The organism is Gemmatimonadota bacterium (assembly GCA_016719105.1).
GTDB lineage: Bacteria > Gemmatimonadota > Gemmatimonadetes > Gemmatimonadales > Gemmatimonadaceae > SCN-70-22.
In genome coordinates, this window is record JADKAQ010000003.1 from 230686 (window position 1) to 288356 (window position 57671).

Consider the following 57671-nt stretch of genomic DNA (forward strand, 5'->3'; position numbering starts at 1 on the left):
GGAACGTCGCATCGTGCAATTCGAGATCGAGCGACAGGCACTGCAGAAGGAGACCGATCCCGCCGCGATCGAGCGCCGTCAGGTGCTCGAGCGCGAACTGGCCGAGGCGAAGGAGACGTCGGCCGGCATGAAGGCGCAGTGGCAGCGTGAGAAGGAATCGTTAGGCGCGGTGGGCAAGATCAAGGAAGAGATCGACGCCGCCAAGACCGCCGCCGAACAGGCCACGCGCTCGGGGGACCTCGGGCGCGCGGCCGAGATCCAGTACGGCACCATTCCGCAGCTGGAACGGCAGCTCAAGGAGGTCGAGGGAACGCTCGCGTCCAAGTCCGGCGAGGGGCGTCGCTTCCTGAAGGAAGAGGTGACGGCGGACGACATCGCCGAAGTCGTGTCGCGGTGGACGGGGATTCCCGTCACGCGCATGATGGAGACGGAGCGCGAACGGCTCACGAAGCTCGAGGACGAACTCGCGCGCCGGGTGGTCGGGCAGCGACAGGCAGTGGAAGCCGTGAGCAACGCGGTGCGTCGCTCCCGCGCCGGCCTGCAGGATCCCAATCGTCCGATCGGCTCGTTCATCTTCCTCGGTCCCACGGGCGTGGGCAAGACGGAAACGGCGCGAGCGCTCGCCGAATTCCTGTTCGACGACGAGACGGCGATGGTGCGCATCGACATGTCGGAGTACATGGAGAAGCACGCCGTGGCTCGGTTGATCGGAGCCCCGCCGGGGTACGTCGGCTATGAGGAGGGGGGGCAGCTGACGGAAGCCGTGCGCCGCCGCCCGTACCAGGTCGTCCTCTTCGACGAGATCGAGAAGGCGCACCCCGATGTGTTCAACATTCTCCTGCAGATCCTCGACGACGGGCGCCTGACGGACTCGCAGGGACGCACGGTCGACTTCCGCAACGTCGTGATCATCATGACGTCGAACGTGGGGTCGTCGTTCATCCTCGAACATGCCGGGAGCGACTGGGCCCTCGTGGAAGCCTCCGTGACCGGGGCGCTGCGGCAGCACTTCAAGCCGGAGTTCCTCAACCGGGTGGACGATATCATCGTCTTCCGCCCGCTCGGCCGGGAGCAGATCGGCACGATCGTCGAGTTGCAGCTGGCGCGCCTGCGCCGGCTCCTGGCCGATCGCAAGATCACGCTGGAGCTGACGGACGAGGCCAAGACGCTCATCGGGAACGAGGGATTCGACCCCGCGTTCGGCGCGCGCCCGCTCAAACGGGCCATCCAGCGCCTGCTGCAGAATCCGCTGGCGATGAGCATCCTCGACGGGCGCTTCGCCGACGGCGATACCATCCGCGTGGTGGTGGGGGACGACGGCGGGTTGCAGTTCGCCAAGGCGGAGTAACGCGTGTCGTTTGCGGCTGACGGAGAGCGCATGCAGGCCGCCCTCGCGCTCGCGCGCGAGGGCGTGTCGGTCGGTGAGGTGCCGGTGGGGGCGCTCGTCGTGCACGACGGGCTCGTGATCGGGGCCTCCGGCAATCGGACCGTGCGTGACCAGGACCCGACGGCGCACGCCGAGGTGGTGGCGCTCCGGCAGGCGGCAGCGGCCCTGGGTCGCTGGCGCCTCAATGGCTGCACCCTGTATGTCACGCTCGAACCGTGCGCCATGTGTGCGGGGGCACTCGTGCTGGCGCGCGTCGACCGCGTCGTCTTCGGCGCTTGGGACGAGAAGGCCGGGATGGCCGGTTCGGTCGAGGACCTCCTGCGGCACCCGCGACTGAACCATCGCCCCGAGGTGCGCGGCGGGGTGGAGGCGGAGGCCTGCGCGTCGCTCCTGCGCGACTTTTTCGGCCGCCGGCGCGACGCCTCCGACCGCTGACGCGACCCGCGCGGCCGCGGCGTTGACCTTTGGCGTCGTGCGGCGTCCTACGTTCGACGACGCCCCGCCGGATGCCGCCGACTCCCACGCACTCTCCCGTCCAGTTGATTCCCCGCGCCGCCGACTGGCGCGGCTTCTTCGCGCCCGGCCCCGCCGCCGCGGTGATCGACGCCGGGAGTGCCGGCGAACTGGTCGTGGCGCGGGTCCGCATCGCCCTCATGGGCGCGATCGCCTTCGTCCCGCTGGTGAGCATGTACGGCGCGAAGCACGTCGGGGTGCGCGAGAACCTCTCCGCGCTCGTGACCGTGCTCGCCGGCCTGGTCGTCTCCGCGGCGATCCTCGTGCTCGCCAGGCGCAACGATCGGCACCGGCGGCTCGCCATCTTCACGAGCGCGTTCGACGTCTCCCTCGTGTCGGTGACACAGCTCGCGTACCTGTTGCAGGACTTCCCGTCGGCGGCCGCCAACTCGCGCACCACCTTCGTCGCGTACTTCATGGCGGTGGGCGCCACCTGCCTGCGGTGGGATGTGCGCATCACGCTGTTTGCCGGCATGTTGGCGATCGTCGAGTACAGCGCCATCGCCGTCCTGGCCTGGGCGCGCTGGCCGGCGATTCCGACCCCCGACGTCCTGGTCCACGGGGAGTTCGTCTGGGGTCACCAGATGGGACGCGTGGTCTTTCTCATCGCGTTCACCGTGATGTGCGCGGCGATCGTGCGGCAGTCCGTGCAGCTGCGCATCTCCTCCACGCACGACGCGCTCACCCGGCTCATGAACCGGGCCTTCTTCGAGGAACGGCTGCGCGACGAGTTGTCGCGCGCCGCGCGCACGCACTCGGCGCTCTGCGTCGCGCTGCTCGACATCGATCACTTCAAGCGCGTCAACGACGAGCACGGGCACGACGCCGGCGACGCCGCCCTGCAGGTGGTCGCCTCGGTGCTGCGCCGGGCCGTGCGCCGCAACGACCTGATCGCCCGCTGGGGGGGCGAGGAGTTCGCGCTCGCCTTTCCCGACACGCGCCTCCCCGAGGCGTTCGGGAAGCTCGAACAGCTCCGACTCGAGGTCGCCTCGCACACGATCGTCCTCCCATCCGGGGCGCAGTTGCGGCTGACGGCTTCGGCCGGATTGGCCACCCTCGGCGATGATGGCGCCGACCTGCGGACGCTCCTGCAGGCGGCCGACCAGCGCCTGCTCGAGGCGAAGCGCAGCGGGCGGAACCGCGTCAGCATGACCGCCCCCACCCGACCGCAGAGCGGGGGGTGGCGGGTCGTCGTGGCCAGCTGAGCGACACTGCCTGCGCGCCGAGCGAATGCGGCGCGCTCGTTGACTACGCTTCTACCCCCGAATATTCTTCGTGTCTGTTTTGGACAGGTGTCCGAGTGGCTGAAGGAGCCGGTCTCGAAAACCGGTGTACCGGCAACGGTACCGTGGGTTCGAATCCCACCCTGTCCGTCGAACATCGCGCGCACTCGCGCGCGGCCAACGCGCCGGAGCGTCTTTCCGGCGCGTTGTCGCTTGAGGCGGCACCCGTTGCGGGGCGTTCGCGCGAGTGAGCAGCAGGGGCGGGACGCCGCGACGGTCGTCACCTCCCCTCGAAGAGCGTTGGACGGGTGGCCGAGTGGTTTAAGGCGCACGCCTGGAAAGTGTGTGTACGTGAAAGCGTACCGAGGGTTCGAATCCCTCCCCGTCCGTCGGGGGCTCGTCCCCTGCCAACGGCCCCCCGCCTCCGCGGGGGGCCGTTTGTGTTAGGCGTGGGTTCATGAAGCGCGCGCAGATTGCCACCAGACGCGCCGGCGGCCAGATTCGCGGCTGACTCGCGCGTTCGCGCCATCGCAGGCGCGAGAGCCGCCCGCGCGCGCAGCTCGCCACGCGGCCCCCCTCCATCACGCCGTCACAGCCCCCCGCATGCCCAACCTCGCGATTCTCCACCCGCAGGTCGTCCATTTCGTCGTCGGCCTACTCATCGTCGGCGTGCTGTTCCGGCTCGTCTCGCTCACGGGAAAGCTGTCGTGGACGAATCAGGCCGCCGCCGCGCTCCTCATCATGGGGACCGCAGCGGCTGCAGTCGCCGTCAAGTCGGGAATGGATGCACACGGGCCGGTCGAGCGCGTCCCCGGCTCTCGCCCGATCGTCCAGGAGCACGAAGAAGCCGGCGAGACGACGCGCAACATCTTCTTCGGCGTCGTCCTCCTCGAACTCGGTGCCCTCGCCCTGTCAGGCGGGGCCCAGCGCGCCCTGCGCTTCGGCTCGGCGGCCGTCGGCCTGGTTGGGCTCTTCTTCCTGTATGAGACGGGGGAAGAAGGGGGCGAACTGGTCTACTCGTACGCGGGCGGGGTCGGGATTCGCAGCGGCGAACCGGCTGACGTCGAGCGTCTGCTCCTCGCCGGCCAGTACCATCAGGCGATGCTCGACCGGAAGAACGGAAAGGGGGCCGAAGCAGCGACGCTGATCAGTGAGATGGCCAAGCGCTTTCCCAACGATACGTCGGTCATGATCATGGCCATCGAGTCGTCACTGCGTGATCGCAACGACGCTGCGGCAGCGCTTGCCGCCCTCGACGCGTTCCGCGTTCCCGCCGACAACCGACGCCTCGTGATGAGCACCGGGATGCTGCGGGCCGATGCACTCGTCGCGATGGGGCAGAAGGACTCGGCCCGCGCCACCATTCAGGCACTGCTCAAGGCGGTGCCGGACAACCCGCGCCTGATGGCGAAGCTCGACTCCCTCAAGTAGGGCAGCTCCTGCCTCTTGCGCGCGTCTCGCCCGACGGCAAACGCTTGTCGGGCGCGACGCCATGTCGCTTCACCGCAACGCTTATCGGCAGCGTTGGCCCTGTTCAAGCGTGATTCCGCTCACAAATTTCGGGAGACGAATGGCACATCTCCTGCCTTGGATAGTCGCCGAGAGGCGAGCATGTGTCGTCCGTCGCGACGCAATCTCCCAGGCCAGGGCACGTCGGGCCGGCGCATGCCGTTCTCTCTCCCCCGGTCCGTTCGAACACCACGGTTGATCCGGAGTCGTCGACGTGAAGGAGAATCGCCACCTGACGCTTCTTTCTCGCATCGCCCTGCTCGTCACGGTCGGTGACCTGGCGACCAAGGCGGCGGCGAAGGAGCTGCTGTCTGGCGAAGCGACCTGGTTCGCGTCGTGGCTCCACTTCGCCGTCGTGCACAACGATCAGGGGGCCTTCGGATGGTCGGCCGGGGTGTACACCTGGCAGCTCAACCTCGCCCTGACCATGGCGGCGATCGTCTTCATGATCCCCGTCACCCGCGATCTGGCGCGCATCGATCCGTCGGCGCCGCGCGCCCTCGGGCTCATCGTGGGGGGTGCCCTCGGGAACCTCGCCAGCCTGGTCACCTCGCCGTACGGGGTCGTCGACTTCATCCAGGTCGACCTGGAGAACGTGGGCGTCGCCCTCAACGTGGCCGACGTTGCCGCCTACGCCGGGCTGGCGATGATCCTTCGGACCGGGGGGCTCCTCGTGCTCGCGCTCCGGCGGGAGGGGCGGCTGCAGCCCTCAGCACAGGCCCCCGTCCCCGACATCTTCGCGGAGAAGGCGGCGCTCAAGGCCAAGCTTCGCGCGCATCGCCGCGACGACGATGCGCGTCCGGTCACCCCGCTGGGCGTCCCGGACATCGCGGTCGTCGACTGGAATCGGGTGACCCGTCCCATCGCGCAGCTCGCCGACAGCCCGCCGTCGGAGGAGGTCGAGGTGATCGACATTCGCGATGCCGGGCGTCGGCGCGGGGTCGTGGGGGAGATCTCTCCTGCGCCGTCCGAGCGTGGGCGGGGGGCGCTTCGGCAGCTTTCGACGAAGCTCGACGCGACGGGCGACTCGCCGGAGCGCTGACCGCCTCCGACCGGGGGAGGGGCAGCTCCTGCCGCCTCACCCTGCATGCCGACGTGTGGGACGTCGCCAATAGGTGACGACAACCACACTCATGCGTATGAAGGTAGGCGGTTTCTGCCGCCGTCCTCCGATTCGCCACTCGGCATGCGCCTTTCGATCGGCCAGAAGCTCACACTCGCGTTCAGCGCCGCGGTCTCGATTCTCCTCGTGACCGGCGTCGTGTCGTATCGCAATACGCGTGAGCTGCTGCGGACGACCGACGCGGTGTCGCAGGCGCAAGCGGTGCTGGCCTCGGTAGACGGCGTCGCGGCGGCGCTGGCCGATGCCGAGGCGGCCGCCCGCGCACATGCCCTGACGGGGGCCCCCCTCCATAGCCGACAGTTGCAAGGCGCGGCCGACGTGGCGGGCGGTCACCTCAGCAACTTGACCCAACTCGTGGTTGGCGACTCGCTGACGCGTCGCGATGTCGGTACCCTGGATACGTTGGTGGCGCGGCGGATCGCGATGTTGCAGCAGGCGATGCAGCTGCGGGCCGGGGCTATGCTCGATTCGGCGACACGGCTCGTGACCAGCGACGATGCCACGTCCGGACGGGGCGCGGCGCTGTCGCTCATCGCCACGGTGCGCGATCGCGAGCGCGAGGAGTTGGCGGCGCAATCGGTCGCCGCCCATCGCAGCGGCAGCCGTGCCGACTTCATCCTGCGGTTTGGCCTGCTCCTGGTGGCACTCCTCGGTCCGCTCGCCTTCTTCATGGTGCGCAACGACTTCACGTCGCGCCAAGAGGCGGAGCGTGCCCTCCTGGAGAGTGAGTCCCGCTTTCGCGCGGCGACCGACGGGAGCCTCGACGCGTTCTACGTCCTGCGTGCCATTCGCGACGGGTCGGGCGAGGTCCTCGACTTCGAGTTCGTCGACCTGAACGCACGCGCCGAGTCGTTGCTGGGGCACGGTCGCGGCGAGGTCCTCGGGCAGCGACTTTGCGAGCTGATCCCGGCCAATCGTACGCTGGGATTCGTCGAGAAGTACCGGCAGGTGATGGAGACCGGGGTGGTGCTCGAGGAGGAATGCGAGGTGATCTCCCGCGACTATCACGCCGCGTGGATTCACCACCAGGTCGTCCCGCTCGTCGATGGCGTCGCGATCACCTCGCGCGACATCACCGAGCGGCGCCGACAGGAGGAGGCGCTGCGCGCGCTCTCGTTGATCGACGAACTGACGGGGCTCTACAACCGGCGCGGCTTCCTGACACTCGCGCAGCAGCAGCTCAAGCTGGCACGACGCGGGCACCGCGAGTTGGTCCTCCTGTTCGTCGACATGGACGACTTCAAGGAGATCAACGACACGTTCGGGCACAGCGAAGGCGACATGGCGCTCAAGCGTGCGTCGGACGTCCTGCGGCATACGTTCCGCGACTCGGACATCATCGCGCGGCTCGGGGGCGACGAGTTCGTGGTGCTGGCCACCGACACCGGCAAGACCGGGAGCGAGATCATCATTCAGCGACTGCGTCGCGAACTGCTGGAGCGGAACGATCGGGAGGGCTACCCGTATCGCCTGTCGTTCAGCGTTGGTGCCGCACGCTTCGACCCTGAGGCGCCGCCGTCGATCGAGGAGTTGATGGCCGCCGCCGATGCGATGCTCTACGAGCAGAAGAAGTACAAGCGCCAGTCTGCGCCGCTCCCCGCCGCACTCCCCGCCGCGATTCCCGCGTAGGCGGGGCGTACGCCCCAGGGTGGCGCGACCGTTGGCGGCCAGCCGGGTTCTCTCGGCTTGAATGCGCCCGACCGCATCGTCCGGACGTCGCCGCTTCATTTTGCCGATGGGAGGGCGCATATTGGCCGCTCATGGCATCCACGCGTACGATCGCGCTCGACGCCCGGGCCGTGGCCAGAACGCTGCGCCGCATGGCCGACGAAATCGTCGAGCTGTTTGACGGGACGGACGACCTCATCTTGGTCGGCATTCAGCGGCGGGGGGTGCAACTGGCCGACCGCCTTGTGCAGATGATCCAGGAGCGCGAGGGGGTGCAGCTGCCACGCGGCGCGCTGGACATCACCCTGTATCGCGACGACCTGCAGACTGTGGGACCGCGTCCCGTGGTGGGGAAGACGCATCTCCCCTGGTCGATCGACAAGAAGCGGGTGGTCATCGTCGACGACGTGCTGTACACGGGGCGGACGATCCGGGCGGCGCTCGACGAGCTGGCCGACTTCGGGCGGCCCGCACGCATCGCCCTTGCGGTCCTCGCCGACCGGGGAGGTCGCGAACTCCCGATCCATGCCGATATCGTGGGCAAGCGCATGGACGTCACACCGGGGGCGCGAGTCGACGTGCTGGTCGGTGAGCTGGACGGTGAGGATTCGGTCATCCTCGTGCACCCGGAGGGCGCATGAGTTCCTCCGCCGACATCGGCAAGGACCTGCTGGGGCTCGAGGAGCTGTCGGCGGCGCAGATCCAGCTCCTGCTCGACACCGCGGAGCCGTTCAAGGAGATCTCCCTTCGCGCGATCAAGAAGGTGCCGACGCTGCGCGGGGCGACGATCGTCAACCTCTTCTTCGAGCCCTCGACGCGTACGCGCATCTCGTTCGAGTTTGCCGAGAAGCGCCTGTCGGCTGATACGGTGAATGTGGCGTCGGCCGGATCGAGCGTGTCGAAGGGGGAAACGCTCGTCGACACGGCGCGCAACCTCGAGGCGATGAAGATCGACATGGTGGTCGTGCGCCATGCGTCGTCGGGGGCTGCGCGCTTTCTCGCGCAGCGCATCGAGTCCAACGTCATCAACGCCGGCGACGGGACGCACGAGCACCCGACGCAGGGGCTGCTCGACATGCTCACGTTGCGCGATCACTTCAAGCGCCTCGCGGGACTGCGAGTGTGCATCTGCGGCGATGTGCTCCATTCGCGCGTGGCGCGATCCAACATCTGGGGGCTGCAGAAGATGGGGGCGGAAGTCGCCATCTGCGGGCCCTACTCGCTCCTCCCCAACCACGTCGAGTCGCTCGGCGTGACGGTCTTCCGTCGCATCGAGGAAGCCATCGAGTGGGCCGACGCGCTCAACATCCTCCGCTTGCAGCTTGAACGCATGCAGGGGGGCTACATCCCGTCGTTGCGCGAGTACAATCGCGTCTTCGGCGTCACGCGCGAGAAGCTCGAGCGGGCACCGCGTGACGTGCTCATCATGCACCCGGGTCCCATGAACCGCGGCGTGGAGATCGACTCCGACGTCGCCGATGGCCCGCATTCGGTCATCCTCGACCAGGTGACCAACGGTGTTGCCGTCCGCATGGCGGTGCTGTACCTGTTAGCCGGTGGCAGTCCGGCGCTCGCCGAGGCTGCGAAGGGTTAGCCGTCCGTCGTTGGAAGTCTGCGCGTTGATGGTCGAAGTCCGACGCCGAGGAGGGCCGTGCGCGACGCGTCCTCAGTCCTCCGTCTCCCGTCTCCCGTCTCCCGTCTCGTTCCGTGCCTAACACCACGTCCCATCAGTACCTCCTGCTGCGCAACGGCCGTGTCCTCGACCCGTCGTCGAACCTCGACGTGGTGGGAGATGTGCTGGTCGCCGACGGCGTCATCGAGCACGCCGGGGCCCCGTTAGGCGAGGTGCGCCGCGACGGCGACCTCCTCGAGATCGATTGTGCCGGCCAGATCGTGTCGCCCGGCTTCGTTGACGTCCACTGCCACCTGCGCGAGCCGGGACGCGAGGACGTCGAGACGATCGCCACCGGCGCCCGCGCCGCCGCGGCCGGTGGCTTCACCGCGGTGTGCGCCATGCCGAACACCGATCCGGTCACCGACAATCAGGCCGCGGTCGGCTTCATCATTCGGCAGGCCACGCGGGCGGCGGCGGCACGCGTGTATCCCATCGGCGCGATCTCGGTCGGGCAGAAGGGCGAGGCGCTCGCCGAGTTCGGCGAGATGATCGGGGCAGGGGCCGTCGCGGTGAGCGACGACGGCAAGCCGGTGGCCAGTGCGCAACTCATGCGCACCGCCCTCGAGTATGCGCGCACCTTCGAGATTCCGGTCGCCGATCACTGCGAAGAGCCGACGCTCGCCAAGGGTGGCGCGATGAACGAGGGGGTCGTCTCGGCGCGACTCGGGCTCAAGGGAATCCCGAGCGAGGCCGAGGAGATCATGGTCATCCGGGACATCCTGCTCGCGCGTCGCACCGGCGGGCACGTCCACCTGTGTCACATGTCGACCAAGACGTCGGTCGAGCTCATTCGATGGGGGAAGGATCGCAACATCCGCGTCACCGCCGAGGTGTGCCCGCATCACCTCTCACTCACCGAGGACGCGGTCGAGGGGTACAACACCAACGCCAAGATGAATCCGCCGCTCCGCACGGCCGAGGACGTCGAGTTCCTCAAGCAGGCGGTGAAGGACGGCACGATCGATCTGGTGGCCACGGACCACGCGCCACACCACTATGACGAGAAGGAGCGCGAGTTCTCCGATGCGCCCAACGGCATCGTCGGGCTGGAGACTGCGCTCGCCGTGATGGTGACCAACCTCGTCGAGCCCGGCATCATCAGCTACGCGACGCTGGTGGAGCGCATGTCGTGCTCGCCGGCGCGCATCTTTCACCTTCCGGGTGGGACGCTGCGTCGCGGAACTGTGGCCGACATCACAGTCTTCGATCCAAAGGCACGGTGGAGCGTCGACCCCGCCAGCTTCCTGTCGAAGGGGCGCAACACACCGTACGCGGGAAAGCCGCTCGCCGGCCGCGCCACCTGTACCATTGTGGGCGGACGGATCGTCTATCGGCTGACGAATTAGGTGAGGGGGATGGCGCCACGCGGCACGTACGCAACCAAGCGGGACATCGTCACGGTCTGTCGGCGCCTCTACGAGCGCGGATTGATCGCGGGCCCCGATGGCAACGTGTCGGTGCGCGTCGCCCCCGATCGTATTCTCGTCACTCCGGCGGGGATGTCTAAAGTGGATGTGCAGGTCGAGGACCTCGTCGAGCTCGCGCTCGACGGCCGTCAGCTGCGCGGGGCGACACAGGCGTCGTCCGAAGTGCAGATGCACCTGCGCATCTACCAGCGACGCCCCGACGTCCACGCGGTGGTGCACGCCCATCCACCGACGGCGACGGGGTTCTCGGTGGCAGGGGAGTCGTTCGCCGCCTGTGTGCTCCCGGAGGTGCTCTTCCAGGTGGGGTGGGTCCCGCTGGTGCCGTATGCCACGCCGGGGACCACGGCCCTGGCCGATGCCTTTGAACCATTCGTGGCGCAGCACGATGCCTTCCTGATGGCCAACCATGGGGCGACGACGATCGGCCCGACGCTGACCATCGCGCACCAGCGCATGGAGAGCCTCGAGCACAGCGCCCGGATCCTCCTGACCGCACGACTGCTGGGGCGCGTGAACACGCTCACCCCATCGCAGGTAGAAGCGTTGGTAGAAGCGCGCGCGCGCGCCGTGCCGGGCGCGACGTATCCCGGATGCCCTGTTCCGTCCGCGTAGCACACGAGGGAGACGCATGACGAGTTTCGAATCGAATCCGATGGACGCCCTGGCGGGCCTGCTCGAAGAGCGGCGGCGCTATGAGGGATGGCTGGCGCAGCTGGAAGCGCGCCGCGCCGATTCGCCGAGCCACGTGGTGGATCGCGTACGGGGCGACTACTCCGGCCGCCTCGACGCCGTCACGCAGAAGCTCCGCGACCGCGCCGAGGAGCTCGAGGCGTCGGCCGCCGGGTTGCGCGCGCGCATCGAGGCCCTGCAGGGTGAGGAGTCGCAGCGCCGCGATGAACGTGCCGAGCTCGAACTGCGCGCACTGGTCGGGGAGTACCAACCGGACCAGGCGCAATCGTCGATCGCCGCGTGCGACGAGGCCATTGGGCATCTGATGGGTGAGCGCTCCACGCTCGAAGCGGAGCTCTCGCGCATCACCGAGGTGCTCGCGCTCGTCGCGCCACCTCCGCTCCCGCCGATCGAGTCGCCGTCGAGCGAGGCGTCGATGCCGGAGGAACCAGCAGCGGTCGCCGAGGGGGCGGTGAACCACGATCAGGGCGAGCCCCTGCAGACGCAGGAGATGGCCACCGCGTCGGCGCTGGAGACGGCGAGTCTCTCGACCACCGCCGAGCCTTCGCCGATGGACGAGCTGGCGTTTCTGCACTCCGTCGTTGATGCGCCGCGCGAGGAGCACGCGCCGGTGTCGGCGGAGCCCTCCGCGCCGCGTGCGGAGTCCAGCGCCGATCTGCTGCCGCCTCCGGTGCTCACGGCGCCGCGTCGTCCGGTGACGCCGCTCTCCACGAGCATCCCGACGACGCGCGATCCGTTCGCGAGCACGGCGAAGGTGTCGTCGTTGACGCCGGGGAGCATCCCGTCGTTCCTGAAGGACATGCCGACGGAGCAGGTGAAGACGCTCAAGTGCCAGGAGTGCGGCACGATGAACTACCCCACGGAGTGGTACTGCGAGCGTTGCGGTGGCGAGCTGGCGGCGATGTAGGCGCCACGCGCCGACCGGGCAGCGCCCGGGCGCGGTAGGAAACGAGACGGGGCGATCCGAGAGGATCGCCCCGTGCTGTTTGTAGCGGCCGAGCCCGCGCGTTACTTGGCGGCGTTCGCCTTCTTGGCGATGCGGCTCTTGTGACGGGCAGCGGTGTTCTTGTGGATCAGTCCCTTGCGGGCGGCGCGGTCGAGCAGCGAGACGGCCGACTTGTCGACATCGGGCGTGGAGCCGGCGGCCTTCGCCTTCTTCAACGCCGTGCGAAGTGCGGAGCGCTGGGCGCGATTGCGTACGGTCGCGGCGCGGGACTTCCGCATGTTCTTTGCGGCGGAGGCGATATTCGGCACGAAGAAACTCCGGGTGTTCTAGGGTTGGTTGCGAGCCATGAATCCTATCGGGGACGAGGGGGCATGTCAAGGAACGACACTACTTTGACTCTCGTTTCCCCCATCGCTAGCTTGCCCGTCCTTCCGCTCCGCCCCTGGTCACCGTCCCCCCTCCGCCGTCGCCCATTGGATAAGCTCCAGGAGTTCCTGCTCGTGGCGCCGGTGCTGCTCTTTTCGATGGTGGCCCACGAGTTCGCTCATGGGTACGCGGCGCTCAAGCAGGGGGATCCCACAGCCTACCAGCTGGGGCGGCTCACGTGGAATCCGGTCAAGCACATCGACCCGTTCTTCACCGTGATCCTGCCGATGATCACCTTCTTTACCGGGGGGTTCATTTTCGGTGGGGCCAAGCCGGTGCCGGTGACGCCGCGTAACTACCGCAACTATCGTCGGGGCGACATCATCGTCTCGATGGCCGGGATCGTGACCAACCTGATCCTCGCGGTGCTGTGCACCGGGGCCATCGTCCTGCTCGGGCTGGTGGGACGTGCCCTCCCGGTCGCCACCGATACGCTGGCCATCCTGCAGCGCATGATGATCACCGGGGTCGTGTTCAACCTGATCCTCGCGATGTTCAACCTGCTGCCGATTCCGCCGCTCGATGGATCGCACGTGATGAAGTATCTGCTCCCGCCGTCGTGGGCGATCCGCTATCAGCAGGTCGGGATGTACGGGGTCTTCATCCTCATGATCCTCATGATGACGCGCGTGGGCGCGCCGCTGCTGTCGGCCTGGATGACACCGGTGAACCTGCTCGGCGGCGTGATGTTGCGCGCCATTTCGCAGTTTGTCCTTCCCAGCCAGTTCACGCTGGGGATGTGACGATGACGGCGCCTGCGGCGGAGTTCGACAACACCTTCGTGGTGGACCTCTCGCAGTTCCAGGGCCCGCTGGACCTGCTGCTCGGGCTCATCCGCGACGAGAAGGTCGACATCTACGACATTCCCATCTCGCGCATCGCCGACCAGTTCCTGGCCCGCATCAGCACCTTGGGGTTGGATCAGGCGGCGGACTATCTCGAGATGGCGGCACGCCTGCTGCGCATCAAGGCGCAGCTCCTCCTGCCGCGCAACGAGCACGACGAGGCGTGGGAAGACCCGCGCGCGGAACTCGTCAGGCGCCTGCTGGAGTACCAGCAGATGCGCGAGGTGGTGGACGTCCTCGAGAAACTCGCTGAGGAACGTCGTGCGCGCTTCGCCCGCGCGTACATCCCGCCCTCGGGCGCGGAGCCGCCGCCGTCGCCGCTCGCCTTGTCGCTCGCCGAGCTGCTATCGGCGATCGACCGCGTGTTGCGCGTGGCGAAGGACCCGGCGGTGCACGATGTCATTCCGCGCGCCCTCGATGTGGACGGCGCGATCGCCACCGTGCGCGGTGTCCTCCTGCTGCAGGAACGTGCGCGTTGGCGCGACGTGGTGCGGCAGGGCGCCGAGCGGTGGGAGATTCTTTCGGCACTCCTGGCGCTCCTCGAGCTGGCGCGCCGTGGCGAACTCAAACTCAAGCAGGCGAATCCGTTCGCCAACGTGTTCATCACTCGTGAATCCCCTGGCCAAGCTGCTTGAGGCGGCGCTCTTCTCGAGCGCCCGCCCTGTCCCGAAGGAAGAACTGGCGGCGCTCGATCCGGAGGCGTCGCCCGCGGCCGTGCAGTCGGCGCTCGACGAGCTGCGCGAGACGTACGACAACAATGGCCACGGCGTCGAGCTCGTCGAGCTGGGCGAGGGGTGGCAGATCCTGACCCGTCCGGAATACACCGAGGCCATCGAGCGCGCGCAGCTGGCGGTGCGCCCGCACCGTTTATCTGCGGCGGCCCTCGAGTCACTCGCCATCATCGCGTACCGGCAGCCCATCGGTAGGGCGGAGATCGAGGAGATCCGTGGGGTCAATGTCGGCGGCGTCCTCAAGTCGTTGCACGAGCGCGGACTGATCGACGTGACCGGGCGAGGGGAGGGGATCGGGCGCCCGCTGCTGTATGGGACCACGCCGCTCTTCCTCGAACAGTTTGCCCTGCGCCATCTCGAAGAACTGCCGCGCGCCGACGAACTGGCGGTCGCGCTTCGCTCTGAACCGAAGCCCATCTGATGACTGAGCCGATGCGCATCCACCGCGCCCTCGCGCGCGCCGGGGTCGCATCGCGTCGCCACGCCGAGACGCTGATCGCCGAAGGGCGCGTCACGGTCAACGGGGGCGTGGCGCGGCTGGGGCAGACGGTCGATCCCAACCGCGACCGCGTGCAGGTCGACGGCAAGGAGATCGCGCTCGAGGCGGCCGCTTCCAAGTGGTACGTGCTCAACAAGCCGGCGGGCGTCATGACCACCCGGCGCGATCCCGAAGGGCGCCGGACGGTGTTCGAGATGGTCCCGGAGGTCCCGGGACTCACGTACGTGGGCCGGCTCGACTTCCTCACGGAAGGGGTCCTGCTCATGACCAACGACGGGGAGGGGGCCAACCGGCTGACCCACCCAAGCTCGGAAGTCGAGCGCGTCTACGTCGCGACCGTGCGCGGCAACGCGAAAGGGGCGGCCGATCAGGCTCGGCAAGGGGTGGAGCTCGAGGACGGGATGGTCAAGCCGGCGTGGGTCAATGTGCATCCCATGGAAAACCGGCGGTGGATGTTCGAGATCGCCATTCGCGAGGGGCGCACGCGCGAGATCCGTCGGCTCTGCGCCGCGCTCGGTCTGGAGGTCGAGCGCCTGGTGCGCACGCAGTTCGGCCCCGTGCGAATCGGCGAGTTGGAGCCCGGTACATGGCGCGAGCTCAGCCCACGCGAGGCGGCGATGCTCGAAGTCATGACGGGGACCGACGTCCCCCACGGGAAGCCGCCACGGAAGCGAGACGATCGCAAGCGACCAGCGACCACGGGCGAGCGACCGGCGCGTGGCGAACGGCCGTCGCGTGGTGAGCGGCCGGCCCGTGGTGAGCGGCCGGCCCGTGGCCCGTGGCGAGGGTTCTGCGCGTGGCGAACGTCCCTCCGTCGGCGAGCGTTCCGCGCGTGGTGAGCGTCCTGCGCGAAGTGAGCGACCGACTCGCAGCGAACGCCCCGCGCGCAGCGATCGTCCGGCGCGCGCCGACGGTGCGGAGGGGAGCGCGCGCCCCGAGCGCCGGGAGCGTCCGGCGCGCAGCGAACGCCCCGAACGTGGCGGTGCATCGCGCGGCGGTTCGCCACGTGGCGCGTCGTCACGCCGGGACGCCGCACGCGGTGACGCCGCACGTTCTGGCGGTGCGCGACCCGCGAGCGGTCGGCGGAGCGAGGGGGGGAGCGCGTCTCGCGTGTCCCCTCCCAGGCGTCGCTCGACGCGTGACTAGAAGCCAACACACCGATGGTCGACGGCTCCTGGCTGGCGCCCGGCGTCGGAACGCCGGCGACTTCTTGTGAAATGGCCCGTCGCGTCGAGTGGCGCGCCAGACGGCGAGCGGAACGACGCCCGCGGCGCGCGACGACCGCGGGCGTCGGCGTAACGCGCCGAGGGCGACGGTCGGAACCGTCGCGCCGTTCGGTGTAAGAGCGACAGAACCCTTCGCGACAGGAGCACGCGCACGTGGCAACCCAGGCGGCAACGGACATGGCGCTGGTACAGGCCGTCGAACGCGAGGTCGGGAAGCGCGTCGTCGGCCAGGAGTACATGGTGGAGCGTCTCCTGATCTCGCTCCTCACCGGCGGACACGTCCTCCTCGAAGGCGTCCCGGGGTTGGCCAAGACGCTCACGGTGCGCACGCTAGCCGAGACGATTCACACGACGTTCCAGCGCATCCAGTTCACCCCCGACCTCCTGCCGGCCGACGTGCTGGGGACCCAGGTGTTCGACCAGTCGACGGGGGCGTTCACGATCAAGCGCGGGCCGATCTTCGCCAACATCGTCCTCGCCGACGAGATCAACCGGGCGCCGGCCAAGGTGCAGGCCGCGCTGCTCGAGGCGATGCAGGAGAAGCAGGTGACGTTAGGCGGGCAGACCTTTCGCCTCGAGGAGCCGTTCCTCGTGCTCGCGACGCAGAACCCGATCGAGCAGGAGGGCACCTATCCGCTGCCCGAGGCGCAGGTCGACCGCTTCATGCTGAAGCTCCGCGTGGGCTACCCGTCACGCGAGGAAGAGAAGGAGATCATGCGGCGCATGGCGAGCGGCGATCCGATCGCGATCCACCCGATCGCCTCGCCGCAGGCCATCCTCGAGGCACGGCATCGCATCACCGAGCTGTACATGGACGAGCGCATCGTCGACTACATCGTCGACATCGTGCACGCCACACGCTATCCCGCCGAGGCGAAGCTCAAGGAGCTCGCGCCGCTCATCGAGTTCGGGGCCAGCCCGCGCGCGACGATCGCGCTCGCCCAGGCCTCTCGCGCCCACGCCTTCCTGCGCGGGCGCACCTACGTGACGCCGGACGACATCAAGGCGATCGCCCCCGACGTGCTGCGGCATCGCGTCCTCACGACCTACGAAGCCGAAGCCGAGAGCGTGACGAGCGACGACATCGTGAAGCGGATCCTGGATACGGTCGAGGCGCCGTGAGGGGGGCGACGGCCTGATGTCGGCACCCGTCGCGACCACGCGCCCGGTCCTGATCACGCCCGAGATCCTGCGCCAGGTCAAGCTGGTCGAGCTTCGCACGCGCCGCCTCGTGAACTCCCTCTTCTCCGGCGAGTATCGCTCCATCTTCAAGGGGCAGGGGATGGAGTTCGCCGAGGTGCGCGAGTACCAGCCGGGCGACGAGGTGCGGTCCATCGACTGGAACGTGACGGCGCGCATGCGTCGGCCGTTCGTCAAGCGCTACATCGAGGAGCGCGAGCTCACGTTGATGCTGGCGGTCGACATCTCGGGGTCGGAGCGCTTCGGCACGGTGCGGCGCTTCAAGTCCGAACTGGCCACGGAGCTGGCGGCGGTCCTGACGATGTCGGCGGTGCGCAACAACGATCGCGTCGGCGCGCTCCTCTTCACCGATCGCGTGGAGCACTTCGTCCCGCCGCGCAAGGGCCGCCGGCACGCGCTGCGCATCCTGCGCGATGTGCTGGTGCACGAGCCGAAGGGGACGGGAACGGACACGCCGCTGGCGCTCGACTTCCTGCGCGGGCTGCTCAAGCAGCACGCGATCATCTTCCTCATCTCCGACCTGCAGGACCCCGGGCTCGAGCGCTCGCTCAAGCTGCTCGGCCAGCGGCACGACCTCGTGGTCGCCACGCTGGACGACCCGAGCGAGACCACGCTGCCCGACATCGGCATGGCGCGCTTTGTCGACCCGGAGAGTGGAGAGACGCTGGATGTCGATACCAGCGATCCCGCCGTTCGCTCGGCGTACGACCAACTCTCGACAGCTGAACGCGACGCGCGACGCGCGATGCTGCGTCGCTTGGCCATCGACGAGATTCCGATCTCGACGGCCGGCGGGTACATCGAACCGCTGCTGCGGTTCTTTCGGGCGCGCGAGCGCCGGGCGGCACGCGGATGACGGAGGCCGTGCCCGAGGGGGGAATGGCGCGCCATGCCGGCGGCCACGGCGTGCGGCGTTCGAGGCACGGCGGGTGGCGCCTGACGACGCTCCTGTTCGCGGTGATCGCGACGCTTCCGCTGGCGCCGCGCGTCGCGCTGTCGCAGGGGTCGGGCGACCGGACCCGCGGCGCATCGGCCGACAGCGCCCTCCGCGCCATTTCCCGCGGCGTGGCGGTGCTCCCTGAGACGGTCACGGTCGGGGACCCGTTCCGCGTGGTGGTCCGGGTGCGCGCTCCCCGCGGGGCGACGCTCGAGTTCGCGGCGGTCCCCGATTCGGGGACGGGCGTCGAGGCGCTGGATCCGGTGCACGTCGTGCCGACGCTCGACTCGACGGCGACGGAACAGACGGCGACGTATCGTCTCGCCGCCTGGGATGTCGGCGCGCGTGCCATTCGCATCCCCGACGTCATCGTGCGCGACTCGCTCGGCGTCCGGCGCGTGGCCGTCGGGCGCACGCTGTCGGTGTTTGTGGCCACGGTGCTTCCGGCCGACTCGACGGAACGCGTGCCCAGGCCGCCGCGGGCGCTGTACGAGTTCGGGCCGCCCTGGTGGTGGTGGGCCCTGGTGGCGCTTGCAGCGTTAGGCGTGCTGGTCGCGGTCTGGTGGCTCTGGCGCCGTCGCCGACAGCCGGTGTCGGCGGTGCGCCGGTCGCCGCGTGACGAGGCAGAGGCGGCCTTCGGTCGCGTCGAGGCGCTCGAACTCGTGGCCAGTGGCGAGCGAGGGCTGCACGTGGCGCTCATGGCCGAGGTGCTGCGCGATTACCTGTCGCGCGTCGTGCCGTCGGCGGCGCCGTCGCTGACCTCCTCGGAGTTGCTGCTGCAGTTGCGTGGCGATGGGCGGCTCCCGCTGCCGCGCCTCGTACGCCTGCTGCAGGACGTCGACCTCGTGAAGTTTGCCGCCTTGCCGATCGATGCGGTGCGGGCGGAGGCGCTCGGGGGGGAGGCGCGTGCCCTCGTGGAGGCGATCGACGTGGCGGTGCAGCCACGTGAGCCGGCCGTCGTGCCGGGGGGCCCGGCGCCGCGCGACGCACGGGAGGCGGCATGATGCCCGCCGTCACCGACTGGCCCTGGATGCTCCCGGTCGCGCTCCTGCTGGGGGCGTTGGCCACGTCGCTCGTGGTCGTTGCCGTCAGGCGCAAGCGCGGGCGGCTCGCACGCCTGGCCGAGGCGCCGCTGCTGGCGCGCCTGGCGCCCGCGAGCGCTGTGGCGCCGGCACATTGGCGGGCCGCCCGGCTGGGGGTAGCGACGCTCCTCGCGGGAGTTGCCTTCGCCGGCCCTCGGTGGGGGACCGAACCGGCGATCGTGAGCGGCGAGGGGATCGACGTGGTCCTCGCGTTGGACGCGTCGCTCTCGATGCTCGCGACCGATGACCGCCCCAATCGACTGGAGCGCATGAAGCAGGAGGTCCGGCGCTACCGCGACCTCGCGCGCTCCGATCGCATCGCGATGCTCGCCTTCGCCGGGCGCAGCTACATCCTCACGCCGCTCACGGTCGACGACGGGGCGCTCGAGCTGTTCCTCGACAACCTGGATCCGAGCATCGTTGGCCAGGCCGGGAGCTCCCTCTCGCGCACGATCACGCAGGGGACGGACCTGCTCCTGACGTCAAAAGGGGGGAGCGATCGCGCGCTGGTGATCATGAGCGACGGCGAGTCGTTCGAGCCGATCGAGGAGATACGCGACGCGGCGGCGCGCGCGACGCAGAACGGGATCGTGCTCGTGACCGTCGGCTTCGGTACGACAGCGGGGGCGACGATCCCCGTTCCCGAGGGAGGCGCGGTCGTCCCCAAGCGGGATGAGAACGACCAGGTCGTGATTTCGCGCTACAACCCGGAGACGCTGCAGGCGATCGCCGAGGCGTCGAACGGCACGTTCGTGGGGGCCGAGGTCACCGATAAGGCGACGCGCGTGCGTGCGGCGCTCCAGCGGCTGCGCGCCACGAGCCGAACCGTGTCAGCCGGGGCGTCGAAGACGCCGCGCTTCCAGTGGTTTGTCGCACCGGCGCTGTTGCTCCTGCTCCTGGATACGTGGCGCGCGGAGCGTGTGCGTCGGCGGCGTCGCGCACCCCTCGCACTCGCTGGTGTCGCGGCCTTGGCCGGTTGCACGTGGAGTGGCAGCGCCCCGCGAGACGCCGCACGCGAGTACGCCGTGGGTCGTTACGCGCGCTCGGCGGCCATCTATCGGGCGGCGATCGCCGCGGGCGATGCACGACCACAGCTGTTCTACAACCTCGGGACGGCGCTCGTCGCCGCCGACTCGCTCGATGCCGCCGCGGAGCCGCTGGAGCGCGCGAGCAAACCCGAGGACGCGGAGCTGCGCTTCCGCAGCTGGTTCAACTTGGGACTAGGCCATCTGCGGCGTGGGCTCGCCGGCGCCCCTGACGCGGATAGCACGCGGGGCTCGCTCAAGACGACGCTGGAGACCTACAAGCGTGCCCTCATCCTGCGCCCCACGGATCGCGATGCCAAGTGGAACTATGAGTTGGCGCTGCGGCAGCAGGAGCAGAACGGGGGCGGCGGTGGTGGCGGGGGGGGCGGGCAGTCCAACGCCGACCAGCAGGACCAGAGCGACGCCGATTCGCCGCAGTCGCGACAGCAGAGCGGCGGACTTGGCGAGCAGCAGGCCGAGCAACTGCTGAATGCGGCGGCGCGCGAGGAGCGCGGCGTGCAGGGACGCAAGCAGCGCCAGAGTCGCCCGCAGCCGCCGCCCGGCGGGAAGGACTGGTGAGGACGCACGGGGCACCGAGGCATCGGCCGGCATCCGTGCCTCGGGTGGCGCGCGCGCTGGCGCTCGGCGCGTTGCTCCTGGCGGGGGTCCTCTCGCCTCACGGTGTGCAGGGGCAGCGCCCCAAGGCGCGCCCGCGTCAGGTCCCGGCCCGCGCGCCCGCGGCGGCGGCGCCGACCGCGACGCCCGACGTCCGTCCCGCGGTGGTGACGCAGGGGCGAGTCGATCCGCGCCTCGACGTCAACTTCAGCGCGGTGGCGGTCCCGGCGACGGTGTACGTGGGCCAGCAGGTGACGTACCAGATCGGGGTCTTCCTGTCCGACGAGGTGTCGCAGCGCCTGCGGCGCAACCCGGAGTTTGTCCCCCCGGACGTGCGCTCCATGCTCTCGTACGACCTGCCGTCGCCCTCGACGCCCATGGGGCGCGAGGAAGGGGGACGGCATTTCGACGTGCACGTCTTCCAACGGGCGCTCTTCCCGCTCACGGCGGGACGGCACACGCTCGCTCCGGCGCGCCTCACGTACTCGCTCCCGCTCTCCAACACCTTCTTCAGTCGCGAGGAGACCCACTCGGCCCGCACGACCTCGCTCAGCATCGTGGCCAAGGAGCCTCCCGCGGGCGGTCGTCCGTCCGACTATGCGGGCGCCGTCGGGCGCATCGCCGTGACCGCGCGCGTCGACACCCCGACCTCTCGCGTTGGCGATCCGGTCACGCTCACGGTGAGCGTGCGCGGCACCGGGAACGTGTCGCTCTTTCCCCGGCCGTCGATCGCGCTCCCGTGGGGCGACGCCGTCAACGGCGCGGAGCGCGTGGCGATCGACTCGGGGGTCGCGCTGGTGCAGGGACGCAAGGAGTTCGAATGGGTGGTGACACCGCGCCGCGAGGGGACGCTCGAGGTTCCGGCGCTTCGCTATCCCTACTGGAATCCGTACACGGAGCAGTACGAGGTGGCCCTGACGTCGCCGCTCGCCCTGCGCGTGGGGGGCGGAGCGCTCGCGGCGCGTCCGAGCGTGGCGATCGACAGCGCGCCGCGTCTGACGCTGCGCACCTCGTATCGCGGGGCGCTGGCGCCGCCGTTCGCGCAGTCCCCCGTGCTGTGGGCCGTGCTGGGTCTCGTCCCGCTCCCCGCGCTGGCGTTAGGCTTGCGCCAACGTCCGCGTCGCGGTCGCGCGTCGCCGTCGCAGGAGCCGTTGCAGCGGCTGGCGGCCGCCGGTCACGCGACGCCGTCGGAGTTGCGGCGGGCCTTCGCCTCGGCCATCGTCGCGCGCACCGGCGTGGGGGCGACGGCCATGACGGATGGTCGCGCCTTTGTCCGCGCGATGCGACGGACCGGGGTCACGAGCGAGACCGCACAACGCGCGCAACGGCTGCTCGCCGAGATCGACCGCGCCACCTATGGGGGCGGGGGGATGACGTCCGGCGACACGCTCGTCCGCCACGCCGCTGAGACCTTCGCCGCGATCGATGCCGAGGCGATTCCTGGCGGGGGAGGACGATGGGGAGCCGCACGTGCACGCACGAGCGCGTTGCTGCTGGCGGGTGCATTGCTTGGCGGCGTGGCGGTCGCGGCGGCCGACGACGCCCTCGACGCCGCGCGCTTCCAGCGCGGCGTGACCGCGTACGATCGCGGGGACTATCCGGCGTCGATGGGCGAGTTCCGCGACATCGTCACACGGGTGCCACGTGCGGCCGACGCGTGGGCGAATCTGGGGACGGCGGCGTGGTACGCGAACGACACGGCGTCGGCCGCCATCGGGTGGCAGCGCGCCCTTCGGCTCGAGCCACTCGCCGACGACGTGCGCGGGCGCCTGGAGGCGACTCCCGGGTTCCGCGCCGGCTTGTTCGGCGACGTCCCACCGATCCCGGTCGATGGTGCGGCCGCGTTAGGCGTCCTGCTCTGGCTGGGAGGATGGGCGGCGCTCGCTTGGTCGCTCCTGCGCCAGCGCGCCGACGTGCGGTCGGGCGCACTCTCGGCCGTTGGGGGCGGCGCCCTCGCGGGGATGCTGGCCATCGCCCTCGCCGAGGTGCACGCCGGACGGGATCGTGTCGTGGTCGTGCAGGCCGAGCGATTGCGCTCGGCCCCAGCACTTGGCGCCGAGGCCTCATCGGAGGTGATGACCGGGGAAGCGGCGGTACAGACGGGGGCGCAGGGGGTGTGGAGCAAGGTGCGCTTTTCCGACGGTCGTACGGGGTGGCTGGAGACGCGTCGGCTGACCTCGCTGGCCGTCGACCAGGCGCCGTAACGCGCGCGGAAGCGCGCGGCGAAACGCGCGCGGCGTCACGCCCGCGGAAACACGCGCCGCGGCCGTCGCGGTGCAGGGCACGCCTACGGTGGCGAGGGCGCGTGGCGTGGGCGGTGTGCGGGGGGCAGGAGTACACGGCGCGTGCGGTGCTGCCCATCTTTCGGGGGCGCGAGTGCCATCCTGCCCCCAGCCCGTCTCCCCGTGTCCCGTATTGCCGTCCTCCCGAGTGCCGTCGCCGACCAGATCGCTGCCGGCGAGGTCGTCGAGCGCCCGGCCTCGGCGGTGAAGGAGCTGGTGGAGAACGCGATCGACGCCGGGGCGACGAGCGTGGAGGTGGACGTGGAGGACGGAGGGCGCGTTCTCTTACGAGTGAGCGACGACGGCATCGGAATGGACGCGGTCGACGCGCCGCTCGCGCTGGCGCGGCACGCGACGTCCAAGATCCGTGTGGCCCAGGACCTGGTCGGGGTGGCGTCGTACGGGTTTCGCGGGGAGGCGCTCCCGGCGATCTGCTCGGTGTCACGCCTCGCGCTGCTCACGGCCACCGACGACGGCGAGGGGACGGCGGTGCGTGCAGCTGGCGGGCACGTCGAGGTGGTGGAGCCGACGGCCCGCCGGCGGGGGACAACGGTCGAGGTGCGTGACCTCTTCTACAACCTCCCCGCCAGGCGCAAGTTCCTGCGCAGCGCGCGCTCCGAGTGGCGGGCCATCGCCGATACGCTCGTCACGCTCTCGCTCACGCGTCCCGCACTGCGCCTGCGGGTGACCACCGACGGGCGGGAGGCGCTGGTCCTCGCGCCGGCGTCGTCGCTCCGCGCGCGTGTGGCCGCCGTGTGGGGACACGAGTACGCGTCCCGCTTCGTCGAGGTGGAGGGGGTGCTCGGGACCGTCCACGTCGGCGGGCTCGCCGAGCGACCCGGCGATGTCGGGGTGGCATCTCGGCGGGCGATCGTCATGGTCAACGGGCGCGCGGTGCGCGATATCGGGATCGCGCGCGCGGTGGAGGCGGCGTACCGCTCGACGTTGCCGTCGGGGGTGCGCCCGTCGTTCATCCTGTCGGTGACCGTCGCCGCCGACGTGGTCGACGTCAACGTGCATCCCGCGAAGGCCGAGGTGCGGTTCCACGATCGCTGGGGGACGGAGCGTGCGGTGGAGCAGATCGTGCAGCGCGCGTTAGGCACCCCGGACGCCGCCGCGTGGATCGGGGCGCGTACGTGGAGTCCCGGCGCCGGGCTCTCGCCGTCGCACGGCGGGGCCACGGACACGCTGCCGGCGCTTGGTACGCCACCGGCTCCGGACGGGCTGTTCGCCCCGCCCGATCGTGGGGACGCGGAGGCGAGTGCGCCGGAGGGCGAGGCGCAGGACGCCGACTGGCCCCAGGACGGCCCGCCGGGAGCGTCCGCCGTGTCCTCGGCGAACGCCATCGTCGTCCCGCCACTGCTGCAGCTGCGTCGCACCTACCTCCTCTACGAGCACGACGAAGGCGTCGTCCTCATCGACCAGCACTCGGCACACGAGCGCATCCTGTACGAGCGATTCCTCGGGGCCCTCGAGCGCGGCGAGGCCCCGTCGCAGCGGTTGCTGTTCCCCGTGACCGTGCATCTTGCACCTGACGACGCCGAAGCCTTCGAGTCGAGCGCCGACCTGCTGTCGCGGCTGGGGTACGAGATCGAGGCCTTCGGGGGACACACGCTCATCGTGCATGCGGTGCCCACGCCGCACGCGCGTTTCGACGCGATCCAGTGCCTGCGCGACACGCTGGCGGCCATGAGCGGGGGGCGTGAGGCGAGCCGACATGCGCGGCATGAGCGCCTCGCGGCGACGGTGGCGTGCAAGGCGGCGGTCAAGGCCGGGGACGTCCTCGCACCGGAAGAGATGCGCGCCTTGTTCATCGCGCTCGCGCGGGCCACGCTCCCCGCGCACGATGTGCATGGGCGCTCGACGATCGTCCGCCTGTCGTGGGACGAACTGGAGCGGCGCTTTGGACGTCGTTAGGCTCCCGATCATCTGCGGTCCCACGGCCGCGGGCAAGTCGGCGCTGGCCATGGCGGTCGCCGAGGCATGCGGGCTCGGGATCGTCAGCGCCGACTCCCGTCAGGTGTATCGCGGCTTCGACATCGGCACCGCCAAGCCCTCCTTGGACGAGCGCTCGCGCGTTCCGCACGCCGGGATCGATGTCGCCGATCCGACGGAACGCTACAGCGCCGCCACGTGGATGCTGTCCGTCGACGCCTGGTCCCGTGCGCTCGCCGACCGGGGGTGCGCCCCGCTCGTGGTCGGCGGGACCGGGCTGTATCTCCGGACACTGACGAATCCCTTGTTCGACGAGCCGGCGCTCGACCCCGAGGCGCGGCGCGCCCTCGACCTCGAGCTGCAATCGTTGCCGCTCGACGCGCTGCGACAGCGCTGCCTCGCCCTCGATCCGGCGCGCGCGCACCTGGGGCGGACGCAACTCCTGCGGGCGATCGAGGTGGCGACCCTCACCGGTACGCCGATCTCGGCCCTGCACCGTGCGCACGCTCGCGAGGCGCGGCACGACGTACGCTTCCTCCTGGTCGATCCCGGACCCGAGCGGCTGCGCGAGCGCATCGCGCAGCGCGTCGACGCCATGCTCGCCGCGGGGTGGGTCGACGAGGTGCAACGCCTGATGCAGGCAGTGCCGCACGATGCCCCCGCATGGAACGCCACCGGGTACGACGCGATACGTCAGGTGGTGGCGGGGACCCTCTCGCTCGCGCGGGCGCGCGAGCAGGTTATCATCGCTACTCGACAGTACGCCAAACGGCAGCGGACCTGGTTCCGGCACCAGCTGCCGCCGGCGCATGTCGTTCACGTGAATGCGGCGGACCCGTCGGCGCTCGATCGTGCGCTCGCGTGGTGTCGCCAGGAGGTTCCGCGATGAAGATCGGCATTACCTGCTATCCCACGTATGGCGGATCGGGCGCGGTGGCAACCGAGCTCGGGATCGCGCTCGCCGAGCGTGGGCACGAGGTCCACTTCATCACGTACCAACAGCCGTTCCGGCTCCCCGCCTTTCTCCCGGGCGTCTTCTTTCACGAAGTCGACGTGGGCAAGTACCCGTTGTTCGAGTACCCGCCATACGACCTCGCACTCGCCGTGCGGATGCACGAGGTCGTGATGTCGCACCAGCTCGACCTGCTGCACGTGCACTACGCCATCCCGCACGCGACCAGCGCCTGGATCGCCAAGGAGATGCTGCGGGAGAATGGTCACGATATCGAGGTGATCACCACGTTGCACGGCACCGACATCACCATCGTGGGGCAGGATCGCTCGTTTCACGCCATCACCAAGTTCTCGATCGAGAAGTCGGACCGAATCACGGCGGTCTCCAACTTTCTCAAGGACGAGACGTTCTACGCCTTCGGCTGTGCCGGATGCGAGGTGGAGGTGATCCACAACTTCATCGATCCCGCGCTGTACGATCGCGCCGCGCACGGCACGATGCTGCGTGACCAGATGGGGCAGGGGCATCGCAAGATCCTGATGCACGTGTCGAACTTTCGCGCGGTCAAGCGCGTGAAGGACGTCATCCAGATCTTCGCCAAGGTGCACGCGGAGCTCCCCAGCACTCTCGTGATGGTGGGCGATGGTCCCGATCGCGACGACGCGGAAGAAGAGGCGCGTGCGCTCGGCATCGATCGTGATGTCCACTTCCTGGGGAAGATCGAGCGCGTCGCCCCCCTCCTGGCGAGCGCGGACCTCTTTCTCCTCCCGTCAGACCGGGAGTCGTTCGGCCTGAGTGCGCTCGAGGCGCTGGCGTCCGGGGTCCCGGTCATCGGTTGCGCGGTAGGTGGCCTTCCGGAGGTGGTGCGTGAGGGCGAGACGGGGGCGCTGCGCGCGCCTGCCGATGTGGAGGGGATGGCCGCGGCGGCGCTCGACATCCTGCGAGACCCCGCGCGCTGGCAGGCCATGAGCACGCTGGCCGCCAGCGACGCGCGGGCCCGATTTTCGCGAGACGCGGTGGTGGCACAATACGAGGCGCTGTATCAGGCGACGCTCGCCAGCCGCTAGATTCCGCGCGGGTCGGCTCCCGCGGTCTTCCGCCTTTCCTCTCTGCTTTTGACCGTCTTTCAAGCGATCGTCCTCGGGGTCCTGCAGGGGCTGGCCGAGTTTCTTCCCATCAGTTCGTCGGCGCACCTGGCGCTTGCCCCGTGGGCCTTCGGGTGGCAGGACCCGGGCCTCGCCTTCGACGTGGCGCTGCACCTGGGGACGCTGGTCACGGTCCTCTGGTACTTCCGCAAGGAATGGGGGGCGCTGATCCTCTCGTCGATCACGATCCTGAAGCAGCGTCGGGTGTCGACGCCCGACGAGTGGCGAGTGGTCTTCCTCATCATCGGTACGATCCCCGCCGCCATCGCCGGACTCCTGCTGGAGGAAACGGCCGAGACGGCGTTTCGCGCGCCGGCCTTGATGGCGACCACCCTGATGGTCATGGGGGTGATCCTCTGGTCGGCCGATCGCTTCCTTCCGCAGGCGCGGCCGCTGGAGAGCATGACGTGGCGCGACGCGATCCTCATCGGGATCGCGCAGGCGTGCGCGCTGATCCCGGGCTTCTCGCGGTCCGGCACGACGATCACGGGGGCGCGGTTGCTGCGTCTGGACCGCACGAGCGCTGCGGTCTTCTCCTTCCTGCTCAGCATGCCCGTCACGGCGGCCGCCGCGATCCTCAAGGTTCCGGATGCGGTGCGCGAAGGGATCACGCCGCCGCTCGTGGTGGGGGTCATCTCGGCGGCCATCAGTTCGTGGCTCGCCATCTCGGTGCTGCTCAAGTACGTCTCGAAGCACAGCTTCGGCGTCTTCGCGGTGTATCGATTGGCGTTAGGCGTGGCGATCTTCGTCCTGCTTGCGCAGCGCGCCTGATATGCGTCGTTCCCCAAGCGACGAGCGTCAGGCGGCGGCATGGACAGCGGGCGACACCGGCGATCGATCGCCCGTCGGCTTCGTGCGCGGTGGCTCGCGCGAGACCCTGCGTGAAGCCGTCGGCGTGGCCCCACGCGATGCCTCGGCCCTGGCCGCCTCGCTCGACCTTCCGCACGTCGCCTGGTTCGGCGAGGTGACGTCGACGATGGACGTGGCCGATGCCCTGGCTCGGGAAGGGGCGCCGGCTGGGACGCTCGTGCTCGCCGACACGCAGTCCCGCGGGCGCGGTCGAAGCGGCAAGTCGTGGGCGTCTCGCCCAGGGGCGGGAGTCTGGATGACGATGATCGAACGCCCGATCGATGCCTCGGGGCTCGATGTGTTGTCGCTGCGTGTGGGGATGCGGGCCGCACGCGCGCTCGACCGGTTTGTCCCCAGTCCGCTCCAACTCAAGTGGCCCAACGACCTGATGACGCCGGCGGGGAAGGTGGGGGGGATTCTCGTGGAGGTCCGGTGGCGCGAGCATCGCCCGGAGTGGGTGGCGATCGGGATCGGAATCAACCTCGCCTCGCCGATGGTGGCGGGTGGGGCATCGTTAGGGGCTGGGGCCACCCGTGAGGCGGTGCTCGGCGACGTGGTGCCGGCGTTGCGCGCGGCGGCGGCGGCGCGCGGGGGCTTGGGGCCGCGCGAGCTGGAGGAGTACGCCGCCCGCGACTGGGCGCGGGGGCGTCGCGTGGTGGCGCCGCACGCGGGGATCGTCGCCGGGATCACCGCCGACGGCGCGGTACTCATCGAGACTCCGGACGGGGTGATTCCCAGCCGATCGGGGTCGCTCGTCTTCGAGGGGGAACAGGTGACCGAACACGCGGGAGCACACGGATGATCCTCGTCTTCGACGTGGGTAATACCGAGACAACGGTCGGACTGTTTGCCGGTGACACGCTGCGCGGGCATTGGCGCATCACCACCGACGCGACCCGCACCCCCGACGAAATCGCGTTGACGCTGCGCGGGCTGCTGGCGGCGGCCGATATCGCCCCGCGCGATGTAGGTGGGGCGGCGATCGGGTCGGTCGTTCCCTCGATGACCGACCCGTTAGGCGAGGCCGTCACGCTCTTGTGCGGGGTGGCCCCCGTGGTCGTGGATGCCCGTTCCAAGCTCCCGATCACTCTCGACGTGCTCGAACCGCTCACCGTGGGCGCGGACCGGATCATCAACACGCTGGCGGCCAGTCGATTGCACCAGTCGGACACGATCGTGGTCGACCTGGGAACGGCGACGACCTACGACTGCATCACCGCCGACGGAGTCTTCCTCGGGGGCGTTGATTGCGCCTGGGGTCCGGACCTCGGCCGAGACGCTCTTCCGGCGCACCTCGAAGCTTCCGGCCACCGAGTTGGTGCCCCCGGCGCGGGTGATCGGTCGTCGCACGGAGGAGTGCATCCGGTCGGGCGTGGTGCTCGGCGCCGCCGACGCGGTCGATGGACTCGTGCGACGCATCAAGGCGGAATGGCCGACGCCGCGGGTGCCGATCGTCATCGCCACCGGAGGACTGGCCCCGATGATTGCGCCGCTCTGTCAGACGGTGGACCGCGTCGAGCCGCACCTGACGCTCGTCGGGCTGCGCATGGCCTACCATCTCCTTCGCGAGAGCACCCGCTAGGGCGCGCCGGAGCCGAGCCATCGTCGGGGGGGATCGCACCGCGATTCTCCCCGATTGTACTTGGTAGGTGGCGTGCGGCAAGTGCATGATCTGCATGATGTTGTGTCCGCTGGCCTCGTGAGATGCCGCAGGTCGAGTGGTGCAAGCGCACCGCGCAGGGCGTCCCTTGACCGCTTCTGGCGCGCCGTCTAGGTTTGCTCTCGTTAGCACTCGTGTGTCGTGAGTGCTGATTCGACGGGCGCGAGCCCGCCAATCAATTCATCCGGACCCAGTGAAGGAGGGTTGTTCGCTATGAGCACGAAGAGCGCGACTAAGGTCGCTCCGCTCGCCGATCGCGTGGTGGTAAAGCCGCTCGAAGAGGCCGAGACGATGCGTGGTGGGCTGTACATCCCCGACACCGCCAAGGAAAAGCCGCAGCAGGGCGAGATCGTCGCCGTGGGCCCCGGGCGTTTCGAGGACGGGAAGCGAGTCCCGCTCGACGTTCAGGTGGGTAACCGCGTGCTGTACGGCAAGTACAGCGGGACCGAAGTCACCGTCGAAGGCGACTCGCTCCTGATCCTCCGCGAGTCCGACATCCTCGCGATCATCAACAGCTAAGTGAAGGCACGGCGGAGCACGGATGATGCGCGCAGTCGCTCGTCTCGTCGCCCCGTCTGTTCGTCTTCTCGTCTTCTCGTCTTCTCCAACTACTGATTGAGGTCATAGCCCATGGCTGCAAAGGAACTCTATTTCGGCGTTGATGCGCGCGCGGCGCTCAAGCGCGGCGTCGACAAGCTGGCAGATGCGGTAAAGGTGACGCTCGGCCCCAAGGGCCGGAACGTCGTCATCGACAAGAAGTTCGGCGCCCCGACGATCACCAAGGACGGCGTCACCGTCGCCAAGGAAGTCGAGCTGTCCGATCCGCTCGAGAACATGGGCGCGCAGATGGTGAAGGAAGTCGCGACGAAGACGTCCGACATCGCCGGCGACGGCACCACGACGGCGACCGTGCTGGCGCAGGCCGTGTACCGCGAAGGGCTCAAGAACGTCACCGCCGGCTCCAACCCCATGGCGCTCAAGCGCGGCATCGACAAGGCCGTCACGGCGATCGTCGAGGAGCTCCGCAAGATCTCCGTGCCGACCGCCGGCAAGAAGGAGATCGCGCAGGTCGCCTCCATCTCCGCCAACAACGACCGCGAGATCGGTGACCTCATCGCCGACGCGATGGAGAAGGTCGGCAAGGATGGCGTGATCACGGTTGAGGAAGCGCGCGGCATCGAGACGACGCTCGAGACGGTCGACGGCATGCAGTTCGACCGCGGCTACATCTCGCCGTACTTCGTCACCGATCCGGACAAGATGGAATCCGTGCTCGACGACGCGATGATCCTCATCCACGACAAGAAGATCTCGTCGATGAAGGACCTCCTCCCGGTGCTCGAGAAGGTTGCCCAGATGGGGCGCCCGCTGCTCATCATCGCCGAGGACGTCGAGGGTGAGGCGCTGGCCACGCTGGTGGTCAACAAGCTCCGTGGCACGCTCAAGGTCTCGGCCGTCAAGGCGCCGGGCTTCGGCGATCGCCGCAAGGCCATGCTCGAGGACATCGCCAAGCTGACCGGTGGCCAGGTCGTCAGCGAGGAAGTGGGCTTCAAGCTCGAGAACGCCGTCGTGACCGACCTCGGTCGCGCCAAGCGCATCGTGATCGACAAGGACAACACGACGATCATCGATGGCGCCGGCGACAGCGACGCGATCCAGGGGCGCGTGAAGGAGATTCGCGCCGCGATCGAGAAGAGCACGTCGGACTACGATCGTGAGAAGCTCCAGGAGCGTCTCGCGAAGCTCGCCGGTGGCGTGGCCGTCATCAACGTCGGCGCCGCGACCGAAGCCGAGATGAAGGAGAAGAAGGCCCGTGTCGAGGACGCGCTCCATGCGACCCGCGCGGCCGTCGAGGAAGGGATCGTCCCGGGCGGCGGTGTCGCCCTGATCCGTGCCCAGCGCGCGCTCAAGGGACTCAAGGTGGACGAGCACGATGAGCAGATCGGCATCGACATCGTCCGTCGCGCCATCGAGGAGCCGATCCGCATGATCGTCCAGAACGCGGGCGGCGAAGGCTCGATCGTGGTGGAGAAGGTGCGCGGCTCGAAGGATGATGCCTTCGGCTACAACGCCCTCACCGACACGTACGAGAACCTCGTGACGGCCGGCGTCATCGACCCGACCAAGGTGACCCGCTCGGCGCTCCAGAACGCCGCGTCGATCGCCGGCCTCCTCCTCACGACGGAAGCGCTCGTCGTCGAGAAGAAGGAAGACAAGCCCTCGGCGCCCGCGGGTGGCCCCGGCGGCATGGGCGGGATGTACTAGGACCGCGTCGCAGTCAAACGCGCGTTGGTACACTGGGGGGAGCGGCGATGATGCCGCTCCCCCTTCGCCGTTCCGCGTGTGGTCACGCTCACTGCAGCAGGGCGTTGACGGGTGCGACGAGTACCCCGGGGACGAGCCCGAGGATGAGGAGGAAGACGATAAAGAGTACCGCCACGTGGCGCTCGGCAGGGAGCAGATCCGGGGCGAGGTGGCGTTGCGGCGGGCCGAAGAAGGCGCGGGCGAATAGCGCAAGGGTCGCCACGGCGAGGAGCGCGCTGGCGACGATCGCGACGACCGCCGTCACGACGCTCTCCTCCCACAGGGCGTGCAACAGCAGGTCGTCCGCGACAAACCCGGCCGTGCCGGGGAGTCCGACCGCGGCGCCACCAAAGAAGGCGAGCGACGCGGCGAGCCGCGGAAAGGCGCGCGCCCGTCCGGCGAAGTCGGGAATCGTCGAACCGCCGACGCGCGCCTCGAGGGCGCCAAGCATCGTGTGGAACCCCGCGAGCGCCAGCACCATGGTGATGGCGACGAGCATGGCCGCACCGTAGTGCCCGCGCCCGGCGGCACCGACGGCGGCGCAGAGCATCCCGCCATGCATGAGCGTGGAGCTGACGTACAACCGACGCAGGTCACGCGCGGCGAGCGACACGACCGCGAACAGGAGCATCGACGCGCCGCCGTAGGCCACGAGGGCGGGGGCCGCGCGATATGCCCAGTCGAGGTGATCGACGAAACGCACGTGCACGAAGACCAGCACCGGTAGTCCGGCGAGCTGCTCGAGCTGCCAGGTCGTCGGGCGCTGCGCCAGCGCCGCGCTCCCCGCGTGCAGCGGAAAGAGGCCGCTGCGTAGGGCGATGCCGACCATCGAGGCCGCGAAGGCGACCGGCGTCGCGGCGCTCCAAATGCCGACCGCGGCGACGAGGGCACTCAGCGCCGATATCGCGATGTAGAGCGCGGCCGTCGCCGAGGTCTCGCGCACGCGCCAGGCCAGCAGCGCACCTGCGAGCGCGACCATGGCGAAGGCGACGCGACCGTCGGGCGTTAGGAGCGCCACGAGCAGCAACCCCAGGTAGACGGCCTGCGGCAGGACGCGCTCCACACCGGCAGCGCGACGCCGTGCGGCCCGAAGCAGCGAAAGCGCCACTCCGAGCAGCCAGGCCGGGGCCAGCCATGCGGCGGCAAGCCAGGGAGGGAAGGCGAGCGTCATCGACGCTCCTCCCCAATTGACATCGCCAGCCGCACGCGGCGCTCGGCGTTCGCCAGCACGCGTGCGGCCACCAGCACGGGCGCCACCGCGGCGTCGATGCGTTCGTCGAGCCGCACGCGATGCAAGGCGTGGGCAAAGATGCGGTCGCGCATCGGGATCGGGCCGGCAGGCGCCGCCGGAGGGAGTATGATCGCCTGCGCGCCGTGCGCGTGCTGCGTGGCATGCGCGGCGTGGTGACCGAAGGCGTGGGCGTCGTGGATGGTGTTGGGCGCGCGCAGGAACTGCCACGCTCGAAGCAGCGCATGGCAGACGAGATGGACGAGGGCAAGCGACGTCCACCCCAGTGAGATTTCGGCGAGGATCAGGCCGATTTGCGAGAGGGTGGCGTGTGCGAGCGCGCCCTTCGCGTCCGTGTGCGTGCGGGCGACCATCGCCGCATAGACAGCGGTGCTGACGCCGACCGCGACGCCGAACGCCGCGACGATCGGCGCGGCACGCAACACCGGCCCAACGCGCAGCAGCAGGTACACCCCGGCGTGGATCGAGACGGCGCCATAGAAGAGGGCACTCGTCGGGGTCGGCCCTTCCATCGCGCGCGGGAGCCAACCGGAGAAGGGAAGCTGCGCCGACTTGCCCATCGCCGATAGCAGGAAGAGCGCGGCGATCGCGCTCACGGCGACGGGGGAGAGGGTGTCGGCGCGCTCGAGCGCGGCGATGCGCGTGGTCCCCAGCAGTTCGTGCGTCGTGACCATCGCGATCAGGAGCCCGGCGTCGCACAAGCGATAGGTCGTGAACGCGCGCACCGCCGAGCGCGCCGGCATCTCGCGCTCATGGAAGAAGCCGATGAAGAGCGCCGACGAGATCCCGATCAACTCCCAGCCGGCGAAGAAGAGGTCGAGCGCCCCGGCATATGCGACGAGTTGCGTCCCGGTACCGAAGAGCCCCAACAGCACGTAGAAGCGTGCGAACCCGGGTTCCTTGTGCAGGTAGGTCCGAGAGAACCGGCCGACCAGTGCCGTCAGCGCGGCCGCCAGAAGCGAGAAGCTCGTCGCCAGTTCGTCGACGTGGACGACCAGGGGGATGTGGTACGAGCCCACGGTGAGCCAGTCGCCGAATTCCACTTCGCCGCGCATCGCGGGGCCCCACAACCCGAAGCTGTGGCCAGCTGCCACGAGCGCGGCGAGCAGCGACGCCACGAGCCCTGCCCGAATGACCTGCGCCACCGTGGACTCCTCCAACCACCGGCCCCGCCAGACCAGTGCGAGGGCGACGCTCACGCCGCCGACGAACGGCGCCAGGATCGTGACAACCAGCGCGAAGCGGAAGGCGAGATCAGGCAACGGCCGGGTCGTGAGGCGTGAGACGGACCGAGGGCCCTTGGACGGAACCGGTCAAGGCATCGAGCACCAGCGCCGGGGCGACATGTTCCCGTGTCGCCCCGTGCCACTGCGCCGAACGCTGGACCACCGGGGTGCGGCCGACATCTGGCGTGTAGGGAACGAAGGCCCCGCCCTGATAGACCGTCATGGTGCCGTCGTGCGGGGCCACCGAGACGAGCTGCACCCACTCGTTGACCACGAGTTCACGCACTTCGGGCTGTCGACCGGCGATGGCCAGCAGCGCCTCGGGGGTCGCCTCGACGATGAGGAGAAGGCGCATCGGTTCGTGCAGCTCGACCATCTGCAGCGGCAGTCCCGTGCGCAGGTCGCTCTGGTGCCCCGCCATCACGCCAATGAGCCCGGTGACGTTGTGCGGCAACTTCGTGCCGCAGCCAAAGTGCTCGTTGTCGACTGAGGAGAAGTAGTACTCGAGGTTGATCCCCGCCCCCACCGGACCGACCGCGGCCAGGATGCGCTCCAGGATGGTGAGCTCCGCGTCGATCGACGGATCGTAGCTGACGAGAAAGGCCCGACGATCGAGGTGCAGGCCACGGGTAAGGGCGCGCCGCCCCAGCACACAGACGGCGTTGGTGCAGTGCCCGTACTCCGGGCGCGGCTGGGCGAGGTGCGACGCGCGGGTCTGGACGTGGCGCAATGCGGCCTCGGGCGACAAGCCGAGGGGAGCATCATCGAAGCGGCGCACGCGTTCGGCCGCCGCGACGGCGCGTGCGCGGTCGAGTGTCGCGTGCGCGCGCTCGAAGTGCGACACGTGTGTGGAGGGCAACTGCTCCAGGTCGGCGTATCGTACGCCGTCGTCGGCGGTATCGTGCAGCGCCCCGACGAACCAGGTGTCTGGCGGAATGGTGATGCCGCGTGCCTGGACGGCGGCGCGCACCTCGGGGCGGTTGGCCATGTCGGCGAACAGGCGCGCATTCGCCTCCCCGCGACGCCCGCCGCAGGCGCCACAGTCGTGCGCGGATTCGTGCGGGTTGTTGAGGCTCGTCGACCCGTGACCCAGCACCACGACGATCGGTGCCAGGTCGCGCACGAGTCCAATGTTGCGCAGCAGCGCCGTGACGCGATCGGCCGCTTCGTCGAGCCCGAACCCGAGCAGCTTGCCGCGACCGGTCGGCGTGGCGACGCCGCCGTCCTCCCGAAGCGACGACAGTCGCGTGGCGGGACGCGGGGCCAGGCGGTCACGCAGGCCGTCGCGCCACGCCAGCGACGACCGTGGTGCGATCACGCGCGCCAGCGCGGTGGCGGCCGCCAGCGGCCCCAGGAGGAACGAGAGTCCCGCGCCACCGGACAGCGTGCGCGACTGCCGATGCATCACGCGCCCCGCGGCCTGCCAACGGGCGCGCCACCCGGCGCGCGCGCGGTGCCAGTCGCGATCGGTGTACACCGGGGCCTCGTGAATCTCGTGCTGCGGGGTGACGACCACTGGGCAGTAGGCGGCCGGCATCGCGTCGTAGAGCCCCTGGTAGTCGATCGCCATGCCGAAGAAGCCGGCCACGCCGAAGGTCTCGAAGTGCCCCGGTTGTTCGTCGATGGCGCGGCGGAGCGACTCCTCCCGCTCATCGATACAAAAGACGAACTGCGCCTCGGCGCGCGACGCGGGTGGCCGGAGCGGCGCGCGATGCGCGCGCAGGCTCGCCAGGCCATCGAGCACCCGCCGACGATAGTGCCCCTCGTACGCGCCCTGCCAGATCCGCTGCCGCGTTAGGCGCGGCGCCGCCTCGACCTCGCGCCACAAGACCGTCAGGGCGTCGTCAGGCATCGCCTCGAGCGCGGCGGCGGTGATCCCGGCGCGTCGCGCGATGCCGGCGAGCAGCCAGGCGTCGAGCAGGGCGGGGCGAGGCACCGGACGCTCGGCGAGGGCCCGGAGCGCCGGCCAGGCGATCGGGAGGCCCGCCGCATGGCCCTCGACTTCGATCGCACGTCGCTCGTGCAGCAGGCGTACCGCCAGGAAGTCCTCCAGCGCCACACGGCCCGCCACCGGGTGCTCTTCGGGATGGCGCTCCAGTCGCGCGAACATCCCGGTCCACCCCGGCAGGGCGAGCGCCGTATGCAGGAGATAGTCCTCCGCATCGGCCGCGGGCACTCCAAGCGCGTGCAGCATCTCTTCGATGACGACGCGCGCCGGTCGCCGGGTGTGAACGGCGTGGCGCACGTCCTCCCGCACCCCGGGACAGCCGCGCGGCTCAGGAGCGCCGGCATCGAACAGATACGCGGTCGCTTGAAGGAAGCCCTCGGCACGGTGCGGCATGGCCTGCAGCGCCTGCCCGTGATCGAGGAAGACGGAGGCGAGTCGAATCAGTTCGGGGTGCACCGCGAGGTCGCTGTCACCACCGCCCAGGAGCTGGAGGGCGTCGCGATGGCGGCGCGCCGCGCGCGTGACCGTGCTGCCACGAGCGGTGCGCGCCAGTCGCAACTCGGCGGCGCGCTGGAGCGCGTCGGGGCCATCAGGTGCGTGGTCGAGCAGGAAACGCACCCCGCCCTCATCATCCTCGTCGATGCCGTCGAGCAGGAGCGCGCGCCAGAGTTCACATCGTGTCAGCCCGAATGACGTGCGCTCGTCGCCCGCGGCGCCCAGGGCGTGCGACAACGCGTCGTCGAGATCCGCCGCGTCGATGCGCCCGCGTTCGAACGCCTGGCGGAACTCGTCGCCCGAGAGGTAGGGGCGCGCCCCCAGAAGTGCCGCCCCGGCCGGTACGGCCTCGTGAAAGGGAAGGTGCTGGAAGGCGTGCAGCGTATTGTGGTGCACGAAGACGCCGATGGGCCCCTGATCGGGGAGGACGTGCCGCGCGTGCTCCAGCGCCCGCTCGATCGCGGCGCCGTAGGATTGGTCCGCGCGCCCCGGCTGCATCAGTGTGCCAGTCCGCCGCCGCCCAACTCGAGCCCGACCACCTGCACGCCGACGCCGCGCGCCGCGCTGGAATCACGGAACTCGCGCAGCACCTCCATCACGTCGTGGTCGGCGCGCTTCACCCGGCTCCCGTCGATGATCACCTGCGCGCCGCGTCCAAAGGTCTGCAGCAGCGAGGTGAGGTTGGCCTTCGAGAGGAAGGTGAGGTGCTCGTGCAGCGTGATGCGCGTGACGCTGCCGTCCTTCGCGGAGATCGTGTAGCTCGGCGACCGCAGGTGTTCGAGCAGGATGAACACGAGGCTCACGGACAGTCCCACCACGATTCCCTTGAGGAGGTCGGTCAGCAGGATCGCCGACGTGGTGACCACGAACGGCAGCCACTGGTGCGACCCCTTCGTGAGGAAGTACCGGAGCTGCCGAGGGTGCGCGAGCTTCCACCCCGTGTAGATGAGGATCGAGGCCAGGACCGCCAACGGGATGCGGTTCAGGATCATCGGGATCGTCACCACCGCCAGGAGCAACAAGACGCCGTGCAGGATCGCCGATGCCTTGGTCTTGGCGCCGGCATACACGTTGGCGGAGCTTCGCACGATCACGCCGGTCATCGGGAGGCCGCCGAACAACCCGCACAGCGCGTTGCCGACCCCCTGCGCCAGCAGCTCACGATTGGCAGGCGCCTCGCGCTTGAGCGGGTCGATGCGGTCGGTCGCTTCCAGGCTCAACAGCGTCTCGATCGACGCGATCACCGCCACCGTGACGGCCACCGTCCACACCGCGCTGCTGGTGATCACCGACCAATCCGGACTCTCGACCGACGCCCGAAGCTCACCCAGCGACGTGATGACCGGGAGCGCGACAAGATGCTCGGCGCCAATCGCCAACGCGGAGCCACTCCCCGTGAACACTCCGTTGAGGATGACGCCGAGGATCACCGCGACCAGCGCCCCGGGGATCATCGCGACGCGCTTCATGAACTTCTGATCCCACAGAATCAGCAGCGCCAGCGAGATCAGGCTGAGGGTGACCGCGCCGGGATGGATGTGGTCCAGCGTGCTCACGAGCGACGAGAAGGTGTTCTCGTCATTGTTCTGCTGGAACGCCATCGTTCCCTCAGGAGTCGCGTCATACCCAAATGCGTGCGGGAGCTGCTTCAGGATGATGATGATGCCGATACCGCCCAGCATTCCCCGAATGACCGCATTGGGGAAGTAGTAGCCGATCACCCCGGCGCGCAGGAAACCGAGTGCGATCTGGACGAGCCCGGACAGGAAGACCGCGACGAGGAAGGCGCGAAAGGACCCGAGGGTGGTGATGGCCGAGAGCACGATCGCCGTGAGGCCGGCCGCCGGCCCGCTGACCATCAGGTGTGATCCCGACAGCGCCCCCACCACGAGCCCGCCGATGACGCCGGTGATGATTCCGGAGAGCAGGGGAGCGCCCGACGCGAGCGCCACGCCGAGGCAGAGGGGGAGGGCGACCAGGAAGACGACCACCGACGCGCCGGCATCGGCCCGCCAGGCCTCACGAAATGGGGGCGTCCAGTTCGCGGTCGGGAGGTCGAGCGACGGGTCGTCGGCGATCGGGTCGCGCGAGATCGGGACGGGCTGGGAGGACATGGTGGAGGTCGGCGGTGGAAACGGGGCGCGGCGATCGCGGTCGGGTCACGAGTCGCATCGTGCTCACGGCGGCAGCGCGTTGGGCAGTCAGGCGCCGCGCGCCGCTAATCGATTGCAGGGCGTGAACCTATGAACAGGGTAAAGAAAGTACAATGACCGAAAAGCGATCGCCGCGGCCCAACACATACAAAAACTCCGGCTCGAGTGAGCCGGAGCATGTGGTCAGTAGCCTCGACGATCGCGGGGAGCGTGCTCGGCCCCTCAGAACAGCGAGAGCTGTTCCACTCGGCGGGCGCGCGTGATGGAGAACGACGTGACGGCGTTCTGGCTGGCGACCGTCAGCGCGCCGCGAAACGCGGTCGTGCGCACCGCGGCGTCGACCGTCGCTCGGGCCACCTCGGGTGTGTTGTTGCACTCCGAGAGGTGGGCGAGCACCAGGTGGCGTAGCCCGCGGTGCGACACCCGGCGCGCGAGGTCGGCCGCGGCCCGGTTGCTCAGGTGCCCGTTCGCCCCGGCGATCCGATCCTGCACCACCACGGGGTAGGGACCGGCGCGCAACATCTCTTCGTCATGGTTTGACTCGAGAATGAGCGCGTCGAGATGCCGCATCGCCTGCTCCACGCCGGCAGGAACGTGTCCGAGGTCGTAGGCGATGCCGAGTCGGGCCCCCGTGGACGGTGCGTCGACGACCAGCGCGATCGGCTCGCTCGCGTCGTGCGGCGTGCGCACGCAGCGAAAGTGCATCGTGTCGAGCACGAGCGTCTCGCGCGGATCGATGGCGTGCGGACGCAGCGCCGGGAGCCCGGGCGTTCCGGCGATCGTCCCCGCGGTCGCGTAGATCGACCACCCCCACTTCCGCGCCGCCGTGCAGGCGCCGGTCACGTGATCGGTATGCTCGTGCGTGAGGACGACCGCGCTGATCGATTCGGGGGCGATGTCGGCGGCGGCCATGCGCGTGGCCAGCGTCTTGGCATTGAAGCCGGCATCCACGAGGACGCGGGCGCCATCGGCCTCCAGCACCACCGCGTTGCCGCGGCTGCCGCTCCCGAGGATCGTGACGTTCATGCGCCGGCGGTCCAGCGGGCAGCAAAGATCCGCTGCAGGTGGCGGCGACCGCCGTCGCCTAACGTGACGGCGCGCCGCGCCATCACCCGCTCGGCGACCGTGACGAAGCGCTCCGGATCGTAGAGGGCACTCCCTTCGCCCCACAGGAAGGGAGGGACCACCTTGGGCGTCAGCCCCGACGCGACGACGTTGGCTCCGGTCCCGATCACACTGCCCGTCGTCAGGCGGGTCCCGATCGCGGTCTTGGCGTGGTCGCCGAACAGGGTGCCAAGGAACTGCAGCCCCGTCGTCACCGTCCCCGCCGGCGTCCACAGTTGGACGGCCCCGTAGGTGTTCTTCAGGTTGCTGGTCACGGTCGCGGCGCCGAGGTTGACCCAGCGGCCGAGGATTGAGTGACCGACAAAGCCGTCGTGTCCCTTGTTGGCGTGCCCGAGGAAGATGGTTGTGCTGATCTCGCCGTGCACGCGGCTGTGCTCCCCGATGGCACAGGTCGTCACCTTGCCACCCAGCACCTGTGCGTCGGGCGCGATGTAGCAGGGACCCACCAGGCGCGTGAAGGCGGCGACGCTCGCGCGACGCGACACCAGCACCGGTCCTGCCGAGGCATCGATCACGACGAGCGGTTCGACGTGCGCCCCCGCCTCGACGAAGACGGGATGGTCGCCGAGGACCGTGATGTGTGGCGTTGCGACCGTCTCCAGGCGAGTGCCTAACGTGGCAATGTCCTCGCTGAGCATCGCCGCCAGGTGGCGCAGCAGGTCCCATGGGGCGTCCAGCCAGCGGCCGTGCACCACCGTGCGCTCCCATCCGTTCTCCGACAGGTCCTCGAGGTCGAGTGTCCCGTCGGCGAAGCGTGCGGTGGGCACCGCGTGGGTCAGGCGCACCGCGGCGACCGCATCGTCGCACGCGAGCAGGTCGGCCGCGCCCATGGCGCCGCCGAGCGCAGGGACGCAGCGGGCGTTCACCACCAGCGCCCCAGCGGGCAGCGAGCCGTCAGCGACGGCGCGCGGCGCATCGAACTCCTCGAAGTCCGCGAGGTGCAACGCGCCGAGGAATCCGCCGCAGCCGAGGCCGAGCAGCTGCTCCCACCGCTGCCGGATGAGGAGCGCCCCGGCGCGCAGTTCGCCCACCGGTCGCGAGAGCGCGAACGGCTCGAAGGCGCGCGCCCGCGCGTCGTCGTAGAGATAGAACTGGCTCACGGGCGATCGCGCACCTGGGAGGGGAGCGCGTCCAGCAGCGTCTTGAGGTCGGCGGCGCGCTCCGTCGTGGTCACCAGCGTGAGCCCGTCGCGCACCACCACGACCAGATCCTGCACGCCGTAGAGCACGACGTCGTTCCCCTCCGCCTGCACCACGTTGTCGCGTGCGTCGACCAGGTGCACCGGACCGTTGGCCGCGTTCCCCGCGGCGTCGTGCGTGCGAACGCGCGCGAGCGCTGCCCACGTCCCGACATCGTCCCAACCAAAGCTGCCCGGGATGACGACGACGTTGTCCGTGCGCTCCAGGACGCCGACGTCGACCGAGATCGACTTCACCGTCGCGAAGAAGCGGGTGATCTCGCCGTGTGCGTCCGCGAGTGCCGGGGCGACCTCCGGGGTGTGCGCCCGCACCTCGCCCAGGAAGTCGCCGACCCGCCAGACGAAGATCCCCGAGTTCCACAGGTAGCCGTCGCGGACCATCTCGGCGGCGCGCTCACGCGTGGGCTTTTCCACGAACTGGGCGACGCGCTGTCCGCCGCCGTCGAGCGCCTCACCTGGACGGATGTAGCCGAACCCCGGATCGGGACGCGACGGCACCACGCCGACCGTCACGAGCGCGTGTTGCGCTTCAGCGACCGTGGCGGCGCGCTCGAGCGCGGCGCGAAAACCGGGGGCGTCGCCGATCGCCCAGTCCGCGTGCACCGACAGCATGACCGCCTCGTCACCGTCGCGTTTGGCGATGACCGACGCCGCCCAGGCGAGGGCGGCCGCCGTGCCGGCGGGCTTTGGCTCGGCGATCAGGTTCTCGCGCGGAATCTCGGGAAGCAGCGCGTGGATCGGCTCGACCAGCGAGGCGTTGGTGAGGATCAGGATGCGATCCGGATCGGCCAGCGGGAGGAGGCGGTCGACCGTGTTGCGCAGCAGCGGCTGCGCGTCGATGAGCGGGAGCAGCTGCTTGGGGCGCGTCGGCGTGCTGAGGGGCCAGAAGCGCGAACCGACCCCGCCGGCGAGGATCACGACCCAGCGTGTCATTGGTCGCCTTCGGTCGCGGAGGGAACGGCGACGCCGGTCAGTTCGGCGGTGCGCAGGTAGAGCTTCTTGGGGCTGAACGGCTTGGTCATGAACTCGGTGGCCCCGAGGGCGAGGGCGCGCTGGTGTTGCGCCTCCTGCCCGGCGGCGGTGAGGACGATGCAGGGAGTGTGGCGCCACTGCTCGCTCTGGCGCATGTGGGCGAGTACGTCGAACCCCGACAGGTGTGGCATCATGACGTCGAGGACGACGAGGGCGATGTCGGGCTCGCGATGGAGGACGTCGAGGGCTTCACGCCCATCGAAGGCCAGGGTCACGCGAAAGGGACCCTGTTCGAGCTTCATCTTGATGATGCGGCCGATGTGGGGCTCGTCGTCGGCCACCAGCACGTGCCGTGTGGCGCCCACGGCTACACGAGCGAGGCGATGTTACCGCGATGTCGGCGCAGGTCGAACAGGAGCGAGCCGACATTGGCCGACGGGTGTACGAGGACCAGAAGGACGGCTTCGGCCGAGAGGGCACACACCACGGCGAATCCGCGCTCGTACTCCAGGACCGACGTCACGAGGGGGCCGCGCTGGGCGTGCACCGCCAGTTCTTCGGCGGCGGTGACGAGGGAGGGGACGTGCGCCGCGAGATGTTCCGCGTCGAGCGTGGGCGTGGAACGGCCGTCGATCAGCAGACCGTCACGTCCCAGCAGGATCACCGCTTCGACGCCGTCACGTTGGGCGAGCGCCCCGACGAGCTCGCGAATGGTAGGCATCCACGCTCCGTGATAGTTCGAGCCAAGCATAACGGGGGGTGGGGTGAAGTCAAGCAGCGTCGCTTGAAGTCAGGGGGTGCAACGGGTAGTCTACGCCACTGGAGAACATGCACATCAACTCGTTGTCGAAACGCATGATACGAAAGCCCATCACCCGGTTCGTGGCGGCGCTGGCCGTCGTCGCCGGCCTGTCCGCCTGCGACGACACGCTCGGGCTCCGCGCGTCGCTGTCGGTGGCGTTCGATACGCTCTCGGCGTACGCCATGTCGAACACCCCGGTCAGCTTTCCCGCGGCGTACTCGGTCTCGAGCGGTATCGTCGTCCGCATCGATCCCACGATCTCCTTCGAACTGGCCTTCGACCTGCCGGGCAACGGCAAGGTGCAGCTCATCCCGGCGCGTCGCATCAGCACGACGCGTGTGATCAACGGCGGCGCCGCGGCGACCCCGCGCGTGGGCATGCAGCTGGCCAAGGGGACGTTCGAGAGCCTGACGAAGGCCCCGACCGGTGGCTACACCTACGACTCCACCTTCGTCGTGGCGCCGGGCGAGTCGGTGCTCCTCGAGCTCTCCGGCGACGCCTGCACCTACTCGCTGGCCTCGCAGCAGTATGCCAAGCTCGTCATCGATAGTGTCAACACGACGCGGCGTCAGGTGTACTTCCGCGCCGTCCGCGATCCCAATTGTGGCTTCCGCTCGTTGCAGCCGGGCGTTCCCAAGAACTAGTCCTCGATTCCATGCATGATTTCCGGGTGCTCCGCGACCAGGTCGACGCCTTGCGGAGCGCGATGCGCCGCCGCGGCAAGCTCGACGTCCTGGCCCCGTTGATCGATCGTGGCGTCGCGCTCGACCTCGAGCGACGCACCATGATCCAGGCGGTCGAGGAGCGAAAGGCGGCGCGCAACGCCAATTCGCAGGAAGTCGCCCGCCGCAAGAAGGCGAAGGAGGACGCCGACGCGCTCATCGCCAACGGGCGTGCGTTAGGCGAGGAAATCGCCCAACTCGAAAGCGAGCTGGCGCGCGCCGAGCAGGAGCTGCAGTCGATCCTGCTCGAGCTGCCGAACCTCACGCTCGACGAGGTCCCCGAGGGAGACGAGGGGCACAACGCGATCGTGAAGTCGTGGGGGGAACCGCGCGCTGCCGACGGGTGCAAGCCGCACTGGGAGCTGGCCGAGGCGCTGGGCATCCTCGACCTGGCCCGCGGGGCCAAGATCTCGGGGTCGGGCTTCATCGTCCTGCGTGGAACCGGGGCGCGCCTCACACGGGCGCTCATGAACCTCTTCATCGATACCCACACCCGCGAACACGGGTACGAGGAGGTCTGGGTTCCCGTCGTCGTCAATCGCGCCTCGATGACGGGCACCGGACAGCTTCCCAAGTTCGAGGACGACATGTACGGCATCGCCGGGGAAGATCTCTTCCTCGTGCCGACCGCCGAGGTGCCGGTCACCAACCTGTATCGCGACGAGATGCTCGAGGCGGGCGAACTGCCGCGCGGCTTCGTCGCCTACACGCCCTGCTTCCGCAAGGAGGCCGGCGCGGCCGGCAAGGACACCCGCGGCCTGTTGCGGCTGCACCAGTTCGACAAGGTCGAGATCGTGCGCTACACCACGCCCGAGCAGTCGGCCGACGAACACGAGCGCCTCACGCGCCACGCCGAGACGCTGCTCGAGCGCCTGGGGCTCCCGTATCGCCGCGTGCTCCTTGCGGCTGGCGACACGGGGCAGAGCAGCGCGAAGACCTGGGATCTCGAAGCTTGGGCCCCCGGCGTCGGCAAGTGGCTCGAAGTCTCGTCGTGCTCGACGTTCACCGACTATCAGGCGCGCCGCGCGAATATTCGCTACCGCCCGGCCCCGGGTGACAAGCCGCGCTTCGTGCACACCCTCAACGGGTCGGGGCTCGCCTTCCCACGCATCATCGCCTGCCTGCTGGAGCACTACCAGCAGCCCGATGGCTCCGTCACCGTACCGGAGGTCCTCCGTCCGTACCTCGGGACGGACGTGATTCGTTAGGGATGCGGCGCCGCGCCACGGTCGTCGTCGGCGTGGTCGTGGCGCTCCTCCTGGGGTCGTACGTCCTCTTCTCCCAACGCGTCGTCTCCCGCCTGCGCGCGGAGGCCGGGCGCGAAGGGCAGATGTACGCGCAGGTCTATCGCGCGCTCACCGACACGGGGAGCAATCCGATCGGCGCGCTCTTCGACCTCTCGGAGCACATCCGGCGTTCCGGCGTGCCCGTCATCGTCACCGATCCGGCCGGCCGCCCAACCGCCGCCGCCAACCTCCCGTTCCTCGGCGCCGACTCGGCGTTCAAGCCTGACGATCCGCGACTCACGGAGTGGATCGGCAAGCTCGACGAAGAGAACGAGCCGGTGAGCGAGCCCAACGTCGGTACGGTGCACTTCGGGCACACGCCACTGGTGAAGGAGCTCCGCGTCGTGCCGATCCTGCAGGCGGGGATGCTCGGCATCGTCCTGCTCGCGGCGTTGTACATCTTCCGCACGCGGGCGCACGCCGACCGCGAGCGGGTGTGGGCCGGGATGGCGCGCGAATCGGCGCATCAGTTGGGGACGCCGCTATCGTCGCTGAGCGGATGGATCGAGCTCCTGCGGGAGCGCGAGGCCGATCAACTCACCACGCGCGCGCTCGAACACATGCAGGGCGATCTCGAACGGCTCGAACGGGTGGCGCATCGCTTCGAGCGCATCGGCCGCCCGCCGAATCGTGAGGCCGTCGACGTGGGGAAGATCGTTCAGCGCGTCTCCGACTACTTCCGCGCCCGCGTCCCCTCGCTCGCCCACGCGGTGACCATCGAGACGTACATCCACGAGGGACCCCTCATCGCGCAGGGCGACCCGGTCCTCGTCGAGTGGGTGCTCGAAGCGCTGATCAAGAACTCCATCGATGCGCTGGCCGGCAACGGTGGACGCGTGCGCATCGGCGTGAAACGCACGCCGGAGGCGATCCAACTCATGGTCGCCGACGATGGCCCGGGCATCCCGCGTGAGCTGCGCAAGCGCATCTTCGAGCCCGGCTTCTCCACCAAGCAGCACGGCTGGGGGCTGGGGTTGGCGCTCACGCGCCGCATCGTGGAGGAATCGCACGGCGGGACGCTGACGTTGCTGCCGACCGAACGGGGGGCGGTCTTCCAGATTATCTTGCCCGCATGACGTCGTCGCTCGTCCCAACGGACAAGATGATCGCGGGATTGAATCCCGCCCAGCGCGAAGCGGTGCTCACGGTCGAGGGACCTGTCCTCGTCCTGGCGGGCGCCGGTTCCGGCAAGACCCGCGTCCTCACGACGCGCATCGCCCACCTGATCGAGCATCACGGCGTCGACCCGCGCCAGATTCTCGCCGTCACCTTCACCAACAAGGCCGCCGGGGAGATGCGCGAGCGGATCGCGCGACTCCTCGGTACCGCACCCGCCGGCATGTGGGTCGGGACCTTCCATGCGATCGGCGCGAGGCTCGTGCGAGCGCAGGCGCACCTGGTGGGACGCACCCCGGCCTTCACGATCTACGACGAGGACGACTCGGTCGCGGTCGTGAAGCGCGTGATGGAGCGGCTCAAGCTCAACACCAAGGAGCGCACGCCGCAGTCGGTCCTCGCCTCCATCTCCGACGCCAAGAATGCGCTTGTCTCGCCTGACGAGTACGCGCGCCTGGCGATGGATGCGCACAGCAAGGTCGTCGCCGACGTCTATCGCAATCTCGAGCCGGCCATGCGCCAGGCCAACGCGGTCTCGTTCGACGACCTGCTCACCCTTCCCGTGCAGGTCCTCGAACAGCAGCCGGCACTGCTCGAGCAGTATCGCAAGCGCTTCACCTACATCCTGGTGGACGAATACCAGGACACCAACCGCGCCCAGTATCGCTTCATCGCGTTGTTAGGCGGCGCGCACGGCAACGTGGCCGTGGTGGGCGACGACGACCAGTCCATCTATGGCTGGCGCGGCGCCGACATCCGCAACATCCTCGATTTCGAGCAGGACTTCCCCAAGGCGCACGTCGTGCGCCTCGAGGACAACTACCGCTCCACGCCGCAGATCCTCGCCCTCGCCAACGCCGCGATCTCGGCCAACACCGAGCGGCGCGGCAAGACGCTGCGCTCGACGCGCCCGGCGGGCGATCCCGTGTCGGTCGTGGCCGCGCTCGACGAGCGCGACGAGACGGACTTCGTGATCGAGGAGATTCAGGGGAGTCGCTTCAGCGCCCGCGGGCGCCCGCTCAAGGACTTCGCGATCCTCTATCGCACCAACGCCCAGAGCCGCGCGATGGAAGAGGGGTTGCGCCGCCACGGGATTCCGTATCGTCTCATCGGGTCGGTGCGCTTCTACGACCGGCGCGAGATCCGCGACCTGATGTCGTACCTCAAGCTCGTCGCCAATCCCAACGACGACGAGGCCTTCCGTCGCGCCATCGCCGTCCCTCGGCGCGGCGTCGGGGACACCTCGGTGGAAACGCTCGCCGAGAGGGCGTACCAGGGGCGCTGCTCACTCCTGGCTGCTGCCACCGATCCCGAGATGGTGGGGACGATGCGCCCGGCCGCGCGTACCGCGCTCGCCGACTTCGCCAAGCTGATCCTGCGCCTGCGCGAACTCGCGAAGGAATCGCCCGTCGATGAGGTGCTGCGCGAGCTGGTCGAGGCGATTCGTTATGCCGACTATCTCAAGGCCGAAGGCCCCGACGCCCCCGAGCGCATGGAGAACGTGCGCGAACTCCTCACGTCGGCCGCGGAGACGGTGATCGACGACGGTGGCGAGGTGGGGCTCACGCCGCTCGATCACTTCCTGCAACGCGCCACGCTCGTGGCCGGTGTCGACGCCCTCGATCCCAACGCCGATGCCGTCGTCCTCATGACGCTGCATAACGCGAAGGGGCTGGAGTTCCCGGTCGTCTTCATCACCGGCCTGGAGGAAGGGCTCTTCCCGCTCGCCCGGTCGCGCGAGGAGCCGGCGCTGCTCGAGGAGGAGCGTCGCCTCTTCTATGTGGGGATCACGCGCGCCGAGGAGGTCCTGTTCATCACGCACGCACGCAGTCGGCGGCGCAACGGGGAGATGATGAACTCCATCCCCTCGAGCTTCGTGCGCGACCTCCCCAAGGAGCTGCTGAAGTCGCGGGCCACCGTACGACTGCGCGGCAGCGGGCGGTTTGGGGATGTGGACGGCAACTACGGCGGCGCGAAGTTCGGCGACAGCGGCTCGCGCTTCGGCGAGTCGGGTCGCCGCTTTGGCGAGACCGGGCCGCGCGACGACTGGTTCGGTGATCGCCCGACGCCCTCCGAGCGGCGCCCCGGAACGCCGGTGTCGCGCCCGACGCCGCGCGACGTGCCGGTGGAGGAGGAGTCGCAGGACGCGCCGCTGTTTGCCCCCGGCGTCCGGGTGAAGCACGCCAAGTTCGGTGACGGAACCATTGCCGAGCTGTCGGGCACGGGACGGGATGCCAAGGTCACGATCGACTTCGATGACGAATCCGTCGGGCGCAAGCGCCTGGTGGTGGCGTACGCAGGACTCGAACGGGGGGTGGAGTAGATGTCGGTCACCAACGATGACGTGCGGCACATCGCCGCCCTCGCGCGGCTGGGGCTCGAGCCCGATCGTGTCGCCCTCCTCGCGACGGAACTGAACGGCATCCTCGCGCACATGGACGTCCTGGCGGGCGTCGACACGTCGGCCATCGACCTGCACGCGCGGGGGGAAGGGGAGGGGATGCCGCTGCGCCCGGACGAGGGGCCCTCCGTCCCGCTGACGCGTCCGCGCGAGGCCTTCGCTCCCGAGATGCGCGAGGGCTTCTTCCTCGTCCCCCGCCTCGCGACGCACGAGGACGCGGCGGAGGAGTCATGAGCGGCGACCTGTTGCGCCTGGCGGCCTCCATCTTGCGCGACCGGGTCGCCGCCGGCGACGCGTCGGCGCTGGCCGCCACCGATGCGTCGTTCGCCCGCGCCGGCGAGGTGAACGCCGGGCGCGACGGGCTCAACATCGTGCTCTGGCACGATCGCGAGTGGTCGCGCGCCGCCGCCGAGTCGATCGACGCATGCGTCACGAGCGGCGTGCCGGTCGGCTCGCTGGCCGGCGTCCCCGTCGCGCTCAAGGACAACCTCGCGACCGAGCATCTCCCGACCACCTGCGGCTCGCGCATCCTCGAGGGGTACGTCTCGCCGTACGAGTCGACCGCGGCCCGTCGCCTGCGCCAGGCCGGAGCGGTGATCGTGGCCAAGACCAACATGGATGAATTCGCCATGGGGTCGTCCACCGAGCACTCGGCCTGTGGCCCCACGCGCAATCCGATTGCCCCTGACCGCGTCCCCGGCGGCTCGTCCGGCGGCTCGGCGGCCGCGGTGGCGGCCGGGCTCGTCCCCGTCGCGTTAGGCTCGGAAACCGGCGGCTCGGTGCGGCAGCCCGCCGCCTTCTGCGGCATCACCGGCATCAAGCCGACCTACGGACGCGTGAGCCGCTTCGGGCTCGTCGCCTTCGCCAGCTCGCTCGACCACGTCGGCGTCTTCGGTCGCACGGTGGACGATGCCGCGCTCGGACTGCAGGCGATTGCCGGAGTGGACGTCAACGACGCGACCAGCGTCGACCTTCCCGTACCGGACTATCGCGCCAGCGCCGGCCACTCGATGCGTGGCCTGGTCATCGGGCGTCCGGCGGAGTACTTCCCCGAGTCGCTCGACCCGCGGGTGCGGGCGGTGTGCGATCGCGCGGTCGAGGCGTTGCGCGAGGCCGGGGCCGAGGTGCGCGATGTCTCGCTCCCCCATACCGCGCTCGCCATTCCGGCGTACTACATCATCGCCCCTGCCGAGGCGTCGTCCAACCTGGCCCGCTTCGACGGGGCGCGCTATGGATTGCGCCTGACGGGAGACGGCCTGCGCGGGATGTACGAGGCCACCCGATCGCGCGGCTTCGGCGCCGAGGTCACGCGCCGCATCCTGCTGGGGACATACGTGCTCTCGGCCGGGTACTACGACGCCTACTATCGCAAGGCGATGGAGGTCCGGCGGCTCATCGCCGGCGACTTTACCGCCGTCTTCGCCAGCGGCGTCCACGCGCTCCTCACGCCAACCACGCCCACGCCGGCATTCCCGATTGGGGCCGTGAGCGACCCGTACGAGATGTACATGAGCGACATCTTCACCGTCACCGCGAACCTCGCCGGCGTCCCCGCGATGTCGGTGCCCGCAGGCTTCGTCGATGGGCTCCCGGTCGGCGCACAACTCATGGCACCGCATTTCGGCGAAGCGACCATGCTCGGCGTCGCCTATGCCATCGAGCGCGCCCTTGGCGTGGGTGGGGTCCGATGAATCACCCCACCTATGAGCTCGTTGTCGGGCTGGAGGTGCACGTCCAGCTCAAGACGCGCACCAAGATCTTCTGTTCGTGCCCTACGCAGTTCGGGGCCGCGCCCAATGCCAACACCTGTCCGGTCTGCCTGGCCCTGCCTGGCGCGCTCCCGGTGCTCAACGCGCACGCGGTGCAGCTGGCGGTGCGCGCCGCGCTGGCGCTGGAGTGCACCGTGCACCCGGTGTCGGTCTTCGCCCGCAAGAACTATTTCTATCCCGACCTCCCCAAGGGCTACCAGATCTCGCAGTTCGACCAGCCGATCGCCACGGGAGGACGCCTGGCGATCGGCACGGGCGACGATGGGACGCCGCGTGTCATCGGCGTCACGCGTGCCCACATGGAGGAGGACGCCGGAAAGTCGGTCCACGATCGCTTTCCGTCCGTCTCCGCCATCGACCTCAATCGTGCCGGGACACCGCTCGTCGAGATCGTCTCCGAACCGGACATGCGCACGCCGGCCGAGGCGCGCGAGTACTGCACGCGACTCAAGGAGATCCTCGAGTATACCGAGGTCTCCGATGCCAACATGGAAGAAGGGAGCCTGCGCGTCGACGCCAACGTCAGCATCCGCCGGCATGGCGAGACTGCGTTAGGCACCAAGACCGAGATCAAGAACATGAACTCGTTCTCGGGAGTCGAACGCGCCATCGCCGCCGAGTTCGAGCGACAGGTGGCCTTGGTCGAGTCGGGCGAGCGCGTCGTGCAGCAGACGCTGCTCTGGGACGCCGGCAAGCACGAGGTGCGTCCCGCCAGGAGCAAGGAGGGGAGTCACGACTATCGGTACTTCCCGGAACCCGACCTCCCGCCGCTCGTGCTGTCGCCGGCTCGCATCGCGGAAGCACGCGCCGCGCTCCCCGAACTCCCGGCGGCGCGCGGGCCCGCCTCGTCGACCGATTCGGGGTCCCGGCGTACGACGCGGGCGTCCTCACCGCCAACCGGGCCATCGCCGACTACTACGAGGCGGTCGCGGTGGCGCTGGGCGACGGCAAGGTCGCGGCCAACTGGGTCATGGGCGAGGTGCTGGCCTACCTCAATAGTGCCGGCCTCACCATCGAGACCTTCCGGGTCTCGGCGGGCGACCTGGCCGCGCTGCTCACCCTCGTGCGGGACGGGACGGTGTCCAACAGCGCCGCCAAGAAGATCTTCGCGCTGATGGCGCTGGAGGGCGGCGCCCCGAAGGGGATCGCCGAGCGTGAGGGCCTGCTACAGGTGAGCGACGATGGCGCGCTGGCGGCGTGGGTCGAGGAAGTCTGGGCCGCGCATCCCGACGAGGTGCAACGACTGGCGGCTGGCGAGAAGAAGTTGCTCGGCGTCCTCGTTGGCGCCGTCATGAAGCGGTCGGGCGGGCGCGCCGACCCGCGCAAGGTCAACCAGCTGCTGGCGGCAAAGTTGGCGACGTAGCGGGCGATGGCGAGGCCGGCGATCCTGCCGGCGCCCCCAGTACGTCGGGAAGCGGCTCGGGGAAGAGCGGGGTCGCAAGCCGCGCGGCGTGACGCAACGACGACGCGGGCATGCCGAAGTGCCGGTCCGCGTCCTCGATCAGGCGGTCCTCGCCGCCGAGGCGCAGCGACTCGCGACGCACCCGCTTCGCCAGCCGCAACCGCAGGTCACCCGATGGGTCGAAGGCGTAGGGCTCGGCCGCGTCCATGCGGTTCAGCAGGTCGACCACGTAGTCGAACGAGCGCGTGAGATACGCCCCGACCTGGTCGTTGGGGAGGTCCCAGCGCGAGTGCTCGCTCGCCAGCTGAAAGATGCGTTGCCACGACTCCATGTCGGTGACGCGCACCATGCCGCGAAAGATCCGCCGATTGGTCGGCGTGCTGAAGATGGTCGGGCTCAGGATGCGATCGAGGTGCCCGTCACTGCGCGTGTGGTCGAGCAGGATGAGCTCGCGCGCCCGGCGCGCAAAGCGTTCCCCGAGGTGCGTCTCGAAACGGTTCTCCCAGTAACTGTGCCCCAGCGCGGCGGTGCTCGACGTGACCGCGAGCTGGCGCGGGACGAAGTAGTTGTGCGCCACCACGTCGGCCGCGAGGTGCGCGAGATAGCCCAGCGAAAACGCTCGCAGGGGCTCGTCGCGCGCCCGGTCGAGGATCTCGAAGCCCACCATCCAGGAGTGGCAGTGCCGGCCCGCCGCCGCGTACTTCTTGGCGATGCTCGTGTCGGCGGCGATCGATCCGTAGAGGAAGTCGTACGGAAAGGCGCGCAGCAGCTCGGCGATGGGGGCAGGGAGGAGGTGCAGCGCCCGCAGCAGCGCCTCGCCAAGGTAGACGTGCGTGCCCGGCGTCCAGGCGTGGGCGGTGGTCGGGAAGAGGACGACCAGCGCGAGCGCCCCGAGGCACATGAGAATTGGGGCGAGCCGGCGGGCGTGCATGCGGTGCCTAACGGCTCGTTCCAGTGCGGGCGCCGGAACGCGCTCGGATGCGGGGCGCTTCTGTGGGTTCCTCGTCGGCCTCCTCCTCGTGCTCGCGCGTGGCGGGAGCATCGTCCTCGGCGCCCTCCTCATCAGCGCCCTCAGCCTCGACCTCGGTCCCCGACTCGAGTTCGTCCGTCGCGTCGTCGAGCTCGTCGCCCTCGTCCGCCTCGTCCGCCTCGTCCTCCTCATCGCCCGTGCCCCGACCGCGCCGACGCGAAGCCTCGTCGCGGCGCGCGAGCCCTAACGAGCGGCGCACCGCCTGGCCACCGGCCCGCACGCCGCGCATGAGCGAGGCGGCACCCAGCACCGCCCCCTCCGCTTCCTCCTGCACGATGTTCACCAGTTCGTCCAGGCGCGCGAGTCGCCCCTCGGTCACGTCCATGACGGCGCGGAACCGATCGCTGGCCTCGTCGATCGTCTCGCTCGCGCGCTCGACCGGGGCTTTGAGCCCCTTGGCCATCGCGCGCACCTCTCCCGTGACCTCGCGCGCCTCGGCGATGGCGGTCCGCAACGGTTCGTATGCGCTGCGGATCAGTTTGGTGAGTTCGTCGATCGTCTTCTTGAGCGCGTAGAGGAGGAGAACTCCCATCACGAGCATCACGAGCACGAGGAACGACACCAGGCTCTGTCCGACGTTGGCGGCGGTGTCGAGCCACGAGTGCTCGACCACGATCCGCGTTCCCACGGAGTCGGCAGCCGCTTGCAGCAGCAGGAAGATCGAGGGCGCCAGGGAAGACATGGGCACCGCGCAGGTCAGGGAAGTGGGAACCGGGTGGCAGCAGGCCCCCTCGCATCGTACCACGTGGAAAAAAGCGAAGTCAAGCGACGGCTTGAAGATGCCCGTCGGCTACGGGCATTATTCGTTCACCCCAACGACGACGCGAATGTCTTCTGTGCAGTACATCGTGGAGGGCGGTCACCGCCTCTCCGGCAGCATCGAACCATCCGGCAACAAGAACGCCGCCCTCCCGATCATCGCCGCTGCACTCCTTACCGAGCACGAGGTGACGCTCGAGAACGTGCCGCGCATCCGTGACACCGAGACGCTCGTGCAGCTGTTGCAGGCGGTCGGGGCGAACGCGGAGTGGCGGGGGCGGAACACGCTCGTGATCGAGGCCAAGGAGATTCGCACCGACGAACTCGATCCCGACCTCTGCGCCAAGATTCGGGCATCGATCCTGCTCGCCGGGCCGCTCCTCGCCCGTTGTGGGCACGTGGTACTCCCCCCGCCCGGTGGCGACGTGATCGGTCGCCGCCGCGTCGACACGCACTTCCTGGCCTTCGAGCAGATGGGGGCCACCGTCTCGGCGACCGACCGCTTCGAGTTCCGCGCCGCCAAGCTGCGTGGGGCCGACGTCTTCCTGGATGAGCCGAGCGTCACCGCCACTGAGAACGCCCTCATGGCCGCGGTCTACGCCGAGGGGACGACGGTGCTCCGCAACGCGGCGTCGGAACCGCATGTGCAGGACCTCGCCAACTTCCTCGTGGCCATGGGGGCGCGCGTCGAGGGGATCGGGACCAACACGATGACGGTGCACGGCCCGGCCACGCTGCACGGCGCGACCCATCGTATCGGGCCCGATCACATTGAAGTCGGCTCGTTCATCGGGTTGGCAGCGGTCACGCGCTCCACGCTGCGCGTCACGCGCGCCGGCGTCGAACACCTGCGCTCGACGCGCATGGGGTTCGAGCGCCTCGGCATTCACTGCGAGGTGGAAGGGGACGATCTCATCATCCCCGCCGAGCAGTCGCGCGTCATCAAGTCCGACCTCGGCGGCCACGTCCCGAAGCTCGAGGATCAGCCGTGGCCGGCGTTCCCCGCCGACGTGATGTCGATCGCCATCGTCACGGCCACGCAGTGCGAGGGGTTGGTGTTGATGTTCGAGAAGATGTTCGAGTCGCGCATGTTCTTCGTCGACAAGCTCATCGCGATGGGGGCGCGCATCGTCCTGTGTGACCCGCATCGCGCGCTGGTCTCGGGCCCGTGCAAGTTGCGCGCGGCGCGGGTGGAATCGCCGGACATCCGGGCCGGCATGGCGATGCTGCTGGCGGCGATGTGTGCCGAGGGAACCAGCACGATCAACAACGCCTCGCAGATCGAGCGGGGGTACGAACGGATCGACGAACGCCTGAACGCGTTAGGCGCGCGCATCACCCGCGTCCCCGCGCGGGCGTGACCGTCGTCGGGCACATCGGGCCGCCGGGGGCGGCGCATGGGCGCCCCGACCTGGAGCCCGTGCCCGGCTTCGACGCGCTGGGGGCCATCGCCTTCACGACCACGCGCGATCGGGGCGACTTCGCGTTGCAGTCCCGGGAGCCGGCGGCCGATGTCTTCGGTCGGTGGCTGACGCTCCTCGACGAACTGGCCCCTCGGGCGACGCGTCTGGCGATGGCGCACCAGGTGCACGGCGATACCGTGCTCCAGCACGAGACGGGGTGGAGCGGGTGGCTGCGTGCCCCCTCCGCGGATGGTCACGTGGCGCTGACGCCCGGGACGGCGCTGGCGGTGACCGTCGCCGACTGCGTCCCGGTCTTCATCGCCCATCCCGGTGGGGCGATCGGCATCGTCCACTCCGGGTGGCGCGGAACCTTGGCCAACATCAGCGGGCGCGCCGTGCAGCGGCTCGTCGCCGCCGGCCTGCGCGCGAGCGAGCTGTCGGTGCATTGCGGCCCCTCGATCTGTGGTGACTGCTACGAGGTGTCGCCCGATGTGTACGGGCAGTTGACCGGTCGCACGGTGCCGCGTCCCACGCCGGTCGATCTGCGCGCACTCATCGCCGATGATGTCCGGGCCGCCGGGGTCACCGAGATCTCCATCAGCGCCTGGTGTACGCGGTGCCACAACGAACGATTCTATTCGCACCGTTGCGGCGATGACGGCCGTCAGATCGGGGTGATCGTTCGGGCGTGACTCCTGTCCGTCCGGTTGACCTCCTCCGGTTCGGGCCGTACATTCACCTTGCTTCGCGGGGCAGGCACCCGTGATCCGGAAATGTGGGGGAGGGTTCCCCCGCATTTTTTTGTTCTTGGGCCGGTTTTTTTGACGAGACATGCTAGAAGCGCTGGAAGACTTCGTGCGGCAAGAGGTTGAGGCGCTGGGGTTCGATCTGGTCGAGTTCCGGCGTGGTGGAACGGCGCGTCGCCCGTTGCTCGATGTTCGCATCGATCGACGCGACGGGACCAAGGTGACGATTGAGGACTGCGCTCACGTGTCGCGTGCACTCGAGCCCAAGCTCGACGCCGCTGGGACAGTGGGCGATCAGTACGTGTTGGAAGTGTCGTCACCGGGTGTCGAACGCCCGCTGCGGCATGCCGCGGACTGGCGCCGCTTCACGGGGCGCCGGGCGTCGGTCTCGAGCGCTGCAGTGGGTGGGCGCATCGAGGGAGAGATCGTGGGGTTGGATGGGACCGAGGGGGCCGAAGTCGCGCACCTGCGGGACCAGCGTGGTGTGGACCATCGGGTGCCGCTGGCGGACGTCAAAGAGGCACGACTCGTGTTCGTCTGGAACAAGTAGAGGGTCATCGAATGACCGGGACCGCAGAGATTCTCACCGCAATTCGCGAACTGTCCAACCTCAAGGGGTTGGACACGACGGAGTTGCATGGATTGTTGCAGGACGGCATTCACGCCGCCCTCGCCAAGAAGCATGGCGCCAACGTGCAGGCCGAGGTGGAGATCGACGAGAAGAAGGGGGCGATTCGCATCGTCCTCCTCAAGACCGTCGTCGCCGAGGTCACCGATCCGTCGCGCGAAACTTCGCTCGAAGAGGCGCAGTTCGAAGACCCGGAATTCCAGGTCGGCGACGTGATGGAGATCCCGGTCGACTTCGCCGAGTTCGGGCGAAGCGCGGTGCAGGCGGCCAAGCAGCGCATCATTCAGCGCGTCCGTGAGGGCGAGCGCACCAAGATCCGCGACGAGTTCGCCAATCGCGTCGGCGAGCTTCTGTCGGGCGAGGTGCAGCAGATCGAGCGCGGCAAGCTCGTGATCATGCTCAACAAGTTCCGCGAAGCGGAGGCGATCATGCCCTACCGCGAGCAGAACCATCGCGATCACTACCATCAGGGCGATCCGATCCGCGCGGTCCTCAAGCGTGTCGAAGAAACGCCCAAGGGGCCGCGCCTCATCCTGAGCCGCGCCGACCCGCTCTTCGTGAAGGCGCTCTTCAAGCTCGAGGTCCCGGAGATTCAGCAGGGGATCGTCGAGATCCGTGCCGCCGCGCGAGAAGTCGGGAGCCGCACCAAGATCGCCGTGTGGTCGCGCGACGACTCTATCGATCCGGTGGGCGCCTGCGTGGGCCTCAAGGGGGCGCGCGTTCAGGCCGTCGTGAACGAGTTGAGCGGTGAGCGTATCGACATCGTCCCCTGGTCGGCCGATCCCGAGCGTTTCGCCAAGCTCGCCCTCGCCCCGGCCAAGGTCGCGCGCGTCTTCTCGGATCCCGAGGGGAAGGCGATCCAGGCGGTCGTCGACGAAGACCAGCTCTCGCTGGCCATCGGGCGGAACGGCCAGAACGTGCGTCTCGCCTCCGAATTGACGGGCTGGAAGATCGACCTGTACTCGAGCCGCGAGTGGCTGGAGCGTAGCGAAGGGCCGATCTTCGCCCCGCTTCCCGAGGAGCAGGACGCGGCCGATGTGAAGCTCTCCGAACTCGGGGGGATGCCGCCGGCGACGGTGGCCATCCTCGAAGAGGGCGGATACCGTACCTTGAACGACATCATCGATCTCGAGCGCGAAGATTTCCTGAGACTCCCCGGCATCGCGCCGGAGGAGGCCGATCGTATCATGGGGATCTTGAACGAGCTCACGACCGACGACGACGGAAGCGGCGACGGCTCGGCGGGGGCGTGATCGGTTGACGCGTCCGCCTCGCGTGGAGCCGAAAGCACCAGGAGGAATGGACGCGTCCACGCAGCGACGATTGCTCGGGTTGCTCGGGCTCGGCGTTCGCGGACGCGGCGC

General features: G+C 69.3%; 50 protein-coding genes, 2 tRNA genes and 2 pseudogenes (2 of these 54 only partly in view). 42 read left to right on the forward strand and 12 right to left on the reverse strand.

Translation table 11 applies throughout. The features are described 5' to 3' along the window. The 13 genes from clpB to IPN47_07825 all read left to right on the forward strand — a co-directional run. A protein-coding gene (clpB, locus tag IPN47_07765; GenBank protein MBK9407939.1) for an ATP-dependent chaperone ClpB crosses the window boundary here: on the forward strand, positions 1–1348 show its 3' portion. The gene continues 1241 nt to the left of window position 1, outside the view; 1348 of the gene's 2589 nt are visible here — the last part of the coding sequence; its start codon lies beyond the left edge, outside the window; the stop codon is at positions 1346–1348. A gap of 30 nt (positions 1349–1378) precedes the next feature. Beyond that, the gene (gene tadA / locus IPN47_07770; GenBank protein ID MBK9407940.1) at positions 1379–1822 is read left to right on the forward strand and encodes a tRNA adenosine(34) deaminase TadA; all 444 of its coding nucleotides are present in this window, start codon (positions 1379–1381) and stop codon (positions 1820–1822) included. Positions 1823–1893: 71 nt separating this feature from the next. Beyond that, positions 1894–3105 (forward strand): GGDEF domain-containing protein, encoded by a 1212-nt coding sequence (locus IPN47_07775; GenBank protein MBK9407941.1) that lies wholly within the window; start codon positions 1894–1896, stop codon positions 3103–3105. Positions 3106–3186: 81 nt separating this feature from the next. Further along, positions 3187–3273 (forward strand) — tRNA-Ser (locus tag IPN47_07780). 152 nt (positions 3274–3425) lie between these two features. Then, positions 3426–3512 (forward strand) — tRNA-Ser (locus tag IPN47_07785). A 214-nt stretch (positions 3513–3726) separates the two neighbouring features. Continuing rightward, the gene (locus IPN47_07790) at positions 3727–4554 is read left to right on the forward strand and encodes a hypothetical protein (protein ID MBK9407942.1); all 828 of its coding nucleotides are present in this window, start codon (positions 3727–3729) and stop codon (positions 4552–4554) included. 292 nt (positions 4555–4846) lie between these two features. Further along, a complete protein-coding gene (locus IPN47_07795) occupies positions 4847–5674 on the forward strand; it encodes a signal peptidase II (protein ID MBK9407943.1) in 828 nt (275 codons plus the stop codon). A gap of 144 nt (positions 5675–5818) precedes the next feature. Further along, positions 5819–7384 (forward strand): diguanylate cyclase, encoded by a 1566-nt coding sequence (locus tag IPN47_07800; protein ID MBK9407944.1) that lies wholly within the window; start codon positions 5819–5821, stop codon positions 7382–7384. Positions 7385–7515: 131 nt separating this feature from the next. Beyond that, positions 7516–8064, forward strand: a complete 549-nt coding sequence (gene pyrR, locus IPN47_07805; GenBank protein MBK9407945.1) for a bifunctional pyr operon transcriptional regulator/uracil phosphoribosyltransferase PyrR — start codon at positions 7516–7518, stop codon at positions 8062–8064. Beyond that, on the forward strand, positions 8061–9017 hold the full coding sequence (locus tag IPN47_07810; GenBank protein MBK9407946.1) for an aspartate carbamoyltransferase catalytic subunit: 957 nt from the start codon (positions 8061–8063) through the stop codon (positions 9015–9017). Before pyrR ends, IPN47_07810 begins: the two co-directional genes overlap by 4 nt. A gap of 143 nt (positions 9018–9160) precedes the next feature. Beyond that, a complete protein-coding gene (locus IPN47_07815) occupies positions 9161–10444 on the forward strand; it encodes a dihydroorotase (protein MBK9407947.1) in 1284 nt (427 codons plus the stop codon). A gap of 9 nt (positions 10445–10453) precedes the next feature. Further along, positions 10454–11137, forward strand: a complete 684-nt coding sequence (locus tag IPN47_07820) for a class II aldolase/adducin family protein (GenBank protein ID MBK9407948.1) — start codon at positions 10454–10456, stop codon at positions 11135–11137. Between the two features lie 16 nt (positions 11138–11153). Next, complete coding sequence (locus IPN47_07825; protein ID MBK9407949.1) at positions 11154–12122, forward strand: hypothetical protein; 969 nt, start codon at positions 11154–11156, stop codon at positions 12120–12122. A 101-nt stretch (positions 12123–12223) separates the two neighbouring features. Here the strand turns inward: IPN47_07825 and rpsT are convergent, their stop codons facing one another. After that, positions 12224–12469 (reverse strand): 30S ribosomal protein S20, encoded by a 246-nt coding sequence (rpsT, locus tag IPN47_07830; GenBank protein ID MBK9407950.1) that lies wholly within the window; start codon positions 12467–12469, stop codon positions 12224–12226. A 165-nt stretch (positions 12470–12634) separates the two neighbouring features. Between rpsT and IPN47_07835 the strand changes: the two genes are divergently transcribed. From IPN47_07835 to groL, 17 genes and pseudogenes are all read left to right on the forward strand, one after another. Beyond that, a complete protein-coding gene (locus IPN47_07835) occupies positions 12635–13330 on the forward strand; it encodes a site-2 protease family protein (protein MBK9407951.1) in 696 nt (231 codons plus the stop codon). Between the two features lie 2 nt (positions 13331–13332). Then, positions 13333–14067, forward strand: a complete 735-nt coding sequence (locus tag IPN47_07840) for a segregation/condensation protein A (protein MBK9407952.1) — start codon at positions 13333–13335, stop codon at positions 14065–14067. Continuing rightward, positions 14042–14584: an SMC-Scp complex subunit ScpB gene (scpB, locus tag IPN47_07845; GenBank protein MBK9407953.1), complete on the forward strand. Its 543-nt coding sequence runs from the start codon at positions 14042–14044 to the stop codon at positions 14582–14584. Before IPN47_07840 ends, scpB begins: the two co-directional genes overlap by 26 nt. 11 nt (positions 14585–14595) lie before the next feature. Further along, positions 14596–15273 (forward strand): annotated as a pseudogene (locus IPN47_07850) (rRNA pseudouridine synthase). A gap of 792 nt (positions 15274–16065) precedes the next feature. Next, positions 16066–17010 carry an AAA family ATPase gene (locus IPN47_07855; protein ID MBK9407954.1) on the forward strand — a complete coding sequence of 315 codons (945 nt, stop codon included), beginning with the start codon at positions 16066–16068 and terminating at the stop codon, positions 17008–17010. A 16-nt stretch (positions 17011–17026) separates the two neighbouring features. Further along, entirely contained in the window at positions 17027–17944 is a 918-nt protein-coding gene (locus tag IPN47_07860) for a DUF58 domain-containing protein (protein ID MBK9407955.1), read from the forward strand. 23 nt (positions 17945–17967) lie between these two features. Continuing rightward, positions 17968–19029 (forward strand): hypothetical protein, encoded by a 1062-nt coding sequence (locus IPN47_07865; protein ID MBK9407956.1) that lies wholly within the window; start codon positions 17968–17970, stop codon positions 19027–19029. After that, positions 19026–20711 (forward strand): VWA domain-containing protein, encoded by a 1686-nt coding sequence (locus tag IPN47_07870; GenBank protein ID MBK9407957.1) that lies wholly within the window; start codon positions 19026–19028, stop codon positions 20709–20711. The genes IPN47_07865 and IPN47_07870 overlap by 4 nt, the downstream gene beginning before the upstream one ends. Before the next feature lie 44 nt (positions 20712–20755). Then, positions 20756–22951, forward strand: coding sequence for a BatD family protein (locus tag IPN47_07875; protein ID MBK9407958.1), 2196 nt, complete (start codon positions 20756–20758; stop codon positions 22949–22951). Positions 22952–23152: 201 nt separating this feature from the next. Continuing rightward, complete coding sequence (mutL, locus tag IPN47_07880) at positions 23153–24946, forward strand: DNA mismatch repair endonuclease MutL (GenBank protein MBK9407959.1); 1794 nt, start codon at positions 23153–23155, stop codon at positions 24944–24946. Next, positions 24933–25853 carry a tRNA (adenosine(37)-N6)-dimethylallyltransferase MiaA gene (gene miaA / locus IPN47_07885; protein ID MBK9407960.1) on the forward strand — a complete coding sequence of 307 codons (921 nt, stop codon included), beginning with the start codon at positions 24933–24935 and terminating at the stop codon, positions 25851–25853. The genes mutL and miaA overlap by 14 nt, the downstream gene beginning before the upstream one ends. Beyond that, positions 25850–26986 (forward strand): N-acetyl-alpha-D-glucosaminyl L-malate synthase BshA, encoded by a 1137-nt coding sequence (gene bshA / locus IPN47_07890; GenBank protein ID MBK9407961.1) that lies wholly within the window; start codon positions 25850–25852, stop codon positions 26984–26986. The genes miaA and bshA overlap by 4 nt, the downstream gene beginning before the upstream one ends. 48 nt (positions 26987–27034) lie before the next feature. Beyond that, positions 27035–27835 carry an undecaprenyl-diphosphatase UppP gene (uppP, locus tag IPN47_07895; protein ID MBK9407962.1) on the forward strand — a complete coding sequence of 267 codons (801 nt, stop codon included), beginning with the start codon at positions 27035–27037 and terminating at the stop codon, positions 27833–27835. A gap of 1 nt (position 27836) precedes the next feature. After that, positions 27837–28715, forward strand: a complete 879-nt coding sequence (locus IPN47_07900) for a biotin--[acetyl-CoA-carboxylase] ligase (protein ID MBK9407963.1) — start codon at positions 27837–27839, stop codon at positions 28713–28715. Continuing rightward, the gene (locus IPN47_07905) at positions 28712–29584 is read left to right on the forward strand and encodes a type III pantothenate kinase (protein MBK9407964.1); all 873 of its coding nucleotides are present in this window, start codon (positions 28712–28714) and stop codon (positions 29582–29584) included. Before IPN47_07900 ends, IPN47_07905 begins: the two co-directional genes overlap by 4 nt. A gap of 202 nt (positions 29585–29786) precedes the next feature. Then, positions 29787–30092 (forward strand): co-chaperone GroES, encoded by a 306-nt coding sequence (locus tag IPN47_07910; protein MBK9407965.1) that lies wholly within the window; start codon positions 29787–29789, stop codon positions 30090–30092. Between the two features lie 111 nt (positions 30093–30203). After that, positions 30204–31838, forward strand: a complete 1635-nt coding sequence (gene groL, locus IPN47_07915) for a chaperonin GroEL (GenBank protein ID MBK9407966.1) — start codon at positions 30204–30206, stop codon at positions 31836–31838. Between the two features lie 88 nt (positions 31839–31926). Here the strand turns inward: groL and IPN47_07920 are convergent, their stop codons facing one another. From IPN47_07920 to IPN47_07960, 9 genes are all read right to left on the reverse strand, one after another. Beyond that, complete coding sequence (locus IPN47_07920; GenBank protein MBK9407967.1) at positions 31927–33048, reverse strand: hypothetical protein; 1122 nt, start codon at positions 33046–33048, stop codon at positions 31927–31929. Continuing rightward, positions 33045–34388 carry a proton-conducting membrane transporter gene (locus IPN47_07925; GenBank protein ID MBK9407968.1) on the reverse strand — a complete coding sequence of 448 codons (1344 nt, stop codon included), beginning with the start codon at positions 34386–34388 and terminating at the stop codon, positions 33045–33047. Before IPN47_07925 ends, IPN47_07920 begins: the two co-directional genes overlap by 4 nt. Next, positions 34381–37293 carry a DUF2309 domain-containing protein gene (locus tag IPN47_07930; GenBank protein ID MBK9407969.1) on the reverse strand — a complete coding sequence of 971 codons (2913 nt, stop codon included), beginning with the start codon at positions 37291–37293 and terminating at the stop codon, positions 34381–34383. The genes IPN47_07925 and IPN47_07930 overlap by 8 nt, the downstream gene beginning before the upstream one ends. Continuing rightward, on the reverse strand, positions 37293–38909 hold the full coding sequence (locus IPN47_07935; protein MBK9407970.1) for a SulP family inorganic anion transporter: 1617 nt from the start codon (positions 38907–38909) through the stop codon (positions 37293–37295). Before IPN47_07935 ends, IPN47_07930 begins: the two co-directional genes overlap by 1 nt. Before the next feature lie 261 nt (positions 38910–39170). Beyond that, positions 39171–39974, reverse strand: coding sequence for an MBL fold metallo-hydrolase (locus tag IPN47_07940; GenBank protein ID MBK9407971.1), 804 nt, complete (start codon positions 39972–39974; stop codon positions 39171–39173). Then, positions 39971–41173, reverse strand: a complete 1203-nt coding sequence (locus IPN47_07945) for a hypothetical protein (protein MBK9407972.1) — start codon at positions 41171–41173, stop codon at positions 39971–39973. Before IPN47_07945 ends, IPN47_07940 begins: the two co-directional genes overlap by 4 nt. After that, positions 41170–42204 carry a mannose-1-phosphate guanylyltransferase gene (locus IPN47_07950; GenBank protein ID MBK9407973.1) on the reverse strand — a complete coding sequence of 345 codons (1035 nt, stop codon included), beginning with the start codon at positions 42202–42204 and terminating at the stop codon, positions 41170–41172. Before IPN47_07950 ends, IPN47_07945 begins: the two co-directional genes overlap by 4 nt. After that, positions 42201–42545, reverse strand: a complete 345-nt coding sequence (locus IPN47_07955; protein MBK9407974.1) for a response regulator transcription factor — start codon at positions 42543–42545, stop codon at positions 42201–42203. Before IPN47_07955 ends, IPN47_07950 begins: the two co-directional genes overlap by 4 nt. Positions 42546–42610: 65 nt before the next feature. Beyond that, a complete protein-coding gene (locus IPN47_07960) occupies positions 42611–42964 on the reverse strand; it encodes a roadblock/LC7 domain-containing protein (GenBank protein ID MBK9407975.1) in 354 nt (117 codons plus the stop codon). Positions 42965–43098: 134 nt separating this feature from the next. On the opposite strand from IPN47_07960, the gene IPN47_07965 reads away from it, so the two are divergent. The 7 genes and pseudogenes from IPN47_07965 (at position 43099) to gatB (ending at position 51702) form a co-directional block, all read left to right on the forward strand. Continuing rightward, the gene (locus IPN47_07965) at positions 43099–43689 is read left to right on the forward strand and encodes a hypothetical protein (protein ID MBK9407976.1); all 591 of its coding nucleotides are present in this window, start codon (positions 43099–43101) and stop codon (positions 43687–43689) included. An 11-nt stretch (positions 43690–43700) separates the two neighbouring features. Then, positions 43701–44975 (forward strand): serine--tRNA ligase, encoded by a 1275-nt coding sequence (gene serS / locus IPN47_07970; protein ID MBK9407977.1) that lies wholly within the window; start codon positions 43701–43703, stop codon positions 44973–44975. Between the two features lie 2 nt (positions 44976–44977). Then, positions 44978–46129 carry a HAMP domain-containing histidine kinase gene (locus tag IPN47_07975; protein ID MBK9407978.1) on the forward strand — a complete coding sequence of 384 codons (1152 nt, stop codon included), beginning with the start codon at positions 44978–44980 and terminating at the stop codon, positions 46127–46129. After that, entirely contained in the window at positions 46126–48492 is a 2367-nt protein-coding gene (locus tag IPN47_07980) for a UvrD-helicase domain-containing protein (protein ID MBK9407979.1), read from the forward strand. The genes IPN47_07975 and IPN47_07980 overlap by 4 nt, the downstream gene beginning before the upstream one ends. Then, positions 48493–48804, forward strand: coding sequence for an aspartyl/glutamyl-tRNA amidotransferase subunit C (locus IPN47_07985; protein ID MBK9407980.1), 312 nt, complete (start codon positions 48493–48495; stop codon positions 48802–48804). It abuts the gene before it with no gap. After that, positions 48801–50261 (forward strand): Asp-tRNA(Asn)/Glu-tRNA(Gln) amidotransferase subunit GatA, encoded by a 1461-nt coding sequence (gatA, locus tag IPN47_07990; protein MBK9407981.1) that lies wholly within the window; start codon positions 48801–48803, stop codon positions 50259–50261. Before IPN47_07985 ends, gatA begins: the two co-directional genes overlap by 4 nt. After that, positions 50258–51702 (forward strand): annotated as a pseudogene (gene gatB, locus IPN47_07995) (Asp-tRNA(Asn)/Glu-tRNA(Gln) amidotransferase subunit GatB). Before gatA ends, gatB begins: the two are co-directional and overlap by 4 nt. On the opposite strand, the gene IPN47_08000 reads toward gatB, so the two are convergent. Together IPN47_08000 and IPN47_08005 are read right to left on the reverse strand one after the other, a co-directional pair. Next, positions 51668–52672 (reverse strand): zinc dependent phospholipase C family protein, encoded by a 1005-nt coding sequence (locus tag IPN47_08000; GenBank protein ID MBK9407982.1) that lies wholly within the window; start codon positions 52670–52672, stop codon positions 51668–51670. The pseudogene gatB and the gene IPN47_08000 sit on opposite strands and share 35 nt — an antisense overlap. 7 nt (positions 52673–52679) lie before the next feature. Continuing rightward, entirely contained in the window at positions 52680–53453 is a 774-nt protein-coding gene (locus IPN47_08005) for a hypothetical protein (protein MBK9407983.1), read from the reverse strand. Positions 53454–53598: 145 nt separating this feature from the next. On the opposite strand from IPN47_08005, the gene murA reads away from it, so the two are divergent. The 5 genes from murA to IPN47_08030 form a co-directional block, all read left to right on the forward strand. Continuing rightward, positions 53599–54891 (forward strand): UDP-N-acetylglucosamine 1-carboxyvinyltransferase, encoded by a 1293-nt coding sequence (gene murA, locus IPN47_08010; GenBank protein ID MBK9407984.1) that lies wholly within the window; start codon positions 53599–53601, stop codon positions 54889–54891. Beyond that, entirely contained in the window at positions 54888–55625 is a 738-nt protein-coding gene (locus tag IPN47_08015) for a polyphenol oxidase family protein (protein MBK9407985.1), read from the forward strand. The genes murA and IPN47_08015 overlap by 4 nt, the downstream gene beginning before the upstream one ends. Before the next feature lie 139 nt (positions 55626–55764). Then, the gene (locus IPN47_08020) at positions 55765–56229 is read left to right on the forward strand and encodes a ribosome maturation factor RimP (GenBank protein ID MBK9407986.1); all 465 of its coding nucleotides are present in this window, start codon (positions 55765–55767) and stop codon (positions 56227–56229) included. 11 nt (positions 56230–56240) lie between these two features. Next, a complete protein-coding gene (gene nusA, locus IPN47_08025) occupies positions 56241–57560 on the forward strand; it encodes a transcription termination factor NusA (protein MBK9407987.1) in 1320 nt (439 codons plus the stop codon). 46 nt (positions 57561–57606) lie between these two features. Further along, positions 57607–57671, forward strand: the 5' portion of a protein-coding gene (locus tag IPN47_08030) for a ribosomal L7Ae/L30e/S12e/Gadd45 family protein (protein ID MBK9407988.1). Its footprint extends 286 nt past the window's final position; 65 of the gene's 351 nt are visible here — the first part of the coding sequence; it begins with the start codon at positions 57607–57609; the stop codon falls past the right edge of the window.

What these genes read in the sequence shown, in the direction of transcription:
- tadA (MBK9407940.1), top strand. Translation starts at nt 1,379, where the DNA reads ATGCAGGCCGCCCTCGCGCTCGCGCGCGAGGGCGTGTCGGTCGGTGAG.
- IPN47_07775 (MBK9407941.1), top strand. Translation starts at nt 1,894, where the DNA reads ATGCCGCCGACTCCCACGCACTCTCCCGTCCAGTTGATTCCCCGCGCC.
- IPN47_07790 (MBK9407942.1), top strand. Translation starts at nt 3,727, where the DNA reads ATGCCCAACCTCGCGATTCTCCACCCGCAGGTCGTCCATTTCGTCGTC.
- IPN47_07800 (MBK9407944.1), top strand. Translation starts at nt 5,819, where the DNA reads ATGCGCCTTTCGATCGGCCAGAAGCTCACACTCGCGTTCAGCGCCGCG.
- pyrR (MBK9407945.1), top strand. Translation starts at nt 7,516, where the DNA reads ATGGCATCCACGCGTACGATCGCGCTCGACGCCCGGGCCGTGGCCAGA.
- IPN47_07810 (MBK9407946.1), top strand. Translation starts at nt 8,061, where the DNA reads ATGAGTTCCTCCGCCGACATCGGCAAGGACCTGCTGGGGCTCGAGGAG.
- IPN47_07820 (MBK9407948.1), top strand. Translation starts at nt 10,454, where the DNA reads ATGGCGCCACGCGGCACGTACGCAACCAAGCGGGACATCGTCACGGTC.
- IPN47_07825 (MBK9407949.1), top strand. Translation starts at nt 11,154, where the DNA reads ATGACGAGTTTCGAATCGAATCCGATGGACGCCCTGGCGGGCCTGCTC.
- IPN47_07840 (MBK9407952.1), top strand. Translation starts at nt 13,333, where the DNA reads ATGACGGCGCCTGCGGCGGAGTTCGACAACACCTTCGTGGTGGACCTC.
- IPN47_07855 (MBK9407954.1), top strand. Translation starts at nt 16,066, where the DNA reads ATGGCGCTGGTACAGGCCGTCGAACGCGAGGTCGGGAAGCGCGTCGTC.
- IPN47_07860 (MBK9407955.1), top strand. Translation starts at nt 17,027, where the DNA reads ATGTCGGCACCCGTCGCGACCACGCGCCCGGTCCTGATCACGCCCGAG.
- IPN47_07865 (MBK9407956.1), top strand. Translation starts at nt 17,968, where the DNA reads ATGGCGCGCCATGCCGGCGGCCACGGCGTGCGGCGTTCGAGGCACGGC.
- IPN47_07870 (MBK9407957.1), top strand. Translation starts at nt 19,026, where the DNA reads ATGATGCCCGCCGTCACCGACTGGCCCTGGATGCTCCCGGTCGCGCTC.
- bshA (MBK9407961.1), top strand. Translation starts at nt 25,850, where the DNA reads ATGAAGATCGGCATTACCTGCTATCCCACGTATGGCGGATCGGGCGCG.
- IPN47_07900 (MBK9407963.1), top strand. Translation starts at nt 27,837, where the DNA reads ATGCGTCGTTCCCCAAGCGACGAGCGTCAGGCGGCGGCATGGACAGCG.
- IPN47_07905 (MBK9407964.1), top strand. Translation starts at nt 28,712, where the DNA reads ATGATCCTCGTCTTCGACGTGGGTAATACCGAGACAACGGTCGGACTG.
- IPN47_07910 (MBK9407965.1), top strand. Translation starts at nt 29,787, where the DNA reads ATGAGCACGAAGAGCGCGACTAAGGTCGCTCCGCTCGCCGATCGCGTG.
- groL (MBK9407966.1), top strand. Translation starts at nt 30,204, where the DNA reads ATGGCTGCAAAGGAACTCTATTTCGGCGTTGATGCGCGCGCGGCGCTC.
- IPN47_07920 (MBK9407967.1), bottom strand. Translation starts at nt 33,048, where the DNA reads ATGACGCTCGCCTTCCCTCCCTGGCTTGCCGCCGCATGGCTGGCCCCG.
- IPN47_07930 (MBK9407969.1), bottom strand. Translation starts at nt 37,293, where the DNA reads ATGCAGCCGGGGCGCGCGGACCAATCCTACGGCGCCGCGATCGAGCGG.
- IPN47_07935 (MBK9407970.1), bottom strand. Translation starts at nt 38,909, where the DNA reads ATGTCCTCCCAGCCCGTCCCGATCTCGCGCGACCCGATCGCCGACGAC.
- IPN47_07940 (MBK9407971.1), bottom strand. Translation starts at nt 39,974, where the DNA reads ATGAACGTCACGATCCTCGGGAGCGGCAGCCGCGGCAACGCGGTGGTG.
- IPN47_07950 (MBK9407973.1), bottom strand. Translation starts at nt 42,204, where the DNA reads ATGACACGCTGGGTCGTGATCCTCGCCGGCGGGGTCGGTTCGCGCTTC.
- IPN47_07955 (MBK9407974.1), bottom strand. Translation starts at nt 42,545, where the DNA reads ATGAAGCTCGAACAGGGTCCCTTTCGCGTGACCCTGGCCTTCGATGGG.
- IPN47_07960 (MBK9407975.1), bottom strand. Translation starts at nt 42,964, where the DNA reads ATGCCTACCATTCGCGAGCTCGTCGGGGCGCTCGCCCAACGTGACGGC.
- IPN47_07965 (MBK9407976.1), top strand. Translation starts at nt 43,099, where the DNA reads ATGATACGAAAGCCCATCACCCGGTTCGTGGCGGCGCTGGCCGTCGTC.
- serS (MBK9407977.1), top strand. Translation starts at nt 43,701, where the DNA reads ATGCATGATTTCCGGGTGCTCCGCGACCAGGTCGACGCCTTGCGGAGC.
- IPN47_07975 (MBK9407978.1), top strand. Translation starts at nt 44,978, where the DNA reads ATGCGGCGCCGCGCCACGGTCGTCGTCGGCGTGGTCGTGGCGCTCCTC.
- IPN47_07980 (MBK9407979.1), top strand. Translation starts at nt 46,126, where the DNA reads ATGACGTCGTCGCTCGTCCCAACGGACAAGATGATCGCGGGATTGAAT.
- IPN47_07985 (MBK9407980.1), top strand. Translation starts at nt 48,493, where the DNA reads ATGTCGGTCACCAACGATGACGTGCGGCACATCGCCGCCCTCGCGCGG.
- gatA (MBK9407981.1), top strand. Translation starts at nt 48,801, where the DNA reads ATGAGCGGCGACCTGTTGCGCCTGGCGGCCTCCATCTTGCGCGACCGG.
- IPN47_08000 (MBK9407982.1), bottom strand. Translation starts at nt 52,672, where the DNA reads ATGCACGCCCGCCGGCTCGCCCCAATTCTCATGTGCCTCGGGGCGCTC.
- IPN47_08005 (MBK9407983.1), bottom strand. Translation starts at nt 53,453, where the DNA reads ATGTCTTCCCTGGCGCCCTCGATCTTCCTGCTGCTGCAAGCGGCTGCC.
- murA (MBK9407984.1), top strand. Translation starts at nt 53,599, where the DNA reads ATGTCTTCTGTGCAGTACATCGTGGAGGGCGGTCACCGCCTCTCCGGC.
- IPN47_08020 (MBK9407986.1), top strand. Translation starts at nt 55,765, where the DNA reads ATGCTAGAAGCGCTGGAAGACTTCGTGCGGCAAGAGGTTGAGGCGCTG.
- nusA (MBK9407987.1), top strand. Translation starts at nt 56,241, where the DNA reads ATGACCGGGACCGCAGAGATTCTCACCGCAATTCGCGAACTGTCCAAC.